Source organism: Streptomyces sp. NPDC048473 (genome assembly GCF_043200155.1).
Taxonomy (GTDB): Bacteria; Actinomycetota; Actinomycetes; order Streptomycetales; family Streptomycetaceae; genus Streptomyces.
This window is the reverse complement of sequence record NZ_JBICXE010000050.1, coordinates 1-41,852: the sequence shown is the minus strand read 5'-3', so window position 1 is coordinate 41,852 and position 41,852 is coordinate 1. Positions and strand designations below refer to the sequence as shown.

The window sequence follows — 41,852 nt, the reverse complement described above, 5'->3', positions numbered from 1 at the left end:
GGGCGGCTCCGAAGGGCCATACCTTCATCTCTTGCACAGCACCGCTTTCAGAACTTCGCCTACATAAAGCTCCTCTCAGCGTTCGTGGCACACCGCTTGTTCGAATTGCGTGTCACTTCGGACACGCCCGGCTCTGGCGCCGCGGTCGGGGTGCGGCCCCGGCATGGTCGGGTCCGTGGTCGGCCTCATGGTCGGGTCCGTGGTCGCCCCGACCATGGCCGTCCGCTCGGGCCGTGGCGGCACCCGGGCGAGTGATTTTCCTTCGCGTACGCGGGCGCAGTCCTAGCGGAGGCGCGTCCAACTTGCCTATCTCCAACGGGTATTGACATCTTTTCGTGTGTTCTGTCATGTTCTATCCGCCACTTCCGACGAACGATCGAGAGGTGATCTCATGCGACGAACCGAGTACGACGCGGGACAGGCCGCCAAGCGCCTGAACGTGCCCGCATCCGCCTTTCGGTGGGCCCGGCACGCCGGACTCATCCCCGACCCGGACGCGTCGTCCTCCCAGTGGTCCCGGGCCGCTGTGGAGGCGCTGGACGCCGACGCCATCCGGGCCGCGATGCCCTCCGGGCCGATCGGCGGCGGCGCGGCGGCGGACCGGATCGCCGACGCACTCGGCACCCCGAACCCGACCGCGTACGGCGAGAAGGCGAACGTGACGGCGTTCGTGGTGCGGCGGTTCGTCGACCGCGGCCTGCTGGCCGACCTGAGCGCGAACCCCGAGGGGACGCTGCACCACCCCGACCAGGTCGCGGAGGTCTGCCGCCGCGAGGACCTGGCGGACCTGGTCGCCGCCGACACCCCGCTCGGACCCGAGCAGGCCGCCGCCCGGCTCCGGGTACGCCGTGCCGACTTCGACCACATGATCCGGCTCGGCTGGCTCCGCTCCCCGCAATCGATCGAGGTCCAGTTCGGCACCAGCCGGGCCGGGGCCGTCGACGTCGCGCTCTACACCACGGCGTCCGTCGACGCGGTCATCCCCGCCCACCCCGAAGTCGACTGGGAGCAGCTGCGCGCGGTGGAGAAAGGCCGGCGCTCACCGCTCGCGGCACTGCGCCCGGCCCCGGCAACCGCCTGAGCCTGCGGGCGCCCGTACAGCGCTACTTGAGCCAGAACTGGAACGCAGCGGTGTCCCGGAACCCATCACGGGGTGGGTTCCGGAACACCGCTTCCGGCCGCTGCCCGTGACGGGGGAGGCGCGGGCAGCGGGGTTCTTGGGCGGGCTACGGCCCGCTCCGGCGGCGGGTTCTCACAGATCCCCCGCGGCGATCAGTTCGGCGCGGGTCCGCCTCACCTTCAGCTGCGTCGGGTTCTCCGCCGGCCATTCCGCCCGCCCGGTGGTACGCAGCCAGATGACACCGCCCCGGATGTCGGTGACGATCGCGCGGACCCTGCCCTCCATCACCTCGTCGCCGACCCCTGGCAGATCATCGGTCCTGGTCATCCGCTCACCTCCATCTCAGCCCATACGCGTTTACCCCACGGCCGGGTTCCGGAGCCCATCAGGTCGTAGCCCCATCGGTCGGCCAGCTCGTCGACCAGGACCAGGCCGCGCCCGTTGACGTCATCTGGGGCTGGGGTGCGCATTTCCGGTAACCGCTGGGGTGCCCGGTCGATCACGGCCACATAGACCCGGTCGTCCGCGGGACGGTCGACGATGATGCGGACCGCAGGACCATGGGCATGCCGGACCGCATTTGCGACCAGCTCCGACAGCACCAGTGCTGCCGTCTCCGCCGCGTCGTCCAGGCCCCATGCGCACAGCGCCACACGAGCCAGACGCCGGGCCTCTTCTGCTGTCTGCGGAGCGCGTGTCTTCGTCGTGTTGTAGCCGGGGTACCCCGTTCTGCGGGGTCGTGCTGCGGTCATGCCGGACATCGCCAGACCTCGGGTCGGTGGTGGGTCGGAGCACGACCGTAAATGCCGGAGGGGGTAGCGACGGGTACAGTCGCTACCCCCTCTCCGAGGGGTACAGGTTGTACCCCTACGCGGCGACCCCGAGTTGACGCGCGAGACCGCGCGCGTCGTCGCGGATGACGGCACTGCCGCTCTCCGCCAACTCCACGGCCGCACCCCTGGCGAAAAGGTTGTACCTCGCCGTCTCCGGGCTGGCCTTGTACGCCTTCTTCAACAGATGCACGACCGCGACGGACTCACCCTCCAGGCTGTACGCGCGCGCTGTTTCGATGAGGTGGAAACTGCGGCGGGTGGCCGACGGCATGGTGGCGAGGTCGATGTGCGTGGCCGCGTCGACGGCCGCGCCCGACCGGACGAGATCGTTGTTCATGGTGATCGCGTACGCGTTGACCATGTCCTGGCCGAAGATCAGCCAGGGATGCGCGTAGCCGTCGCCGAGACGGTGGGCAGCCTCGTCTGCCTTGTCCCAGTGCCGTTCGGCGTTGCCCTTCTGCCCGACCTTCGCGTACGACAGAGCGGCAGCCAGGTGCAGCAGACCGCCGAGGGTGATGTCCTCGGATCCGCGGTCCGGGTCGAGCAGCTTGATGGACTTCATCGCCAGGTCGACGCGGGCCTCGTGGCGTTCCCCGGCGTCGCGGAACACATGGTTGAGGTACCACGCTGAAGCGGCGATGGCGCGCGGGCTGTCGGCGTCCTGAGCGATCGTCATGGACCGGTCGCCGGTGAGCATCACCAGTTCCTGCGCGGGCTGGAACGAGAGGTACAGCTGTGCGAGGTGGTAGGCCTGCGCGAGGCTCACCTGGACCCGCCGACGATCGGCTCCCTCGTGCGCGCGGGCGGCGTGCTTGAGGTCCGCCAGCAGAGCCGGGAGGACGTCGGCTACGCGGGTGCGGTGGTCACCGACGCCGTGCCATGCCTGCCAGGCATGTCGGACCCTCGTCGCGAGCCCTGCCGCCGGCGCGGGTTCCTCGTCGCGGGCCAGCACGTTGTAGTCCGTCAGCGCTTCCTTCACTCGCAGGAGCGAGGGGTGGGCCGCCTTGGTGTAGGTGGCGGCCGCCAGACGCTCATCACCAGTGAGCGAGGCGAGATCGTCCACACCGAGCGCCTCCGCCAGACGAAGAAGGAGCGGCAGGCGTGGCATGCCCAGGCGGTCAGTCTCGATGGCCTTAACCCATTCCGTACTGCGGCCGACGAGACCAGCGAGCACCGGCCGCGCCAGCCCTCTCCGTTCACGTGCTCGTCGGACCCGCTGACCGAACGAACCCGGGCCATTTTCAGCGTCTTGCGCCATGACGAACTCCGTTCTGACGTCGCACTCAGGACGGTACCCGGGCCCGAGCATCCCGGGACACACTTCGGCCCGCACTCCCCCGCTTCCGTGGGAGGCGGGCCGTTGGCGTCTCCCGCCTTCGATCCTCAGGAAGCCGCTGCAGACGTGAGCGGATCACGGCGACTCGTCAGACGGTCGGCCGGTATCCCTGGGCGGACAGTTCGGCACTCCGCCACGAACGCCCCGCGGGCTCTCAGTGCCCGCAGCCGGCCATGGGGGTGTCGAGGTATTTCCAGGTCTGGGGTCCGACCTGGCCGTCGGGCTTGAGGCCGCTACAGCGTTGGAGGGCGCGTACGGCGGTATCGGTGCTGTCCCCGAACTTGCCGTCGACAGTGAGCGTGTAGTCGTAGTTGTTGTTCAGCAGGCACTGGATCTGTTTCACCTTCGAGCCGACCATGCCTTTGGCCATGGTCTGGGTGCGGTCCCAGTTGTAGCGGCAGTTGGCCCGGCCGGCGGCGCCGAGCGCGGCGGCCGGGCTGGGCGAGACGGAGGCCGCGGGCGATGCTGCCTGGTCCTTGGCGGAGGTGCTGGGGTGAGGAGCCTTGTTCGTGTCCTCTTCGCCTGAGGACTCCTTGCCTTGGTCCTGGTCGTGGTCCTTGTTCTTCTCTTCGTTGCTCGTCGGAGCTGTGGCCGGTGGGGTGCTGCTCTTGGGGGTTTCGTCGTCCACCGGCTGGTCGTCGCTGGGACGGTTGTCGCCGCCGGTCTCGGGCTGGGACACGGCGGGGTTGTCCGTCTCGTGGACCGAGTACCAGCGCCCGACCAGCAGCAGCGCGGCAAGAGCGGCGGCGATCAGCGCGAGGGTTCTGATCCGGCGCCGAGGCGCAACAGGAGGACTCGCGGGTGATGGTTTGGCGGGAGCGGGCGGGGCCGGTGTGGGGGCAGGGGGGGCAGGGGCCGCCGTCGCAGGAGCCGGGGCCGCAGCGCCGGGAACGGGGTCGGGGACTGTCGGTGGGGTGGGGTCCGGGGCGGCCGGTTCGGGGACCGGAGCAGGAACTGTTTCCGGGGGTTCGGTGCCGGCCGTCTCTGTCTGCTGGTCTGCGGCGCGCCGGGCCCGTTCAGCGTCGTCCCACAGGCCCAGCAGCTTGCTCTTGTCCAGCCCGCGGCGGGAACAGAGCCGTTCCACCGCTGTCCGGGGCGGGAACGCCGCGCCTTTGAGGACGCGGTTCCAGGAGGAGCGGGAGTAGCCGGTGTCGTGGGTGAAGGCGTCCAGGGAGAGGTTTTTGGACTCCTTCACCTGACGCAGTGCCTGGAGCAGCGCGGCTACTTCTGGCAGTGGCTGCGCGGGTGGCATGTCGCCTTGTTCGGGTCGCATGGGTCTTCCCCCCAGTACCGATGTGATCGTCATGTTCCACAGCCGTTCCTTTTCGCAGGTCAAGGGCCTTGTGGAACGGCCGGGACGGTGCGGTACGGGTGGAATGGCGATCAGGCTACCGGTGGGACGGCGGCACCCCGAATCTTCATCTCGTCGACGCCGCGAAGGCGCCGCATCAACTGCCCTCCGGACGAGTGCCGGCGGGTCTGACGACGGGTGAAGAAGTGCGCATCATCAGCAAGAAGACGGCCCTTCAGGCAGGTGCCATGGCCGCGGTCGCGGCGGTCGGATTTGGCGTGATCAGTGCCTCGGGAAGCGAGCGGGCGCAGGCGTCCAGCCCGACCGTGTACAGCGTGAAGGGCTTCGACACCAGCCACCACAACGCTCACCCGATCCAGTGGTCGACGGCGGCCAGGGGCGGGTACTCCTTCGTGTTCCACAAGGCGAGTCAGGGCACCGGGTACAAGGACCCCACGTTCCGCGGGGACTTCGCCGCGGCTTCCCGGGCGGGCCTGATGAACGCGCCGTACCACATGTACTCGTCCGGCAGCGGCGCGGCGCAGGCCGCCCACTTCATCACGACGGTCCGTGTGGCCGGCTACAACGGCCGCACGGCCGGTCAGCTGCCCCCGGTGGTGGACCTGGAGACGCTCGACGGGGAGTGCCCGTCCGGGATCAGCAGCGCGCAGGTCGGCGCGTTCCTCTCCACGACCCGGCAGGCGTTCGGGGTGAACCCGATCGTCTACACCTCCAAGGCATTCACCGACAGGTGCCTGCGCGGTGACGTCTCCGCGCTGAAGAACAGCCCGCTGTGGCAGCCCCGCTACAAGAGCGGAACCCGTGAGCCCGCCCCGGTCGGCGGCAGGGGTTGGTCGATCTGGCAGCACACCGAGACCGGCACGGTGCCCGGCCTTAGGGGCAACGTCGACGTCAACGCCTACCGCGGCACGCTGACCCAGCTGCGCACGCTCGCTCACCTCAGTCCCGGCCAGCCCCCCGCCCAGCCGGGCACCGGCACGGGCACGGGGTCGGGCACGGGTACGGGTACGGGTACGACCACGCCGTCCACGGCTGTCTGGCCGCTGCTCAAGACCGGGGCGCGGGGCGTGAACGTCACCACCGCCCAGCACCTCCTGGCCGCCACCGGGCACTCCACCACCGCCGACGGCATCTACGGCCCGTCCACCCGGAACGCGACCACGGCGTTCCAGCGCGCCCACGGCCTGACCGCCGACGGAATCATCGGCCCGAACACCTGGAACAAGCTCGTCCCGACCGTGCGCAGCGGCTCCAACGGGTCCGCGGTCAAGGCCGCCCAGGCCCAGCTCGCCGGATACGGCAACCGCATCACGGTCGACGGCGCCTTCGGCCCGGCCACCCGGAACGCGGCCACCGCGTTCCAGCGCGCCCACGGCCTGACCGCCGACGGAATCATCGGCCCCAAGACCTGGAACAAGCTGATCAACGGAACCAAGACGACCACCCCGCCCGCCCCGACCAAGCCCGCTCCGACGAACGGCAAGCTGACCCACCGCCAGGCCCTCACGCAGCTCGCCGCGGCCGGCATCAAGGCCCCGGTCGGCCGGACCTCCCTCGGAGGCGTCCGCGCCCGCACCATCCAGGGCGTCATCGCCCTGAAGAAGGCCAGCGGCTGCACGATCACCATCACCGGCGGCACCGAGTCCGGCCACAGCACCAGGGGCAACCATTCCCACGCCAACGGCTACAAGCTCGACTTGCGCACCCGTGACGAGGGCCGCTGCGTGACCAACTGGATCAAGACCACCCAGCGCAAGGGCGCCCCGCGGGGCAAGGACGCCCGCTGGCACGGCACCCTCAACGGCATCTCCGCCGAGTACGTCTACGAAATCCCCCGGAGCGGCGGCGTCCACTGGGACATCACCTTCATCTAAAAGCACACACCCCGGTCCGAGAACCTGAGAAACAGCAGCGGGCGGCACCCCTCAAGGTGCCGCCCGCTGCACGTCCGGCACGAGTCCGGGGCGGCCCACCCCTGAAACCCGCCACCACTTCTTGATCACTCCGGGGGGAGACTGGCCGGATGAACGACCGCCGCCGCCCGCTGGGCACCGGACCCCGCCCCGACAACTCCGGGTTGTCGCCCACCGCGCCGCGCGCCGGCCTCGCCGCCGAACGCATCACCCCGGACGTCCGGGCCACCACCGAGCCGCCCGCCCCCGGACCGGACAGAAACCGCCGGGTCCTCGGCACCGGCCACGAACACGCCGCCGGGCAACCGTCCGGTGCGGCAGTCGGGCCCTGACGGGCGGCATTGAGAGACTGTCGGTTGAAACCGAAGTAGCCGCCCGTGGGGTGGTGAAGCGAACGGAGGAAGCGCGTGGCCAAAGTCCATGTCTTGTTGAACCGCAAGGGCGGCGTCGGCAAGAGCCTGATCTCGCTCAACATGGGCGCGGTGTGCGCCGATGTGTGCGGCACCCGTCCGGACGGGCAGCCCTACGTGGCGGTGGCATCCGCCGACCCGCAGGGCACGACCCTGTGGCGCGCGGCGCGGCTGGCTGAGCAGCCCTTCGACGTGCTGGACATCTCCGGGGACGTCGGCAACATCGCGCATTTGAAGGCGCTGCCGTATGCGCACATCTTCGTGGACACGCCCGGCTGGGCGGAGATCGACCCGAAGACGGGTCAGGATCCGCTGGGGAACGAGCGCTACGGGCAGATCCTGCGGGCGCTGCTGGACCAGGCCGACGATGTGATCGTGCCGATCCTGACCGAACAGGACTCCTACGAGCCGACGTGGCAGACGATCGAATGGGTGGTCAAGCCGCGCGGCATCCCGTACCAGGTGGTCATCAACAACTGGCCGCCGGCGGAGGGGCAGGCGTACGTGGACGGCACCCGCGGCTACTGCGAGAAGCACGGCTGGCCGGTCGCGCAGACCGTGATCCGCCGCTATCGCGTCCACACCAACGCCACCAGAGTGGTCACGCAGTACAACAACAACCGCGTCGAGCTCCAGGCCCGCGAGGACTTCTACCGCTACGCCCTGGAACACGGCCTGCGCGGCGCGGGCGACCGCATCGGCCAGACCAACGCGGTGGAGGCGTGATGGCCGGCACGCGCACGACCATCGCCGAGCAGCTCGCGGCGACGAAGACCGGCACAGACGTCGATCCGGCCAAGCGGACTGTCCAGTCTTCCCAGTCTCCGCAGGCCACCGCTTCTCGTCAAAGTGACGAAAAGACTAATAGTCTTCCGAGTCTTCCCGCAGTCTCCGTCTTCGTCGCGCCGCGCGCCGCCGATCCGGCCGAGCGACTGTCGTACTGCGAGAACGCAATCCTGCACGCGGACCGCCAGACCGAGCTGGCCACCGAGCGCATCACCCAGCAGTACCTGCTGTGGGTCGGCGAGCCCTACCAGATCGTGCGGGACGAGGAGCTGTTCCGGCTGGCGGGCTACGACACGTTCGACGCCTGGGGCCGTGCGCTCAACGGCCACAGCGGCGACTACATGAACAAGGTGATCCGCATCGGCCCGGTCGTGCGGGCCCTGGCGTCAGTCACCCGGCGGCAACTCAAGGAACAACCGCTGCGCCCGCTGGTCTCCGTCCAGCGCGACCACGGCGACGACGCCGCCCGCGAATGCTGGAAGACCGCCGAAACCGCGGGCGACCTCACCGAACGCGGACTGCGCGACGCCGCGATCAAATGCGGCTACAAGGTCAACCTCGAACCGGCCGCCGGACGCACCGCCCCTGCACCACGTCCGCTCGACCCGGCCGGCGTCCTGAACGTGGGCAAGCTCAAACGCCTCGCAGCCACCGAACCGGCCCGCGCGCTCGCCCTGTGCCGGACGCTGCGCGAGGAAATCGACCGCCTGGAACACGAACTGACCCAGGAACAGCCGGACCCCGCCCGGCCTGCCCCGCCCACCGCCTGACCACGGGCGGCCGTTCCTGCTCGGGAACGGCCGCCCCGGTTCATTCCCAAATTTGGGAATGAACCGGGGCGGTCCGGCCGGAGGCGGGCGACGGACCCAAACCGTCCTGGGGTAGAACAGACAGGAGGCCCGGGGCGATTGGTGCGCCCCGGGCCTCTCGTCCGTCGAACGGTCAGACGGTGATCTCCGTCTGGCCGGGGATCGACACTCCGGCGGCTGCGGCCGCGGATGTGGCGGTCAGCTCGGGGTCGACGTCCGGGTAGCCCCGGTCGATGAGCTCCTGGGCGGCCTTCTTGTAGCCACTGGCGGTGGAAGCGGACGCCCCGCCGAGCTTGGCCGCGATGGTGGCGCCGTCCGCTTCCGGGGTAACCAGCAGCAGCCGTGCGACGACGCGAGTCTTGATCTGCACCAGGGACAGATCAGCCAGCGCTTCGGCGTGCGCCGCCCGCGCCCGGTTTTCGGCGGCCAGCTCCGCCATTTCGGCGGCCCGCAGTTCGCGTTCGGCGGCCGCCGCCGTGTCTTCGGCGGCCGTGTGGCGGTGCTTGGCCTTCTCCGCCCGCGCCTTCTCCGCCCGCGCCTTCCCTTCCTCCTCCTCGGCCTTGCCGCGTTCCTCCGCAGCCCGCACCTTCGCCAGACGGGCGGCCTCTTCAACGGCCTTCCGCTCGCTTTCAACGATCGCGGCCTCGGCTGCAGCCGTCCGGCTCTTCGCTTCGACGATCCGCGCGGTCTCTTCGGCGGCGTCCTCCAGAGCGGCCAGGCGCTGCTCCTCCGTGGCCGCCCGCCGCACCGCCGCGAGTGCCGTCTGTGCGGTCAGTTCGGCGGTCGCGCTCGTCCCTGCGGCCTCGGCCTCGGCGGCCCGGGTCGCACCGGTGGTCTGGGCCCGCAGCACCGCCAGCTCGCCCGCCAGCCGGGTCTCTTCCGCCTCGGTCTCCAGCACCGCCAGGCGCTCCGCGTGCTGATCCTCCCGCGCCTGCCGCTGCCGCTCCCGCTTGTCCTCCCGCGCCTGCCGCTCCTGCTGGCGCTCCTGCTCCTGGCGCTCCCGCTCCTTGCGCTCCGTGCGCTTCGCCTCGGTCCGCTCCTGGTCCTCCTTGCGCCGCCGCTCCCTCTCCTGCATCAGGGCCGGAAGGGCGCGCGCCTCTTCCACGCTGACCCCGTACGGGGCCAGCAGTTCGGGCATCCGGTCCAGCACACCCACCCGGTCCTCGGCCAGGCCCGCCTCGATCTCCTCACGGTGCGCCAGCCACACGCGGTAAACCGCCAGGTCGCGGACGTGAGTCCGGGCCTCGGCGTAGGTGGAGGGCCACGTCTTCGCGTGCCGGAAGATCTTCCATGTGGTGGGCAGGCGCAGCGTCCAGTCGGCCAGGGTCAGCCGGTCCTCGGTGTGGGCGCCGGCCTCCAGCTGGGCGGTCCGCACGATCGCCCAGCGGGCCGCCTCGGTCAGCAAGACGTACGCGATCGGCATCCCGGCGTGGGCCAGCAGACGCGCCGGGTGCTCCAGCAGAGCGTCCGTCAGCCCCGGCGAGCCCGGCGCGGATCCGGCGGCGGCCGCCATGTTCAGGGCGATCGTCACGGCGGTGATGCCGTGCGCCGCGACCCGCAGCCACGGCCGCGACATCCGCTTCCACGCCAGCACCAGGTCCACCGTGTAGAGGGCGATGATCAGCCCATCGACACCGATCGGAAACGCGTAGCTCTGCCAGCCCGCGCCGAACCCCCAGCCGACAGCGGCGGACCGCAGCGCCCCGTACGACAGAGCGAAACCGATCGTCGCAGCGGCCAGACCCGAGACGACCGCGACGACCGCGAGCGGGATCATCAGCCCGCGATGCCGCCCCGCCGGCCGCTCCCCCGCCTCCCCCTCGGCATCGTCCGTTGAAACGGCGATGCCCTCCGGTGCAACGGCCGGGCTGCCCGCTGAAACGTCGGCGCTGTCCGCTGAAACGGCCACGCCGCCCGCCGAAACGGCGCTCTTCTCCAACATGATCGTCATCGTGGTGTGCTCCCTTTGCCGAAACGCATAACGGTAGGCGGTGAAGTGAGAGCGTCCCGGGCGGGTGTCCGCCCGGGACGCGGTGAGGCGGTGTCAGTTGTCGGGGGTCTCGGTGACGACGAGGTTGGGACGGTACTTCCGGATGCGGGCGATGCGCTCCTCCGCGAAGTCGGGTGCGTTGCTGGCGAACTCGTCGAGGAACGTGCCGTCCTCGTCGACCACGCGGTAACGGATGAACTCCATGGGTGCTCCTGGTGGTGGGGCGCCCCGGGCGGAGAGTCCGCCCGGGGCGCGGTGATGCGATGTCAGGGGCAGGGCTAGTGGGGAGCGGGGGGATGGGGCCGGGCGGTCTCGGTCTGGCCAGAGCGTCCGTCACGCTCGTGGGGCGTCGGCCGGATCGGAAGCGCGGTCATGCTCAGCGTCCTTCCGCGCGTGCTGCCTCTGCGGCCTCGCGGGCGGCGCGGGCGGCCTCGGCGTCGGCGGCGGCCTTCATTGCCTCCTGGATCCGCTGCTGGGCCAGCGCGTCGGCGGCCTGCTGCTCGGCGATGTCACTCATGCCCGGTCCTCCTTCGGGGTGCCGGGGACGGGCTTGGTGGCGGGGTTGGTGGTGTAGCCGCCGTTGCTGGCGGAGTACTCGCGTACGTGCTGCGGCTCGGCCTCGGCACGCTGGGGGTCGCGTGCGGGCATGGTCTGGCGGAGTGCCACGATGGGCTCCTGTCTCTGTGTGAGATGGAGCGGGGCGACCGGTTGTCTTGGCGGATGACGGTCGCTCCGCGCTTGTGTGTGGGGCCGTGTGTCTGACCGGCTCCCCTCACCGCCCGTCTCACTCGGGCGGATCGGGCAGTCGTCAGGCGGTCTGGACCCCTTCCGGGATCCGGTGTTCTGGGTGTCAGGGAGGGGCGTTAGACGGGCCGTCAGGGGGTGTTAGGGCGGGTGATAGAACCGCAGGTCACAGGCCCGATAGGGCGGTCTATCGGGCTTCCTGGACCGGTTCCTGGGAGAGGGCCGGGGAAGGGGCCTCGGAGAGGGGCTGGCGGCCCCCGGGGATGAGCCTCAGGGCGGCCGGTACGGGGGCCTCGACGGGGATGCTGGCGGGGGTGCTGGCGGGGGTCTCCCCGACCGGCTGAGCGGGGGTGCCGGCAGCTCCCCCGGCGGGGGTCTCGGCACGGGCCCGGAGGAGTGCCAGGGGGGTCATCCCCAGGGCCTTTGTGGCCGCGTCGATACGGAGTCCGACGCGGGTGACGGGCTTGCCCCCGATCCGCATGCCGACCTTGTCCGCGGTGGGCAGCCCGCAGGACTCCACCCACGTGCGCAGCGCGGGCAGCTCGGTGTCCTCGGGGAGCAGTCCGGCGGCCGTCGCGGAGTCGAGGACGACGTCGAGATGCAGTCCGGCGCGCCCCGCTGACTCTGCGTCGGCCAGGGCCCGCAGTACGTGCCACAGCAGCGCCGTGCCACGGTCGACGGTCTCGTCGGCCCCGTCCTCCTGGTCCTCGTGCTCCTGGTCCTCGTCGGTGGCGTCGTCGGTGGGCTTCGGGGGAGGTGCGACCATCCAGGCCGCGACCATCCACCCGACTCCCCCGACCGAGATGATCACCGGCTTCCACGGGGCCAGCAGCCCCATGTACGGGGCGACGAGAGCGCCCACGGTCCCGGCCGCCCCGGCCACCAGCAGCCCACCAAGCGCGAGGTACGCCAGCGCCTCGATCGCCGGGCGCCGCCCGGACGGAGCCGTCCCCTCCTCCGCCTCCCCCTCCGCCGCCTCCCCCTCCGTCTTCTTGGCCTTGGCCGCTTTGGCGGCGTGCGCCTGGACGGCGGCCTGCGCGGCAGGGTCGGTGGCGGCTTGCTCCCAGGCCCACGCCAGCGCGCACGCGGCGCACCGGCAGATCCGGCCGGCCAGCACCACCGACCCGGACCACAGTGCGGTGAGCGCGGAACCGGCGCCCAGCGTCACCGCCCTCACCTCCGTGACCGCGCTCACAGCGCGCCCACGATTCCGGCGAACTTGAGGACCAGGCCGACGCCGATGCCCCAGATCCCGCCCGCCTGTCCGTAGATCACCCCGGCCGAAATGCCCAGCAGCGCGGGCCAGATCAGCTTCTTCCACTTCGGGCAGAACGTGCAGATCGTGAGGGCGAGGGCGACGCCGCCGAGCCCGATGTTCCCCACGCCGGCCCCCTGGATCAGGGAGGTGGGGACCTCGGAGATCCCCTTGACGACGTCGCCCCACAGGTTCCCGGCCGCGACCGCGAGGGTGCCGAACCCGATGCCCAGGCCCCCCGCCTTGTCCCGGTTGAGGGTCACACGGTCCGAGCCGCGCAGCCCGAACAGCAGCAACAGCCCGGACGCCAGGGTCAGCCCGCTGATCCCGACCGAGCCGAGGACCGGACCCCCCGCGAGAACGACGTCAGTAGCGGCGATGGTCATGATGCTCATGCTCACAGCAGGGCTCCGGGGGTGTAGAGGAGGGAGGAGACGACGACGGTCGCCAGGGGGATACGGGCCAGCCACCGCACCGGGCGGATCAGGCGGGCGTGGGCGGCGCGGCGGTCCAGGCCGTACCAGCACGCGGCCGCGAGTGGCCCCGCCGCCAGGAGGGGGGACAGGAGAGTCCCCCAGGGCTCGATCGCGTCCAGGGCGGTCTGCACGAGCGGGGCGGATCCCGCGCCCCACAAAGCGGCCCCCAGGGCCCCCAGCGGGCGCACGGCCAGGCCGGGCAGGCCCGGCAGCCCCTTGATCAGCCCCGCGACCCGCCAACCGCCGTACGCGGCCACGAGTGTGAGACCCGCCGCGGCAAGCTGCGGAACGGACGCCGTCATCCGGGCCATGTAGTGCGCTCCGGCCATCGGGTCACCGGCCAGAGACCAGAGCGCGAGATGACCGGCCGCAGCGGCACCGCCGTTGTAGAGCAGCCACCGCCACCGCGGATTCGGCTCCCTCGGAACCGTGACGGTCCCCGCGGTCTCCGGAGCCGCGCCGGCCGCAACACCGGCCGCGACACCAGCCACAACGGCAGCCGCGACAGCGGCCTCGACGGACGGCTCAGCCCCAGTCCCGGCGGACGGCTCGGTCTCGGTCGGCTTCTTCTGCCACCAGGGCCCCGCCTCCGCCTCCTCGACCACGGTCTCGACGGGTGCCTCAGCGGGCGCCTCGACGGGCGGCTCGGTCTCGGCGGACGCAACCGGCTCCGCCGGTACGGACGCTTCTACCGGCGGGACCACCGGCACCGGCGGAAGCGCCGGCGGAGGCTTCGGCGGATTGAGCCGCGCGGAGATCTGCGGACCGACCCGCACGTATTCCACGTCCGTCAGCGTGCTCACCGGCTTTTCCGGCGCGGCCGGGACGGCCGGAGCGACCGGGACGACCGGGACGACCGGAGCAGCCGGGACGGCCGGCTCTTCCAGAGCAGCCTGAGTGGCGTTCAGGACGTCGTCGATCGACGCGAGGAAATCAGCCACGCTGTCACTCATCGCCTGCCCCCGCCCGGTACGGGGCACGCCGACCGTGCGTCTGGACGTACAACGCACGGCGGTCGGCCTGCCGGAGCCCGCCCCGCACCCCGATGATCCGGGCGGGGGTGGTGCACTCCGCCATCTCCCGAGCCAGGCACCAGTCACGGACCGGGCACCCGGCACAGACCTTCAGGGCCTCCCGCTCCTCCACGGACGGCGGACCCGACACCGGGGACGCCTCCGGGAAAAACAGGTCCGGGTCCACACCCCGGCAGGCCATGTCCCCCACGGGGCCGGCCTCCCGGGCGAGCTGGCGGGCATTCAGCGAGAGCTTCACAGCCAGCCCCCCGCGCACCGCGCCCAGCCGACCCGATCGATCGCCGCGATCATCAGACGCTTGATACGGAGTTCGTCGCTGCCCTGCTCCGTCCCGGTCGACGCGGCGACGTAGCCCGGCGGCAACAACAGCACCTCGGTCTGCTCGAACACGTCACCACGGCCGGGCAGCAGGGTCCGCGTCACGACCGACGCTTCAACCTTCCGTACCGCCATCACCGGCCACCCCCGAACAGGTCCATCGGGAGCGCCGTCTGCGCCTCGTCCAGCTGCTGACGCCGCAACTCCGCCGCCAGCTCCGTGGTCCGCTTCTTCGCCTTGCGCCAGCACGGCGCGCACCACGGGCGCAGCGCCTCCACCGAAGCGGCGACCGTCTCGTGCTCGGTGCACGGGAGCGGGTACGGCGCCGCGATCAGCGGCTCCTTCGGCGTCCCGTCCTCCCGGCACATCCGGCCGGGGTGCTCCGTACCGCACGCACCCTCACACCGGCACGACTCGCCGTGCGTGCGGAGCACCAGCTCCAGCACCGTCAGCGCCGACGACACCAGCACCCGGGCCTCCGGCTCCGGACCCCGCGCGTTGTCCTCCTCGATCTGGCGCTCGATCTCCTCCGCCAGCCCCGCCCGCAACACGCGGACCACCCGCTCAGACACAATCGACACGTCGGTTCCCTCTCTCATCCAGGGGGTTCGGACAGTGGCCCCGGCACATCTGGCGTTGCAGCGCCGTGTCGGGGCCCGTCGCGTCCGGCAGACCGAAGCAAGGTACGAATCGGTTCATCGGTAGGTACTTCATGTACCTTGCGACGCCATGAAGGTACATGAAGCGCCTCGCAGGCGCAACCGTTGTACCTTCGCGCACCATTGATGTACCTTCGAGGCGTACTGTCAATCAGGCGAAACGGGAGCAGCTGTGGCATACAAGTCACCCGGGAAGGGGTACGCCGACGTGGCGAGCCACTTCCGCGCGCGCATCAAGAGAGGGGAACTCGCCCCCGGCGACGCGCTTCCCTCCGTGGCAGAGATCCGAGACCAGTTCGACGTGGCGGCAAAGACCGTGAGCCGCGCGCTGGGCGTGCTCAAGAGCGAGGGCCTGGTCACGTCGCGGGGCTCCCTTGGGTCTGTCGTGGCCAAGTCCCCGATCGTCATCACGGGATCAGACCGGCTGGACCGTATGGCCCGGAACGGGCTCCGGTACGCCCCCGGAGAGACCTCTACTGGCCACCGCGTCATGCAGAGGTCGATCTACGACGCCGACGTGTGCAAGGCGCTCGACCTGGAACCCGGCGACGAGGCCGTCATCCGCATCCGCGTCTTCCAACAGGACGGCCGGCCCACCTCGGTTGGGGTCTCCGTCTACCCGCCCCACACGGTCGCCGAAGTGCCCGAGCTGGCGGAGGACGTCCGCATGGTCCGCCAGTTCGGCGAGCTCTACACCGAGCGGACCGGCCGAGATGTGGTGAAGGGGCAAAGGACCGCGCACGCCCGACAGGCGTCACGGGACGAGCTGAACGCGCTTGAGATCGACGTGCCGCCCCACACCGCAGTGGCTGTCCTGGTAACCACGGTTACTTTCCACGACGACGAGCGTCCGCTGGGCTACTGGGAGGACGTCTACACCCCGGGCGCACGCGTGCCGCTCTCCGACTGACAGGTGTTCCGGACGGCTCGAAAAGAATCGAATTCTGGGCAGCACGCGCCACGGAGGAAAAGGCCGCCGGTCCCCGAAATGGAGATCATTTCTCCGGTCTGCGTCAGGCAGAGCATCTACCGATGCTTATTGAGGTCGGTGAATCGGCCGCCTCAGAAGGCCGGTGGAAAGTCCACCGCCGGCTTGCCCATTGGGCCAGTCGGCGTCGGCATCGGGCGGTCATGCGCAAGCATGGCCCCCACAACGCAGCAGGCCCCGCACAAGGCGGGGCCTACGGGGCCGACCGGTGTTACCAGCACCGGGACCGGCCGAAGCACCTGAGATGGAGGTGCGCTCCCCATGAGCGTACGTGGAAACACGGGCAGCAGGCCACAGGGCCAGGCAGGCACGCCGAAGGCGGTGGCCCGATGAGCTTCGAGGCTGTGCTGTGGGCGACGAACGACGCGCCGATCGCCAACGTGAACGAGTTCGCGGTGCTCACGATGCTCGCGGAGAAGGCGGACCCGGACGGCTGCAACAGCTTCCCGTCCCGGCCGACGGTCGCGGCCCGGACCACGGTGGACCCGAAGACGGTGCTGCGGGCCCTTCAGGCCATGGAGGCCCGGGGAATGATCGCGCAGGGCGATCAGCGGGCTGCCGAGTACATCCGGGCGGACCGGCGGCCGGTGGTCTACGACTTGCTGATCCCGTACTCGTGGTTCCCGAACATCGACCGGATCAACAGGGAGCGGCAGGAGCGCGGACGGCCTCCGCTCACGAGGTCCACACGGCCGGACATCGCTCCGGCGCCGGAGAAGAAGCAGCGCAGTGACAAGGGCAAGCCGCGGGCGAAGAAACAGCCCGCTGAACAGCGCGAATCGTCACGGGGTGACTTTGAGTCCCCCCGTGATTCGGACGGCTACGGGGTGACTCTCAGTCCGGCACGGGGTGACTCTCAGTCCGGCACGGGGGGACTACAAGTCACCCAAACCAGTCCTGTAACCCTGTCCACAACCCCAAACGACTCCGTCCGTCCGTCCGTCTTTGACGTACAGGTCCCGGATGCGAGCGGTTCGGGCACGGACGGACGGACGGACGGGGGCGGCGTCGGGGTCGAGGAGCAGCGGCCGGTGGCGGCCGGTGGGGCGGGCCCGGCGGCTGGCGCCGCGCCGAACACAAACGCAGCAGCAAGGGCGGGGGGCGCTCCGGTGGAGATGACGCCGGGGGTGGAGGTACTGCGTGCCATTGCGGCGGAGGCTTCGGAGTGGACGATCACGCATGCCGAGTCGCTGCGGGATCAGGGCCTGATGGCCTCGGGGATGCTGCTGGAGGGATTCACAGCGCAGGAGATCCGGCACGCGCTGCTGTCGCAGCCGCTGCCGCGGCCGCTGACCCACACGGTCGGCGCGGTCGTCAAAGGCAGGTTGCGCGATCTGCTGGCGGCCGGTCCTGCCAGCGCGGTGCGGCCGATCCCGGCCCAGACATCCGGAGACCCGCGGCAGCCAACGGAGCGCCGGGCCGATCTGTCGTCGGCCGCGTCGGTCTCGTGGGCAGAGCGTCAGCAGCAGCTGGCCGCCGCTACGTCCGGGCATGGGCCACAGCGCGACTGCCAGGGAGAGACCTGTAGCCGGCTGGCGTTGCCAGGCGAGGACCTGTGCGCGCGGTGCCTGCGCGAAGTCGATCCGGTGTGTGCCGCCGGGTGCGGGCGCACGGTGGTCGCGGAGAGTTCGATGTGCATTCCGTGCGTGGACGCGGCCGACACGGCAAGGGCCCTCGGTTGCCCGGGGCATGACGGGCCGTGCGGGCGCACGGTGCAGACCGTCACAGGGCTCTGCTGGAAGTGCGAGGCCGCGCGGACGCAGGCGCGACAGGAGTCCGATGCGGACCTGAGTGCGGCGCTCGCGAACGCGGCGGCGGCAGTCGCAGCCGAGGAGTCCTCAGCGTCGTTCTGAGCACACGTCAGCTGCCCCGGGCCCACGGGGCCGGGGCGGGACGTGTTCGGCCCGCAGATCGCCGTACAGCGGCTCACGGCCCGTCGGGGGCCTGGCAGCAGCGGCCGGAGGGTCCGCAGCAGACGGCGGTTATGGGTCCGGCCGCGCACAGACCCCTCTGTGGTCGGGTCCTCGCGCGCCTGTGCCCGGACGGGGTGGTCCCGTGCACCTGCCCTGACCCGGGCCGAGGACCGGGCCGGGCTGTCCCGGTAGCAGCCCTGTGGGACCGGTTCAGGAAAGACGCAGGTCAGAGCCTCCTGAATGAGCGCCCCGCACCGGCAGAGTTGAGCCCGTCAGCCGGGGTTGCGCCGCTAACCCGTCACTGCCGCACCCTGCTGCCCAACACCCCGGAACTGCGGCCGTCAAGCGTTCGCGAATCCCCGCTCACCCACCCCTTGCCGGGGCCCGGTGCGAATTTTCGCGAGAACTGGAACGTGGCGGTCGTCGCTCCGAATGTGTTCCTCGTCCGCATCAACCATCCGACGGAGAGACCGACATGACGATCGTTCAGAACACCCCGACCGCGCCCACCACTCCGGCCCCGGTGCCGGCCCCGGCGTCCCAGCAGTCCGTACGCGCCCTCTGGGCCGCGGTGGTCCTGCTCGCCGTGGGCTGCGCCCTGTACGCGATGCACGAGCACCCCGCACTCACCGGGCCCCTGAGCGCCCTGGGCGGCCTCCTTGGTGCGGCGGGAGGTCTCGCCGCATGGCTGCGCCAGTGACCCGGGCAGGCCCTCCCGGCCTCGGGGGCCGGGAGGGCCTGCACCGGCGGGCGGGCGGCGGGTCAGCAATCGGGTCAGCGCGATCCTGGAGGTATGGCCCGTGTGCGGATCTGCGCGTCGTGCGGGACCCGGCTGCCGAGGGGCGCGCCGGCCCGGCGCCGGTACTGCGATGGCGCCTGCCGGGCCCAGGCGTACCGGGACCGGCAGACCTGCGACCGGATCATGGGGCTCGCGCTGATGCTCGGCGAGGCGGAGTGGCTCGGCGACACGGGCATGATCCGGCTGCTGACGTGTCCGGTCTGCGGCCGGATCACGTTCGCCGGCGGGGGCCGTCGACGGGACGCGGTGTACTGCTCCGGGAAGTGCAGATCGAGGGCCTGGCGACGCCGCTCGGCACGCCGGGCGGGGCGGGAAGCGTGACGTACAGCCGTCACGATATCCGCCTCTACCGGCGGGTATGACGCCTCCACGTCACGCTCACCTCGGTGCCGCTACAGGGCGCGCAACGGGTTGCCTGTCGGGTTGCGGTCCGGGTTGCCGGGCAGGTTGCGCAACGGGTTGCCCGTGCCTCTGCCCGGTGGCCGCTGCACCGCAGGTAGCAGGCGGTGACGTACTGACCCGCCGCACCGACACCTCTTCCGTACAGGAAGAGGCGCCTTCTTTCCCCCTCCCTCCTCCTCGGGGCGTTCGCGCGGGCGCTGAAGGGGCCGGTCGGTGCGCGGGGCGCTGAACTCCTTTTCAGCGGGGCTAGATTGGGCCGGTACGGGCAATCGGCTGGTCAGGGGAGATATATGGGTGCCGATGGCACGCGCGACGCGTTCGGATCCGTGCCGGGGCCCGTGCCGCCCGTACCCGGGCACGCACCAGTCCCGCCACGCCCCGACGGGACGGCGTACCTCGCGTGGCTGCGCGCTCCGCGACCGGAGACGGCCGTGGGGATATGGCGGCTGGGGCACCGCACGCGCCCCGAGCAAGAACCGGAACTGGTGCCGGGCCGCCAGCTGGTGACCGGTGCCCTGCTCGCCGCGCTGGCGGCGTGGTTCGCGTGGTCGCTGCTCTACAACGGCTACGTCGGCCTGTGGTGGCTGCTCCCGCTGGAGCTGGTGACGCCGGATTCCTGGCGGTACGGGCAGGCGGGGGAGACGACCACAATCCTGGTGTACTACGGCTACTACGCCCTGATCGGCGGCGGACTGCTGTTCGCCGCCGGGCGGATGGGGCGGTGGGCGGAGGTGTGGCGCCGCTACGGTGCCTCCCGCGTGTCGGGCCTGCGGCCCGAGGCACCGACCCCGGCGCCGGCCCCCGAGGACGATCCGGCCCAGTGGCCGCACCTGCGGGCCGCGGGCGCGGACGCCGCGGCTGACCGGCTGGCCGCGGACGCCGGCACCGGCCTGATGCGCGACGTCGACCACGCCCGGATCACGCGGGCCTGGCACGCCGCCCGGACCGGGCACCGCGCCGACGCGTTTGTCGCAGCGGTCCGTGAGCGCGGGGCCGCCGCGTGCGCGCACCCGTCCGGCGCGCGGGACCTGCCCGCACGGGTGGCACAGCACGACCTGCTCACCCACCAGGTGCGGCTGGGCACCGCGGTCGATGGCGCGAAGAACCCCTACGCGTACCGGGCCGCCAACATCGGGATCGGGCCGGATCTGCTGGGCACGTCGTTGCTGGCCGTCGGCCCGTCCGGCGCGGGCAAGACCACCCGGGTCATCCGGCCTCTGGTCGAGGCGCTGTGTCTCCAGGCACTCGCCGGACGCGCCGCGGTCGTCGTCGTGGGCGCGGCCGGCACGGAACTGGGACCGGACGGGCAGTACGACATCGTCATCCGTATCGGTCACCCGGACTCGACACACGACATCGACCTGTACGGCGGGACCACCGACCCCGACGAAGCAGCCGCCGTACTGGCCGAAGCCCTGACCGGTGATCTCGCCGGGGAACAGGGCGGGGACAGCCGCCGCGCGGCGGTCGTGCTGGGGCGGTTGCTGGGACCGTTCCGGGCGGTCCACGGCCGCTTCCCGTCCGTGCCGGAGCTCCGTCAGCTCCTGGACGGCGCACCGGGGGTGCTGGAGGCGCTGCGGCTGGACCTGGAGAAGTCGCAGCAGCCGGGGCTGCTGCGCGATCTCGACGCGTGCGGGCGCCAGTTGGCGGTTCCGGGCGGCCCCGGTGCGGTGCTGGCTGACCGTGTCGCTCTGCTGGACCGGCCCGCGTTCGCCGCGTTCTTCGACCCCACCGGCAAGGGGCGGGCGTTCTCGCTGCGGGCCCTGGACCATCCCGTGCGCGTGCGGATCGACCTGCCCGACCGGGGACACCCCGACGCCGCCCGCGTCCTGGCACGGCTCGTGCTCGCCCAGTTCACCGCGAGCGCCGCCCAGCGCCACGACCGGTCGCTGTTCGCCTGCCTGATCCTCGATGACGCGGCCGGCACCGTCACCGCGGACGCGGTGCGGGGGATACAGCGGCTGCGGTCCGCAAACGCCGGACTCGTACTCGCGCTGCGCACGCTGGATGACGTGGCGGACCCGCTGCGCGGCCCGCTGCTGGGCGCGTTCGGGTGCCGGATGGCACTGGCCGGGATCACCCAGTGGGACGGCCAGCAGTTTGCTCAGGCATGGGGCACCGAGTGGATCGAGACGCGGGACATCACCGACCGGCAGATCTACGCGGAGACGACCGGCGGCCGGGCGTGGCACACGCTGCGGAAGGCGATCACTGGGAAAGCCGTCACGGCACGGGCGGTGACGGTGCGGCAGGTCGAGCGGGAGCGGTGGTCCGCGTCGGAGCTCGCGCACGCGGTGCCGCCGGGGCACGCGGTGGTCTCACTGTCGAACGTGGAGGGGGAGCGCACGTCCCCGCTCCTGGTGGACCTGCGTACCTGAGAGGGCAGGCGGCTCATGTTCGCGAGAAATGACGGCGCCGCCCCGACCCCCAACCCTGTAACTGATCCTGTTCATCGTCCTGGCTGTGCTGAGTACGAGCGGGGCGGCGCGAGTCTGCGGCCCGGACCTCGTCTGACGCCTGCCCAGCCCGTTACGGCACCCGTCCACTTATCCCGCTGACGCCCCGGCCCCGGAACCGCTTCGGTCCCGGGGCCGCTTCATGTCCGGCCAGCTTCCGATCCCCGCTCTCCTCGTGTACCTCGCCGCCGGTGTGACGAGCCATCTGATGTGGGCTGCAAGGCGTGTGCTCGGCCGTACGCTGCCTGCGGGCTGCCTGCGATGCGCGACACGTGCTAGGGCTGAATGAGCGGCCAAACCCAAGATCTAGTGGTTGGATTGTTCCGGCCGCCCAGAAGTTGTGGTCCCTGGTCCGCCCGGGGTACGGCCATCGCCTATGCTTGTGACTGCTTCCGATAGCCCGTCACATACTTCACCGAAATCGGTGAAGCCCTGAACTTTCAGGGCCAATTCGCGGGCTCTCGGAGGAAAAATGAATAGAAGAATGAAGCGCCCTGTGAGGTGCTGCGAGAAGCGTCTGCCAATACAGCAGATAGCTCTCGACTGGCTGACCGTCCTGCCAGTCATCATCAAGGCGGTGGCATGGATGGTGCAGAACGTCTAGCGAAAGCGAGACGGAGATGAACCCGGACGATGGTCTGAGCTCAGCATTGAGCCCGGCCGCCTAATATTCGGCCGGGCTCAGTAGCTGCATCTCTGCGATAGGAGGGCCTGGACCGGTTGCACCCGGTCTGGGCCCTTCGTCGTGGCCAGCGATGACCACGTGTCCATAGTAGACACCACGATCGAGCGGCGACCAGGCACCGTCGGCAGGCGGAAGGGGGCGGCGGTCGCACCCGGAGGGGGCGCACATCCCCGCTCCTGGTGGACCTGCGTACCTGAGAGGGGCCAGACAGGTCCCCGGACGTGGAAACGGGCCGCAGCCGGTGTTCGGCTGCGGCCCGTCTCCGTGCCGGCTACTCGTCGCCAGCTACTTGTCTTTCTTCGGTTTCGGTTTCGGGGTGCGGGCGCCGTGGGCGCCCATCCCGCCCGAGATGGGATTCGCGGGCTTCGGGGTGCTGCTCGACGTGCCGTTGGCCTGGCTGGGGCCGCCACCGCGGGCGCCGTGGGTGGAGATGCCTCGCTGCACACCCACCGCGGCCCCCGCGCCTCCCGCGCCGCCGGTGACCATCCGGGCCGCGCCCCCAGCGGCCCGGCCCACCCCACGGGCGACGCGGATGGAGTCACCGAACGCCGGGAACTTCGTCACCAGGAAGATGGCGGCGCCGAGTGCGAGGGCGGAGACGGCGAGTCCGGTGACGACGGATCCGTGGTCGCCGCTGGCCTCCAGTGCGGACGAGAGCCCGAGGACGATGACGATGATCGGCTCGATCATGATCAGCCCGATCATGACGGCGGCCCAGCGACGCACGTGGCCCCAGAGGTCTTTGTCGACCAGACCCGAGTAGACGACGACCCCGAGAAGGGCGCCGGCATACAGGGACAGCGCGCGCAGGACCAGGAGCAGCCACAGGGCCCCGCACAGGGCGATCGTCAGCAGGGAGGCGACGATCTGGATGATCGGGCCGCCGCCGACCTTGCCCGACTTGAGGTCAGCCCCCAGAGACGTGAAGAGATCGCCGGAGTCTCCTCCGAGGCCCGTCACTAGTACGTCTGTGACCGCAGAGACGGCGCCGACCAGGGTGTAGAGGATCAAAGGGGTGAACGCGGCGGCGCCCACCGCGATCCACAGCAGGCCGACCGCCTCGCCCATCGCGGTGCCCATCGGCACCCCGCGCACCGCGCGCTTGGCGACGGCGAGGAGCCACAGGACCAGGACCAGGACGGCGGAGGCGGCGAAGACGATGGCGTACTGCTGGAGGAAGTTGCCGTTGGTGAAGTCGACGGCGCCCCGGTCGCCGACGACCTTGCCGAGCTGGCCGGCGGTCCAGTCCGCCGCGGACGCCACTTCCTGGGCTAGCTGGTGCAGCGGGTCGAGACTGTCGAGCGCTCCGCTGCCGCCCCCGCTCCCGCCACTGCCGCCCCCGCTCCCGCCGCCGCGGCAGTACTGCCCGGCGGCTCCGGTGATCGCGTCACACGGATCATCAGCGCGCAGCATCGATCCCTCGCTCCTGGTCATGATGCCGGTGGTACGGCACGGGATCCCCCTCGCTGGTCGATGACGTCAGCTCATAGTGTGACGGGCCGTGGCCAGTTGAGCCGCCGCCGTGGTCGTGTACTGGCCAGCCTGGTGCAGCGCGGTCACGGTCTGAGCAGTCCGTGGGCCTGGCTGCTGGCCGAGGGTGGCGGCGAGTTGCTGGAGGGCGGTGGAGGCCGCGGTGGTGATCCGGGTGAGGTCGTCCACAGCCTGGCGGGCGGTGTGGGGGGACCATGCGGCGCGGCCCGACTGGACGTCATGGACAAGCCGGTCCAGGGCATCGGCGGCGATCCGGGCGTGCTGGGAAGGATTCTGCGGGGTCATCGGGCCTCCACCGGGGGGTGTCTTTTGATGCGTCCGATGCGTCCGTGCAGGTCAGCACGTGGATGCGATGCGTCTGGGGTGGACGCATCGGACGCATCGCCCGGACACGCCAGAGGCCCTTTGAGGGCATCGCGGACGCGCCGGGACGCACCACGGGGACGTCGGTACGCATCGCGTACGCATCGTGGACGCATCACGACAGGGTCCCCCTGATGTCGACCAGGCGGTAGGCGGCCGGCTTGCCCGGCCGACCCGACAGCCGGACCGTGGTGATGTCGATGCCGACGTCCCGCAGCGCGGACTTGATGGCCCGGCCCATCATCAGATTCCGGTTCGCCTTGCCCTCCCAGCGTCCGTAGACGTCCGGTGCGGCGACCGCGAGATAGTCACCGAGCTCGGTGATGGTGAGCTCCTCGGGATCACGGCGCGAGGCGAACGCGTCCAGCAACAGCCGCACCGGGGCCGGCACTTCAACGGCCGCCGCACGGCCGCCAAGGGTCAGCCGCGGCCGTGGAGCCGCGAGGCGCTCCGCGACCCGGCGGGCGGCCTCCTCTGGAGGCAGCAGGGATGCGTAGCGGAGGATCGGTTCACGGTGGCGCGGGCCGATCACGTAGAAGCGTCCGGCGTCGGCCGGCTCTCCCGGGTCCGGCGAGGGAACGAGGAGATGCGGCCACCAGCCAAGGGAGATTGCGTCCTGGCGGCCGACGACCAGGGGCACGTCACCGGCGCGGCAGGGCAGCATGATGCGCAGGCCCGGCACGTCCGCAATGGCGTCGCCCATGACGTCCTGGGTGGCGTCCTGCGTGACGATGACCACGGAGACGAGAGCCTCCCGGCCCAGGTTGCGCAAGAGCTCGATCGCCAGCTCCTTGCCCCGGGCGGACAGCTTGATGAATTCGTCCAGGACCACGACGATCGCGGGGTCCTCGGGTGTGGGCTCCCACATGTTCTGGACCGCCGGCATCGACGCGATACGCCGCTTGGCCTCCGCGACCAGCTGCGCCAGGACGTGCTCGGCCTCCTCGGGACTGCGCGCGGTCATCGCCGCAAGCGGCTGGAAGACCTTCAATCCCCTTTTGACGGGGTCGACGTCGACGATCACCGCGTCAGAGCAGGAGGTCACGAAATCGGCGATGCGCTGGATCAGCGCCGTCTTGCCGCCGCCCGTGTCCGCGACCACGATGGCGTGCTGTCCGGCGAGCAGGACCGGCGTCGTCTGCCCCTCGATGGACAGCCCGAGATCGAAATGGTTACGGATCGAGCTGGAGCCCGGCGACCGCATCGGGATCGGTAGAGGGTGCTCGAACGGGTCCCGGGTGAGGATCCGCAGCTTGATCTCGGCCGCGTCGTCGGCAGACGCGGCGGCGGCCATGATGCGGCCCGTGCCGACCCGCAAAGGGGTGGTCAGGTCCCTGAGGATGGCGGGGAAATCGGCGAGGCTTCCCGCCTTGAGGACGAGCGGGACTTCCCATCCGTACTGCATCTCGACCGGCGTGCGGATCTCCCCGAGCTCCACCCGGCGGGTGTGCTTCCCCTGGAGGAATGCGAGGCGGACAGCCTCACGGACCCGCTTCGGATCGCGGCCGGCCTCCGCGAGCGAAAACGGCTCCTCGGCCTCCTCGGCCAGCTCCACGCCCTTGATCTCGGTCGGCGGAACGAACAGCAGCCTGGGGATCGGCGGACGGCGCTTACGCGGATTGCGGCCCCGGACATGGGCGACAGCCGCGAGCCACAAGGCGGTCAGCGCGGTGACTGTCAAGGCCGCGAGCGCGGACAGCGCCCACAGACCGGCCCAGGCCACAGGCAACAGCACCGCGAGGACGTACGTGGCGCGGTGCCGGACCGTGCGGACCTGATCGCGGGCAGCGGCCAGGATCGGCGGGGTGACCGGCTGCGGCATGAAGTGCTCCAGGCCCGCCTTGATCTGCAACTGGGCCCAGCGCATCATCTGGTAGGTGATCATGGGGCTGGCGCCACCGCTGAACATGCTGAATCCGCCGTACCGGCCTTGCTGGTAGCCGCCGCGGCGCTGCGCCTGCATCCGCTGCATCTGCATGTTGGTGGCCTGCCGCTGCTGCTGCTTGAGCAGTGCCACGTTCGCCTTGATCTCACCGGCGTACCGTCGGCGTATCCCCTCCCACATGCGCCACTGCTCGTTGAGAGCGCGGTGCGCGAGGTGCGTCTCGGTGAGGTCTTCCACCCGCCACCAGCGGCCCCACTCGGCACGCAGATGCCGTACCCCGCTCCCGAAGGTCCCGGACATGCCTGTGCCTCGCTCAGATCGTGTTGATCAGGATGTTGCCGACCGTGTTACCGCTGGTCCGGATCAAGCCCAGCGCCATACCGATCAGACCCGCGGACGTGCCGAGGAAGACGCCGACGGCCGCGCCGCGCAGCAGCGGTTCCTTCAAGTCGTGACGGCCGGACTTGATCAAACCCGCGTACAGAGCGAGCAGGCACAACCCGGCGATCGCTCCGCCCACGGCGATCTTCTCGCCACCGGTCACCGGCCCGGTGGCACCGGCCTTGGCGACGGCCCCGGTCGCGCCCTCCAGAGCGTAGGTGCCGATCCCGTCGCCGAAAGCCGCTGCAGCGCCGCCCATCACGCCGAACAGCCCACCGCCCAAGAGCAGCAACGCGGCCAGGGCGACCCCGGCGAAGAAGTGGACGCGCGGGGTCGGGTCGCCGCCGCGCCACCGGCCGATCTGGTACATCAGGATGACCAGGCCCAGGGCAACCGCCCCAATCCCGCCCGAGGCGACTCCCGTTGTGGTGCTCATGTGGCTCACGCTCCTGTCAGAAAGTGGACCGCGGCACGCCAGGCGACGCGGCCGACGGCGATGATGACGCTCCAGGCAGCGACGGCGACAGCCAGGCGCAGCACGTAGCCGATGTACGGGGTCGACCACGCCCGTTGCGCGAGGCGTACGAGACCCACGGCCACGGCAGAGACGAGATGGCCGAGCGCGGCACCGAGCCAGCTCCCGACCGGCAGGACCATCAGCGCCAGGCCGACCAGCACGACCAGCAGCACCGCCCCGGCCGGGGCAAAGACCCCGTCCTCGGCCACCGTTGTCGTCATGCGGTCCACGCTGCTGCGCCCGCCCCACGTCACCAGCAGCGCCAGCAGGACGCCGGGGATGTTGTATCGCAGCAGCAGCCAGCTCAAGTCGAGCCTGCGCGAGGGGGCCTGGTGGCCGGGCAGGTGGGAGGAGATCGCCTCCCCGATCTGCGCACCGATCTCATGAGCCGCGACGATGCCCTCGATGCCGGGGACGGCCCCGGCATCGTCCGTGGGCCAGCGGCCCTGTTCCGGCACGCCGGGACCGTCCCCATCGGCCCCAGGGTCGGCAGCAGCCCACTCCGGTACGCCCGTTGCCGGCGCACGCCACCACTCGGACCCGGGATTCGGATCGTCGTCGGTGGCCGGAGCGGTGGGGGCGTCAAGGCCGGTGGGCTCGGGGGGCGGTGACGGCTCGGAGCGCGGGGCCGGCACTTCCGGCGGCAGTGGCTGGCTGACTACGCGCGGCTCCGTACCGCCGATGCCGCCTGTGCTGTCCGTCATGGTCGCCCCCGCGCTTGATCACCAGGAGCAATGTAGGCCGCACATCAGGTCATGGCACAACCAGTTGCCGCAGATCGAGAGGCACTGGTTACCACCAGCCTCTGGCGCAGGTGACATTCCGCAGGACGTCGGGCAGCGGCAGGGGAGGAGCACGAGGCGGCAAATGCCGTGATTCAGCCAGGTGTTGACCGGATTGAGGTGCCGTTTCACTTTCGTCCGGTTACTTGGTCGCTTGGCCATCCGTGCTGGTGAACCTGCCGTCGCTCCGCTGGGCATTCCGACGGCCCTTGCCGGGGCGGTGTGTCTGCGCGGCGGTGATCTGGTCGGCCGCGTACAGCGATTCGCCTCCGCGGCCGGGTGCCCGGCTGGCCGGGGTGAGTCCCCACCGGTGCAGCTGCTTGCGGGCGCTCCCCGTCGCGGAGGCCCCGCTGTAGCCGAGGTACTCCGCGACCTGGCTGATCGGCCACAGCTCTACGGGCCGGTTCAGGAAGGCGTCGATCGTGTCCGGCTTCCAGTGGGGGCGACCGCATACGTACCGGTCGGGCTCGGGCAGATGGCCCGTGCCGCGAAGCGTGTCCCACGCTGACACGTCCATGGGATGCCCTGCCTCACGCATGTACTCCAGGATTGTGTCGCGCGTCAGGTAGCGGTCTGCGGCTCCGGCCTCCATAGACGGGACGGGCGCGCCGCCGGCCGGGCCGACGGGGTAGGCGTCCAGAGGGACGGTGCGGATCTCCCGTTCCAGCCACTCCACCGCGCTCATCGGCGAGTCCGCCCACAGGGGCGACCAGTTCCGGACGACAACTTCCTCGGGCTCTGCCGCCTTCACCGGGTCATCGCCGAACCGAATGGCGAAGTTCGGGCTGTCGCCCTTCAGCCTTCCGGTGCGCAGCCTGATGTCGAGCGGCTGGTGGCCAGGGCAGGCGTGGATGGCTTCGGCGAAGGCGCGGGCCTTGGGGGTGAGGTCGTCCAGGTCGACTTCCTCGGTGAAGGCGGGCACGTGACGGATCCCGTCAGGGGCCGCCGGGTCCTCGGAGTTGCAGCTGCTGCGGAGGTTGAGCTTCACGACGGTCGCCATCGGCTGACCCCTTTTCGGTGTGGTGGGTGTGGTCAGCTGCTGAGCTGGGTGCGGAGCTGCTCGGCGAGGTCGAGGACGTGATCGATGGTGACCTGCGGGATTTCGCCGCGGTAGGTGGTGCGGAGCTGGCCGCCGTGACGGGCACCGGCCTGACGGTCCCAGTCGGCGTCGTAGGTGTCGGCAATGACGATGCTGGCGGACTGCAGGACGGTCACGGCGTGGGCGCGGTTGCCGGGGTCGGTGATGGTGTCGATCCGGTCGGCGAGGAGGGGGACGATCCCGGTGACGGTGATGATGTCCTGGCCGGTGCGTCGGACGGTGCGGCGCTTCACCTTCGGGGTGATCGTGACGGGGCCCTGATCGGCGATGAGGGTGATGGTGTAGGTGGCATTCAGGTCGATCATCAAGGTGGCCTGCTTCCTGACGCGCAGGGCGCCGATGGCGATGCGGCGGGCGAGGGAGGCGGTGTCGATGACCCATCGGCCGGCCTGCTTCACGGCGGCGATGACATCGCGGCGGCACCAGGTGCGGATGGTGGCGACGGTGACGTGGGCCTGAGTGGCGGCTTCAGCCGTGGTGATGGTGGTCATCGGGTCCCCCTCGGCGGCGATGACTCCATAATGCCTCACCGTGAGGCGTTATGGCAAGCGTCTTCCGGTGTGCCGCAACGAGCACGGCCGGGTGTGCCCTGACTCTGACAAGAAGGCAACACCGCTGCTCCAGATCGAGGACCTTGTGGAACCAACCTTGTGAGCGACCAGCACAGCTAGGCGGTGCGCCGGGTATGTTCACGGCGAGCGATGACTAGGTTTCGCCACCGGTTGCATGTGGCTTGTTGTCCATCGATCCACCGCGCGGGCGAGGGGTTGCCGAGGGGGAGCCCGGTCATGAAGTGGGCGATGTCGGCGTAGTACGCGTAGTCGCCGCCGCGGGTGAGTTCTTCCAGCCGGGCAAGGTCGTTTCGGACTGCGGCGTCGTTCCCGCGCACGGTGTGGTGCAGGACGAGGGCGAGTTCGAGCAGCAGCGCGGCCGCGGTGATTCCGGCGGTGGTGATTTCTGTCCGCAGCAGGGCGGCGCGGTCGTCGACGGTGGGCCCCGGGGTGCCGGCGTCGCGGGCGAGGGTGGCGATCTGGGCGGTCAGGGTGGTGGCGCGCTGGTCGAGCCCAGCCAGAAGCTGTTCGGCGAGGGTGATTTCCCGGTCTGCGCGGGCGGGGTCGGCGAAGGCGTACGTGAGGGCGAGGTGGGCCTGGGCGATGGCCTGCTCGCCGGTGTTGCCGTGTTGCTCGGCGTCGGTGCGGGCGGCGGCGTAGGCGGTGGCGGCCTGGCCCATGTTGCCGTGGGCGAAGTGGATGTCGCCCAGGACCCGTTGGCCGCGGCCGGGCCAGCCGAGGGTGCGGGCGGTGGCGAGGGCGGTGGGGAAGTCTCCTGCGGCGCGGGCAAGGTGTGCGAGCCCGCGGGTGGCGTCGGGGGCGAGGCGGCCTTCGCTGTCGGCGACCTGGCGCATGCCGTCGCGGGAGGCGGCGCTCTGGCCGAGGTCGCGGTGGGCCTTGGCCCGGTAGTACAGGGCCATCTCGGTGAGTTCGGCGGGCAGCAGGCCGGTGTCGAGGATGGCGGTGAGCCGGTCGGCGGTGCGGGCGCGGTGTTCGTGCTGGCGCCGGGCCAGGGTGCTGAGGAGTTCGGCGAGGGCGTCCGCGGGGGTGGCGAGCTCGTCGTCGGTCTCGGTGCGGGCGGGGAGGGGGAGGGGTTCCCAGACGTAGTCGTCGGTGTATGCGTACGCGGCGTCGGTGAGCCAGCCGAGGTCGAGCCGGTGGTCGCGGGCCAGGGCGAGGCCCTGGCGCAGGGCGCCGACAAGGAGGCGCCGGCCCGGCCCGGGGGCTGCGCGCCACTGCTCGCCGAGCGCGGTCAGGGCTCGGGTGGCGGCGGCCTGCCAGTCGGCGTCGGTCCAGCGGTCGTCGGTGGCGTCGTCCGCGGTGCGCAGGGTGGAGCGGATCAGGGCGTGCAGGTGGTACGGCCACAGCGCGTACGGGTTCTCGCGGACGAAGGGCCGCTCGACGAGCCGGGCAGCCGCCGCCTGGTGGGGGAGGCCGGCTGTGGCGGTGGCCAAGGGGAGATCGAAGGCGTCCAGCAGGGACACCGACCGCAGGATGTGGCGCTCGTCGGGGGTGAGGTCGGCCAGGGTGCGGGTGATCAGTGCGGGGAAGTCGGCGTCGAAGTCCGCCGGGGCCGGGGTGTGTCCGGCCCGTCGCAGTTCCAGGAAGCGGAGCACGGCGAGGTCGAGGTAGAGGGGCAGGCCGTGGGAGCGGGCGGTGATGACCGTGCGGAGCTCGGCGCTGATGAGGGGCTGCCCGTCGCGGACCAGGCGGCGGGCGAGGTAGCCGTCGCAGTCCTGTGGGCTGAAGTCTCCGATGAGGACCTGCCGTCCGTTCCCGGGGGCGCCGGCGGGGCGCGGGTTGGGAACTGCTTGCTGGGTCAGGCCGGGCCAGGCGGTGGGGCCGGTGTAGTCGAGCTGGCCCTGCAGGGCGGGGTCGGCCCACTGGAGGCGGCTGCGGCCGGTGACGATGAAGAACGCGTTGGGCATCAGCCACACGATTCGCTGCAGCAGCCGTTCCAGGTCGCGTTGGGTCCGGTCGCCGGTGTCCTCGAAGGTGTCCAGCAGGACCACGGGCACCACGGCCTTCTCGGCCGGGAGCCGGGTGAGCTCCCAGGCGAGCAGGTACGAGTAGTACGACAGGGCATCGACGTCCGGCTCGGCGTCCAGGAGGTCCGCGAGCAGGGCACAGTCGGCCAGGGCGCGCACGGTCTGGCGGCGTTCGCGCAGCGCGGTAGCCAGGGCGCCGGTGAGCTGGCCGACGGCGCCGCCGATGGAGCCGGGCAGCATGAGCGCCTGGGCGACGTCGCCGAGCGCGGACTGCATCTGCTGCGGCAGGGCCTTGCCGAAGCGGCCGGCGAGCCCACCGCGGCTCAGGTACTCCTCCAGGGGCTCGCCGGGGTGCTGGTGCTCCCAGTAGCGGCGCAGGGCGATGTCGAAGGCGGGCAGCGGCCGGCCCAGGTGCGCGGCCAGGGCGAGGCGGATGGTGAGGAGGACTCGCTCGAAGTCGGTGCCGGCGGAGCGGGCGAGGTCGATCCGTACGGGCAGCAGCGCGGGTCGGGCGGGCCAGGACGGCTCACCCCACCTCGCGGGGCGGCCCTCGGCGTCGGTGAGTGCCGCCTCCAGGGTGCGTGACAGGGTGGTCTTGCCGATCCCGCCGACCCCGTGGAACACCAGCACGTTGGTACGGGGCGCCTCAAGGTCCTCGACGGTGAAGCCGGGGCCGGTGATGCGGGCCAGGTGTTCGCCGAGCACGGCCTGGACGATCTGCCACTGGCCCTGCCGGTTGGTGAACGCCTCCCCGGCCTCCAGCTGCCGGTCGTTGGTGCTGAACAGCGCGCGCAGATCCCGCCCCGCCATGACAAACCCCCTGGTGATCGACTCGTCCTCAACCTATGCCCGCTCACGAGCAGGTGAAGGCGCGTCACGGACAATGGCCGGTCCAGCACGTCAGCACAACCCGAAGGCGGCACCCGTCATGTCAGACCCCCTGACCCCCGAAGATCCCTCCCAGCCGCTCCACCACCCCGGCGGGGACGCCGAACAGGCCCAGAAGCTCGTGAAGCGAGTACTCGACTGGTACAAAGCCAGCCTCGCCGGAGCCCGTGCCGGCGGCCACGACCCGGCGAAAGTCAATGCGTGGCGTGCCGCCCGGGACCAGGCCGTGGACGACCTCGACCGGCTGGAGGACGCCGACGAGGACGAGACCGTGCAGATCGCCCTCGTCTACGCCGCGCGGCTCAAGGAACTGACGGAGTCCTGAACCCGGACGCCGGAAGCGGAAGCCGGACCGGCCCGGTCCGGTGCTCCACCGGACGGGCCTGCCACTGGGCGGGCATCAGCGGCCGCGCCTGCGCCCCGATACCGCGTACCTCCTCCCGCATCCGCGGCAGCACCCGGTACAGGGCCCGCTGGACGGCATAGAAGCGGGCGGCCTCCTGTTCGGTGTAGGGGCGCAGGCGCCCGGCGGTCAGCGCCCACGGCGCCGCGTGATCGCGACCGAGTGCCCGGTGGTCGGCGTCGAGCACGGTGACGGCGGCGACATCCGGGTCAGCGGCCGCAGCCGCCACGATCTCGGCAGCTACCCGGCAGGCGCGGGCGTGCGCGGCCGGGGTCGGCAGCGGGGTCTGTACGTCGAGTTCCAGGGCGCGGGCGTGGTTGACCAGAGTCCGCTGCCGACTGTCCGCCGCGCGCGAAGCCAGGGCGACGACCTCGATCCGGTAGCGGGCACGGGCGAACCGGGCCGCGCTGATGGTGAAGTCGGCGGTGGTGGTGAAGTCGGCCTCGATAACGACGTCGCTGCGCCGTTCGCGGATGTATGCCTCGGCTTCGGCCTGCCACGTTTCCGCGTCGGGGCGGACCAGCTCGTCGGCGATGCGGGGGCTGTCGGTCACGAGCTGGAAGTAGTCCGGGTGCGAGCCGCGCAGGAGGTCCGGCTCAAGGCGGACAGGACGCGGGCGCATCGCCCGCCTCAGCATCCGCCCCGCCATCAGCTGCCCGGCCCCGGGTTCCCCGACCAGATAGACGACGGTCGGGTCCGGCCGGTGCGTGGCACGCCGCAGGTGGGACGGGGCGATCAGCTCGTCGAAGACCCACCGGTGCTCCTCCGCACTGAGGCGGTGGTAGCCGGTGCCCGGCGGGCCGGGCAGAGGGTGAGCGATCCGACGCACTGGCTCGGCCGCCGCAGCCGCCCGCTCCGCGTCCCGGGACACCGCGAGCCGTTGGTCCGTCGGCAGCTGCTCGTCGTGGACCAGGACTTCCGCCCGGACGAGCTCCTGGCGGAAGACGCGGGTTCGTGGCGCGTTCCACGGACGTAACCGCTCCGTGCGGACCACCGAGGCTGCGGCCGCCGCGCGCGCCCACTTCCCGCCGCTGGTGAGCTCGTTGTCGTAGAGCGCGGTGCCGTCGCGTCGTACGACGGTGATGCGGTCGGCCAGATGCTCGGCCTCGATCACCGCCAGTGTTGACAGCATCTGCTTTGCGCAGGAGTCATGGTTCTCCCACGACACGTACCGTCCGCCCGTGGCGTGGACCGCTTCGGTCAGGAAGCGGTCCAGGATCCCGAGCTGGCTCAGGGCCTCCGGGGTCGCGAGCGCGACCACCTCGATCCGGTGGCCGGACCGGCGATATGCCGCCGACGACGCGCGGGTTTCGTCGGGATCGGCGAGGGCGGATTCGACGACCGCGTCGAACCGGCGGGCCCGGATGTGTTCTTCGACTTCGGCCTGCCAGCGGCTCGTGTCCGGCCGGACCTTCGCCCCGGCGGTGCGGACATCGGCGGCCAGGAGCGCGTCGTAGTGCCGGTGGACGGCCTTGTAGAGGTCGCGGGCGACGCGCACGGCGCCGCCCCGGCGGTTCAGGGCGTCCTGGACCAGGTCTGCGATATGGGTCTTTCCCGCGCCTGGCTGGCCGCCGACGATGACGACGACCGGGTGGTTCTGGCGCGCGGCGCCCTGCGTGAACGCCGGGAGGATCACTTGCTGCAGCGCCTGACGGCTCTCTCGCTCGGACATAGCGCCCGCGACGCTGCGCTCTTCCATCGGTTCCCCCGGTTGGCTCCAGCTGTTGGCAGGTCAAGGTCAACATATCACCCGTACGCGAAAAGAGCGCTATTCGTACGGCAAACGTACGCGCTTCGTGCGGTTCATGGGGTAGGGTGTTGGTCAGGAGGTGTTCCATGTCCGAGTTGTTCGACGCGGTCGACGCATTGCTCGCGTCCCGCGCCACGCTGCCGCCGCCGGCGGAGCGCAAGCGGCTGCGTGCCGCGCACGGTCTGACGATTGACGAGGTGGCAGGCGCGCTGAAGGTGCGGCGGGCCACGGTGTCCGGCTGGGAGTCCGGCAAGACCGAGCCCCGCCCACCGGAACGCGACGCATACGCCCGGCTGCTGGACAAGCTCGCGGAGCTCTACCCGGCCGACGCGGCCGTGCCCGCCCAGGACGCTGCGGTACCGGCCACGTTCACCGCCGCGCCCACCCCGGCGGAAGCGCCGACTCTGTCCACAGGCCCGGCGCCCGAGACTGCAATCGAGAACACCCAGACCCCTGCCACTGCCCCTGTTGCCGCTGCTCCGGCAGCCGCGCCGCGTCCGGCGCGCACCACCAGGACGTCGTCGACGTCGCGCCGTCCGGGCGCGAAGAAAGCGGCCCCGGCCGGAACCCCGGCGAGCGGCACCGACCCGCGCTTCGAGAACGGGCCGCTCGCGGTCGTCGACGTCGACGCCGACGGGAAGGTGCTGGCGTACTGCACCGGCGGCCTGGTCCTGGACGTGCCCGCGAAGTCGATCCCGACCCTGGTGGACTGGACCCTCAAAGAGGCGAAGCTCGGGCAGCCGAAGCTGTCCGGGCCGGGCAAGGACGCTGACCCACTGATCGTGCTCACCGAGGCCGCGCTGGAGCGCTACGGCCTGCCCACCGCTCTCACGGAGGAGGAGCGGATCGCCGGACGTCTGCCGGAGGATCACAAGGTCATCAAGCAGTTGACCCGCGCGGAGTGGAAGCTGACGAAGCGCGGGTTCGGGCCGTGGGCGAGGATCTACCGTCCCGCCACCGGCTCGGAGCGGGCCTGTGTCCAGCTGTGCATCCCGTCGTGGAACGCGTTGGACACCCGCCACTGGGGCGCCGCCGGACAGCTGCCGCCGGCGGAGCTCGCCCGGCTGCTCGGTACGTACGCTTCGCGGGTGATGACGCCGCGCGGCTCCACGGCCGTGACCGGCCTGGAGCTGATGACCGCGCTGCACCCGGCGACCCGCGCCTCCGAGCCGGACGCCGACGGTAAGCGGCACTCCGAGCACAACCCCGGCTCGCTGGGGAAGGAACCGGTCGACTGCGCGCCGTGCGAGGCCCCGGACGGGCACCCGCTCCTGGCGGACCTGCCGCGCTTCCACGTCCGGGGACCTGGGGAGAAGCTGTTCGAGGAGGCGTATGACTGGGCGCGCCCGCTCACCGACGCCGAATGCCTGCGCCGCAACCTCGTGGGCCTGGACGTCAACATGGCGTTCGCCGCCGGAGCGAACGGCCTGCCCGTCGGTCTCGGCGAGCCGACGCACGTCAAGAACCCGGCGTTCGACCCGAAGCTCCCGGGGAGCTGGCTGGTGGACCTCTCGCACGTCGACCTGTCCCGGGTGAAGGCCGGCAAGGAGTGGGTGGAGCTGGACGGCGCGCTGCTGCCCAGCCCGTTCACGCCGAAGGGCGAGCGCCCCGAGGGCCCGGCCTGGTACGCGACGCCGACCGTGGCGTACGCGGTGGAGCTGGGCTACGACGTCGCGCCGGTCGAGGCGTACGTCCGGCGTGAGAACGGCCGCTACCTGGATGGCTGGTACAACCGACTGCGCGACGCCTACCTCGCCACGATGGCCGACCTCGGTGTCGACGCGGACCTGGCGCCGGAGGACTTCCTGGCGGCGATGGACGGCTACCGCGGCCGCGACCCGGAGCTGGCGATCGTGGTGTCCGCCGTCAAAGCGACGGTGAAGGGCGGGCTGGGGAAGCTGCGTGAGCGGCCCCGGGGCGAGGGCTGGCGGCCCGGCGAGCCGTGGCGGGCGCTGTCCCGTCCGACGTGGCGGCCGGACATCCGTGCGGCGGTCATCTCCCGTACGCGGATCAACCTGCACCGGAAGATCGTCAAGCACGCGGCGTTCACCGGTCAGTACCCGGTCGCAATCCTCTCCGACTGCGTCGTGTACGCGGTCAACGGCGAGAGCCCGCTCGACTTCCTGCCGTACCGGGAGGGCAAGCCGCTGCCCGGCGGCTTCAAGCTCGGGGTCAACCCCGGCCTGGTCAAGCACGAGGGCACGCAGACCACGCTGTGGGGCGAGGGCGCCCGGGAGCAGTTCAAGGCCCCCGAGCTCAACCTCGCCCGGTACATCAAGGACGGCACCGTCACCGACGTCGACAACGGGGAGTAGGTAGGCGATGAGCAAGGAGTTCGGGGACGGCCTGGACCAGGCGGTGCAGAAGGCGTTCACCCGCCCCGCGCCGAAGTCGGCCAGTGCGCAGATGCGGTACCTGGTCAAGCAGTTGGGGGGCACCAAGGCGGTCGCCCAGATGCTGCGGGTCTCCCAGCGCACCGTCGAGCGGTACGTGAAGGACCAGATCAAAAAGCCCCGCCCGGACCTCGCCGCGCGCCTGGAGCGCGAGGTGAAGGCCCGGTGGCAGCCGCAGATCCGGGCCAAGGCGAGGGAGAAGGCGGCGACGACCGGCGGCATTGTCATCGACGTCCACGCCCGACTCGGGTACGCCGGGGCGCCGATGGATTCGACGGATGAGGACCGGATCCGGCACCTCACCGTGGCCCTTCCGCCCCAGTACGCGGCCCGCCTCTTCGATGCCCAGCAGCAGGGTGCCAACGAAGACCGGCTGCGCGAGCTCACCGCCGAAGCCCTCAAGGAGGTCTACTTCCAGGACGGTGGCCGCCGCGCTGGCTCCCTGCAAGAAGTGCAGATCAACGACGTGCTGAACCTGGACTTCGAGCTGTAGAAACCGGCCCCGAACAGGCAGCGAGCCCGGACCAGTTGGTCCGGGCTCGCTCGCGTATCCGCGGGGAAGGTCGGATGTTCATCACGCGATGGCGAGCCCGACGTCAGCCAGCCCGCCGGTTGCGGCTGCTACAGGTCATCCCCGCGTTCCCGCCGCTCACGTAGCTGCTGCTGGATGGACACGGCGATCTCCGTCGCGCGGTGCGCGGGCACGCCCGTCCCGGGATGCTGGCTGGCCAGATCGTCGGACAGGTGGCTGGCGAACGAGTTGAGGAGGGACCCCTCGCTGCCCTGCGCGAACTCCAGCAGATGTTGCACGGCTTCCAGCTCTCCCCGCCGCAGGCATACATCGACCTTCGTGTCGTCTTGCGACGTGAGCGCGGCGGACACCTTCGTCGCGTAGACCTGGGCGCGGTCGCACATGAAGTTCTGCAGGTAGGTGCGCTTCCTCCGCCAGTTTTCGGACGGAGGAAGGAACGCCGAGAGGCGCTGGTGGAGATCCTCCAGACCTTCGCCGTAGGACCGGTAGAAGGGGCGCTCGTTGCTGCCGGCATCCGTCGGGGACAGCTGCACCGCCGACACGAACGCCGCGACCCGGTCCGGGCCGGGAAGGAGGCCGGCCCCGAGCCAGCGGGCGTGGTGGTAGTACTCGTGGTCATCGTCATGCAGGACCAGCAGGCACCACCCCGACGTTCCGGACCAGTGCAGGGCGATGTCCTCCGCCTTGGGCACGAGGCGCTGCTCCAGCGCTCTGGTGAAGCGGATGTCCCCGTCGGCGTCCGTCTCTGACTCGGGCGACAGCCAGTCGGTGGAGGCCCGGACGCCGGTCACCGGCACGCCCTCCCTGAGGAGTGTGATGGCCACGGTGCTCATGTAGTGCCCGATCGCTTCCCTCAGGTCTCGGCTCACAGAAGGCTCGGTCGTCACACAATCTCCCAAGGGTCGGCGGCCTCGTGGCCCGGTGCGTCGGTCTGCTGCGCCGTCAGTCTCCCTCGCCCCCGATGCGGGCCTGCCCGATTCTCGCCAACAGGTCTGCCACCTGCGCAGATCCCGGATTCTGTCCACAGGCGATCCGTGGTCTCTGGAGGGATGAGCGATCACGAGCAGCAGCCGGCCCCGCGCCGCGGCAAGGTCCTGGAGGCCCTCGCGCGGGCGGAGCGGAAGGTCTTCACCCGGCCCGCGCCGAAATCGGCAAAGGCACAGGTGAAATTCCTCCTCACGCGCACGAAGGACTCAGCGAAGGACCTGGCGGCGCGCCTGGGCACCTCACGCCGTACGGTGGAGCGCTACCGCGCCGGGAAGCTGACGAAGCCACAGACGCGGCTCCAGGCCGCGCTGGTGGAGGAGACGGAATCCGAGTGGCAACCGCAGGTCAGAGTGCAGGCGCGGGAGCAGGCGTCAACCTCCAACGGCATGATGGTGAGCGTGGTCGCCTACTTCGGGTTCACCGCTTCCGGGTCTTCCGACGACGGCCGCATACGGCACATCACCACCCCGATCTCACCCACCTACGCCGCGCAGATCCTCCAGCTCCAGGAGTCCGGCGCGACAGAGGAGGATCTGCATCCGGTCGTCGCGGAGGCCATCACCGAGTCGTATTTCACGGAATCGGGCACCCGGGCCGATGGCCTGCGCGCGGATTTCACGCACGTACAGTCGGTAGATTTTGAGTTCTGACACGGCCGAATTAAGGGCCTGCTATAAACCATATCGTGCTTCGGCTCAATTCGGCGGGCCGTCTTACAGCGCTCTGGCGGCGGCCCGCTCTCGAATCCGCACCACGAATACGAGGCCGAAGAGCGCAGCATTCGCGCGACCCGGGCGGCAACGGCTGCTGCACGTGTAGCGAGCCGTTGCCGCGGAGCAGCAAGGCCGGGGCCAGCTACGCCTTCGCGGGTGCTGCAACCCGTTCGCGGCGAGGCCGGCCGCTGCGCTCGCACGCCTCCAGGGCGCAGTCGAGGACGGCGTCGAAGTCGGCATCAAGGTCGATTCCCGAGCCGTGGCGCGCGACCTCGCGGGCCCCCTTCATGGCCTCCCACGCGGCGGTCTCACGGAGAGTCGGCTCCTGGCCGTAAAAGTCCAGCTCCTGTGCCAGGTAGGCGGCGAAGCCGAACTGGTACGTGCGGGCCCGTTCCACCTCCTGCTCGCGGCGTTCAGCACGGCGGGCCGCCTCGAACCAGTCGCCAGCCTTCTCCAGGCCCAGGGCGTTGACGACGATCGTGAAGAACGACGGCAGGTGCTCAGCGCTCGCGGGCCAGTCGTCAACGGGAAGGCCGTAGCGGTTGCCCATCGCCTGCGTGAGGTGGAAGCCGTAGTTGTGGGTCACGCTCCACTCGTACCGCGCTCGCCAGGCTCTTGACGGACGGCACGCGGCCCGGTGCCCCGAGAACGCCCATACGGGCCGTCCTGCCTGCGGCGTTCCCCTCCAGGGGAACGATGTACGCGCTGCTCTCAACACGCAGCGTCCACCACGGACTTTGTTCTGCTGCTCCAGAACAGATCGGTAGCACCAGCGATACCGACGTCACGCCGCGCACCGCGCTGACGTGGGGAAGCACCCACTGGATTCCAAGGTTTCCCCTGGAGGGGAACGATGTATCGCGGGGGAACCTCAGTCGACCATTGCCGCAGGTCAGCGCCCTCGGGAGAGGCCCTCAATCAGCGCCGAAGGGCCCTCTCACCTGCTGTTTCCCTCCCAGGGGAACGATGTAACGCCCCCGCGACACAAGAAGCGCCGCACCGTGAGGTGCAGCGCCGTAGCGCCCGGTCGGGCGGCCGGGTCAGGAGGCGTGAAGGTGCCGGACGGTCGCCAGGGGCGCGTCGGCGTCGTCTGCGGGCTCGGGTGCCGACGGTAGGCCCGTCGCCTTTGTGCCGAGGCGGTAGAACTTCACGCCGACCGCGGAGTAGGCGAGCTGGAGCCAGCCGTTCTCGGCGAGCCGGCCGATGCTGCGCGAGGCGCTAGTGGTGCTCAGGCCGACCATCCGGCCGATGTCCGTGGCGGTGCTGCGGACCGGATCGCCCATCGGAACGGCCGTGGCGTAGTACATGAGGACCTTGAGGTCGGCACCCTGCTTCAGCTGGGACCGAAGAAGGAGGTCGTTGAGCTCGGCGGCCTCCATGAAGCGCGGGGCGAACGGCTCGGCGATCTGCGTGGTCATGACGCCTCCTTCTTCTCCGGCGGGCAGGTAGTCGAGGGGTGGCGCGCGTGCTGTGTGGCATGCCGCTGCTGCCCCGAGGAGCCGTCGTAGGCCGCCCGGGGATTCAGCTTGTAGAACTTCACCCGGCCCACCTTCTCCGCCTCCAGGAGGTAGCCCCCTCGATGAAGGTTACCCACGGACTTGCTCACCGCGTTCGGCCGCAGCTCCAGGTTGATGCCGATCTCGCGGAAGCTCTCCCGGAGCGGCTCGTCCCCGGGCGGCGAGTTGAACAGGTAGTAGCCCCAGACCAGCTTGTCGTTCTTCGAGTACCCGCTGTCCTTCGAGAACAGCGCCGCGCCCAACTTCTTGCTGGCGTTGACGTGCCGACCGCCGCCGCTCCACGCGAACGGCTTGTCGTTCTTGTCGAGCAGTTCCAGCTGGAGGTACTCGCCGGTGCTCGTGTTGGCTGCTGGCCTTGCCCGGCCCATACCGCTCCTCACCTCGGGCTTTCCCCTAGAGGGGAACGATGTACGCGCCCTGACCGTAGTGGGCGTTTCCCCTGGAGGGGAACCCGCCACGCCGAACTCACCCCGATCGGACACATGATCATTTCCCTTCTAGGGGAAAGGTGCGTCCCGATTGATACTCAACTAGCCCTCAGCGATACATCCCATGGCCTCTGAGCTGCGACGATCCTTGATCGCTCTATACGCACCCATCCCACCGTCGACCAGGTGTCAGCCGGACCCGACGTGGCTGAGGCGGCTTCGCGTGCGGCTCAGTGGGCTCGTGCAGACCATGGGCGGCCGCAGCGGCTCTGAGTCTCGGGTAGTACCGGCCGTGACGAACAAGCACCAGGAGGCGGGGCTGGTGTCCGTGGCGTGTTCCGCCGCCCGGCCCTGAGGGCCGGGCGGCTCCGGTACCTCCGCACGCCGGAATTCATGCTTCCCTATATCCGGGGTACCGTTCTGTTGCCGAGGTCCACAACTTCCCAATTCGTGACTCCTCGCGTGAGTTGGTGGGACCAAATATCGATGCTGGCTCTCTATTGAAACGCGCGCCCCAACTGGGTGGTTGGAGTGTGTCCCGCGTTTCCGCCAACGGTACATTCTGCATCAACCTGATGCACCTACTGCACTGGAACCCGACACGAACGAGCGACCCCCTCCCCTTGTAGCCAGCCCAACCCGCGTAGCAGGCTTCAGGTCCTGGAGGCGCAGCCGGAAGGGCTCGGGGTGGGGGAGCGCAGCGGACACGCCCTCAGACGGGTGCGAAGCACCCGTCAACTCTCTTACAAAAAGCCGAATTACCCTCACCTGACATCACGCCAGACCGGGCCCCCGCGCAGCTGGGCCACCAGCCCGCAACGCGGGCCGGCCCCCTCAACTCCAGGAGCGAAGCGGAGGGAGTTGGCCCGGCTCCGCCGGGCGCGGTGAGCGAAGCGAACCGCTGCGCTTGCATATCGCGCAGCGATATGGTACCCGCTCCGCGGGA

41 protein-coding genes are annotated in these 41,852 nt (G+C 70.7%); 14 read left to right on the top strand and 27 right to left on the bottom strand.

The genetic code is table 11. The features are described 5' to 3' along the window. Positions 1-391: 391 nt before the first annotated feature. Positions 392-1,081 carry a hypothetical protein gene (locus ACGFU7_RS40855; RefSeq protein WP_393703133.1) on the top strand — a complete coding sequence of 230 codons (690 nt, stop codon included), beginning with the start codon at positions 392-394 and terminating at the stop codon, positions 1,079-1,081. A 171-nt stretch (positions 1,082-1,252) separates the two neighbouring features. Here the strand turns inward: ACGFU7_RS40855 and ACGFU7_RS40850 are convergent, their stop codons facing one another. From ACGFU7_RS40850 to ACGFU7_RS40835, 4 genes are all read right to left on the bottom strand, one after another. Continuing rightward, positions 1,253-1,447, bottom strand: coding sequence for a hypothetical protein (locus tag ACGFU7_RS40850; protein WP_393703131.1), 195 nt, complete (start codon positions 1,445-1,447; stop codon positions 1,253-1,255). After that, the gene (locus tag ACGFU7_RS40845) at positions 1,444-1,872 is read right to left on the bottom strand and encodes an ATP-binding protein (RefSeq protein ID WP_393703130.1); all 429 of its coding nucleotides are present in this window, start codon (positions 1,870-1,872) and stop codon (positions 1,444-1,446) included. Before ACGFU7_RS40845 ends, ACGFU7_RS40850 begins: the two co-directional genes overlap by 4 nt. A 115-nt stretch (positions 1,873-1,987) precedes the next feature. After that, on the bottom strand, positions 1,988-3,211 hold the full coding sequence (locus tag ACGFU7_RS40840) for a helix-turn-helix domain-containing protein (RefSeq protein ID WP_393703128.1): 1,224 nt from the start codon (positions 3,209-3,211) through the stop codon (positions 1,988-1,990). Between the two features lie 232 nt (positions 3,212-3,443). After that, positions 3,444-4,562 carry a peptidoglycan-binding protein gene (locus tag ACGFU7_RS40835; RefSeq protein WP_393703126.1) on the bottom strand — a complete coding sequence of 373 codons (1,119 nt, stop codon included), beginning with the start codon at positions 4,560-4,562 and terminating at the stop codon, positions 3,444-3,446. A gap of 98 nt (positions 4,563-4,660) precedes the next feature. Here ACGFU7_RS40835 and ACGFU7_RS40830 point away from each other — a divergent pair, with 98 nt between their 5' ends. The 4 genes from ACGFU7_RS40830 (at position 4,661) to ACGFU7_RS40815 (ending at position 8,480) form a co-directional block, all read left to right on the top strand. Next, the gene (locus ACGFU7_RS40830) at positions 4,661-6,475 is read left to right on the top strand and encodes a peptidoglycan-binding protein (protein ID WP_393703124.1); all 1,815 of its coding nucleotides are present in this window, start codon (positions 4,661-4,663) and stop codon (positions 6,473-6,475) included. Positions 6,476-6,624: 149 nt separating this feature from the next. After that, positions 6,625-6,846 (top strand): hypothetical protein, encoded by a 222-nt coding sequence (locus ACGFU7_RS40825; RefSeq protein ID WP_393703123.1) that lies wholly within the window; start codon positions 6,625-6,627, stop codon positions 6,844-6,846. A gap of 75 nt (positions 6,847-6,921) precedes the next feature. Then, positions 6,922-7,650 carry a ParA family protein gene (locus ACGFU7_RS40820; RefSeq protein WP_393703122.1) on the top strand — a complete coding sequence of 243 codons (729 nt, stop codon included), beginning with the start codon at positions 6,922-6,924 and terminating at the stop codon, positions 7,648-7,650. Further along, positions 7,650-8,480, top strand: a complete 831-nt coding sequence (locus ACGFU7_RS40815) for a hypothetical protein (protein ID WP_393703120.1) — start codon at positions 7,650-7,652, stop codon at positions 8,478-8,480. Before ACGFU7_RS40820 ends, ACGFU7_RS40815 begins: the two co-directional genes overlap by 1 nt. A gap of 172 nt (positions 8,481-8,652) precedes the next feature. Here the strand turns inward: ACGFU7_RS40815 and ACGFU7_RS40810 are convergent, their stop codons facing one another. The 10 genes from ACGFU7_RS40810 to ACGFU7_RS40765 all read right to left on the bottom strand — a co-directional run bounded on the left by ACGFU7_RS40810 (position 8,653) and on the right by ACGFU7_RS40765 (position 14,917). Next, positions 8,653-10,470, bottom strand: coding sequence for a DUF2637 domain-containing protein (locus ACGFU7_RS40810; protein WP_393703119.1), 1,818 nt, complete (start codon positions 10,468-10,470; stop codon positions 8,653-8,655). A 93-nt stretch (positions 10,471-10,563) separates the two neighbouring features. Next, positions 10,564-10,713 (bottom strand): hypothetical protein, encoded by a 150-nt coding sequence (locus ACGFU7_RS40805; RefSeq protein WP_393703117.1) that lies wholly within the window; start codon positions 10,711-10,713, stop codon positions 10,564-10,566. A 172-nt stretch (positions 10,714-10,885) separates the two neighbouring features. Further along, positions 10,886-11,026, bottom strand: a complete 141-nt coding sequence (locus ACGFU7_RS40800) for a hypothetical protein (protein WP_393703115.1) — start codon at positions 11,024-11,026, stop codon at positions 10,886-10,888. Next, a complete protein-coding gene (locus ACGFU7_RS40795; protein WP_393703113.1) occupies positions 11,023-11,175 on the bottom strand; it encodes a hypothetical protein in 153 nt (50 codons plus the stop codon). The genes ACGFU7_RS40800 and ACGFU7_RS40795 overlap by 4 nt, the downstream gene beginning before the upstream one ends. A 265-nt stretch (positions 11,176-11,440) precedes the next feature. After that, the gene (locus tag ACGFU7_RS40790; RefSeq protein ID WP_393703111.1) at positions 11,441-12,421 is read right to left on the bottom strand and encodes a hypothetical protein; all 981 of its coding nucleotides are present in this window, start codon (positions 12,419-12,421) and stop codon (positions 11,441-11,443) included. Positions 12,422-12,444: 23 nt separating this feature from the next. Next, positions 12,445-12,903, bottom strand: a complete 459-nt coding sequence (locus tag ACGFU7_RS40785; protein WP_393703110.1) for a hypothetical protein — start codon at positions 12,901-12,903, stop codon at positions 12,445-12,447. 2 nt (positions 12,904-12,905) lie between these two features. After that, the gene (locus ACGFU7_RS40780; RefSeq protein ID WP_393703109.1) at positions 12,906-13,925 is read right to left on the bottom strand and encodes a hypothetical protein; all 1,020 of its coding nucleotides are present in this window, start codon (positions 13,923-13,925) and stop codon (positions 12,906-12,908) included. A 4-nt stretch (positions 13,926-13,929) separates the two neighbouring features. Continuing rightward, on the bottom strand, positions 13,930-14,256 hold the full coding sequence (locus ACGFU7_RS40775; RefSeq protein WP_393703107.1) for a WhiB family transcriptional regulator: 327 nt from the start codon (positions 14,254-14,256) through the stop codon (positions 13,930-13,932). After that, complete coding sequence (locus ACGFU7_RS40770) at positions 14,253-14,441, bottom strand: hypothetical protein (protein ID WP_393703105.1); 189 nt, start codon at positions 14,439-14,441, stop codon at positions 14,253-14,255. The genes ACGFU7_RS40775 and ACGFU7_RS40770 overlap by 4 nt, the downstream gene beginning before the upstream one ends. A gap of 29 nt (positions 14,442-14,470) precedes the next feature. Further along, the gene (locus ACGFU7_RS40765; RefSeq protein WP_393703104.1) at positions 14,471-14,917 is read right to left on the bottom strand and encodes a hypothetical protein; all 447 of its coding nucleotides are present in this window, start codon (positions 14,915-14,917) and stop codon (positions 14,471-14,473) included. A gap of 250 nt (positions 14,918-15,167) precedes the next feature. Here ACGFU7_RS40765 and ACGFU7_RS40760 point away from each other — a divergent pair, with 250 nt between their 5' ends. From ACGFU7_RS40760 to ACGFU7_RS40740, 5 genes are all read left to right on the top strand, one after another. Continuing rightward, positions 15,168-15,905 (top strand): GntR family transcriptional regulator, encoded by a 738-nt coding sequence (locus ACGFU7_RS40760; protein ID WP_393703102.1) that lies wholly within the window; start codon positions 15,168-15,170, stop codon positions 15,903-15,905. A gap of 407 nt (positions 15,906-16,312) precedes the next feature. Continuing rightward, positions 16,313-17,836, top strand: coding sequence for a hypothetical protein (locus tag ACGFU7_RS40755; RefSeq protein ID WP_393703100.1), 1,524 nt, complete (start codon positions 16,313-16,315; stop codon positions 17,834-17,836). Between the two features lie 535 nt (positions 17,837-18,371). Then, positions 18,372-18,596 (top strand): hypothetical protein, encoded by a 225-nt coding sequence (locus ACGFU7_RS40750; RefSeq protein ID WP_393703098.1) that lies wholly within the window; start codon positions 18,372-18,374, stop codon positions 18,594-18,596. 93 nt (positions 18,597-18,689) lie between these two features. After that, positions 18,690-19,016, top strand: coding sequence for a hypothetical protein (locus ACGFU7_RS40745; RefSeq protein WP_393703096.1), 327 nt, complete (start codon positions 18,690-18,692; stop codon positions 19,014-19,016). A gap of 371 nt (positions 19,017-19,387) precedes the next feature. Continuing rightward, on the top strand, positions 19,388-21,475 hold the full coding sequence (locus tag ACGFU7_RS40740) for an ATP-binding protein (RefSeq protein ID WP_393703094.1): 2,088 nt from the start codon (positions 19,388-19,390) through the stop codon (positions 21,473-21,475). 1,048 nt (positions 21,476-22,523) lie between these two features. On the opposite strand, the gene ACGFU7_RS40735 is transcribed toward ACGFU7_RS40740, so the two are convergent. The 8 genes from ACGFU7_RS40735 to ACGFU7_RS40700 form a co-directional block, all read right to left on the bottom strand. After that, entirely contained in the window at positions 22,524-23,672 is a 1,149-nt protein-coding gene (locus tag ACGFU7_RS40735; protein ID WP_393703092.1) for a hypothetical protein, read from the bottom strand. A 45-nt stretch (positions 23,673-23,717) separates the two neighbouring features. Next, complete coding sequence (locus ACGFU7_RS40730) at positions 23,718-24,014, bottom strand: hypothetical protein (RefSeq protein ID WP_393703090.1); 297 nt, start codon at positions 24,012-24,014, stop codon at positions 23,718-23,720. A 193-nt stretch (positions 24,015-24,207) separates the two neighbouring features. Further along, a complete protein-coding gene (locus ACGFU7_RS40725) occupies positions 24,208-26,277 on the bottom strand; it encodes a type IV secretory system conjugative DNA transfer family protein (protein WP_393703089.1) in 2,070 nt (689 codons plus the stop codon). 13 nt (positions 26,278-26,290) lie between these two features. Beyond that, positions 26,291-26,794 (bottom strand): hypothetical protein, encoded by a 504-nt coding sequence (locus ACGFU7_RS40720; protein ID WP_393703087.1) that lies wholly within the window; start codon positions 26,792-26,794, stop codon positions 26,291-26,293. 5 nt (positions 26,795-26,799) lie between these two features. Next, positions 26,800-27,579: a hypothetical protein gene (locus ACGFU7_RS40715; RefSeq protein ID WP_393703085.1), complete on the bottom strand. Its 780-nt coding sequence runs from the start codon at positions 27,577-27,579 to the stop codon at positions 26,800-26,802. 220 nt (positions 27,580-27,799) lie between these two features. Then, positions 27,800-28,657 (bottom strand): hypothetical protein, encoded by an 858-nt coding sequence (locus ACGFU7_RS40710; protein ID WP_393703083.1) that lies wholly within the window; start codon positions 28,655-28,657, stop codon positions 27,800-27,802. A gap of 32 nt (positions 28,658-28,689) precedes the next feature. Beyond that, positions 28,690-29,247 carry a hypothetical protein gene (locus tag ACGFU7_RS40705; RefSeq protein WP_393703082.1) on the bottom strand — a complete coding sequence of 186 codons (558 nt, stop codon included), beginning with the start codon at positions 29,245-29,247 and terminating at the stop codon, positions 28,690-28,692. Positions 29,248-29,423: 176 nt separating this feature from the next. Then, positions 29,424-32,105, bottom strand: a complete 2,682-nt coding sequence (locus ACGFU7_RS40700) for an ATP/GTP-binding protein (protein ID WP_393703080.1) — start codon at positions 32,103-32,105, stop codon at positions 29,424-29,426. Positions 32,106-32,223: 118 nt separating this feature from the next. Between ACGFU7_RS40700 and ACGFU7_RS40695 the strand changes: the two genes are divergently transcribed. Next, the gene (locus tag ACGFU7_RS40695; RefSeq protein ID WP_393703078.1) at positions 32,224-32,508 is read left to right on the top strand and encodes a hypothetical protein; all 285 of its coding nucleotides are present in this window, start codon (positions 32,224-32,226) and stop codon (positions 32,506-32,508) included. On the opposite strand, the gene ACGFU7_RS40690 is transcribed toward ACGFU7_RS40695, so the two are convergent. After that, positions 32,486-34,285 carry a zeta toxin family protein gene (locus tag ACGFU7_RS40690; protein WP_393703076.1) on the bottom strand — a complete coding sequence of 600 codons (1,800 nt, stop codon included), beginning with the start codon at positions 34,283-34,285 and terminating at the stop codon, positions 32,486-32,488. The genes ACGFU7_RS40695 and ACGFU7_RS40690 overlap by 23 nt on opposite strands. A gap of 137 nt (positions 34,286-34,422) precedes the next feature. Here ACGFU7_RS40690 and tap point away from each other — a divergent pair, with 137 nt between their 5' ends. Together tap and tpg (ACGFU7_RS40680) are read left to right on the top strand one after the other, a co-directional pair. After that, on the top strand, positions 34,423-36,651 hold the full coding sequence (tap, locus tag ACGFU7_RS40685; protein ID WP_393703074.1) for a telomere-associated protein Tap: 2,229 nt from the start codon (positions 34,423-34,425) through the stop codon (positions 36,649-36,651). Positions 36,652-36,658: 7 nt separating this feature from the next. Then, positions 36,659-37,222, top strand: a complete 564-nt coding sequence (tpg, locus tag ACGFU7_RS40680; RefSeq protein WP_393703072.1) for a telomere-protecting terminal protein Tpg — start codon at positions 36,659-36,661, stop codon at positions 37,220-37,222. Between the two features lie 128 nt (positions 37,223-37,350). Here tpg (ACGFU7_RS40680) and ACGFU7_RS40675 read toward each other — a convergent pair whose 3' ends face one another. Beyond that, positions 37,351-38,130 (bottom strand): DUF6292 family protein, encoded by a 780-nt coding sequence (locus tag ACGFU7_RS40675; RefSeq protein WP_393703070.1) that lies wholly within the window; start codon positions 38,128-38,130, stop codon positions 37,351-37,353. A gap of 180 nt (positions 38,131-38,310) precedes the next feature. On the opposite strand from ACGFU7_RS40675, the gene tpg (ACGFU7_RS40670) reads away from it, so the two are divergent. Next, positions 38,311-38,898 (top strand): telomere-protecting terminal protein Tpg, encoded by a 588-nt coding sequence (gene tpg, locus ACGFU7_RS40670; protein WP_393703068.1) that lies wholly within the window; start codon positions 38,311-38,313, stop codon positions 38,896-38,898. Positions 38,899-39,103: 205 nt separating this feature from the next. Here the strand turns inward: tpg (ACGFU7_RS40670) and ACGFU7_RS40665 are convergent, their stop codons facing one another. The 3 genes from ACGFU7_RS40665 to ACGFU7_RS40655 all read right to left on the bottom strand — a co-directional run bounded on the left by ACGFU7_RS40665 (position 39,104) and on the right by ACGFU7_RS40655 (position 40,846). Then, complete coding sequence (locus tag ACGFU7_RS40665; protein WP_393703066.1) at positions 39,104-39,547, bottom strand: hypothetical protein; 444 nt, start codon at positions 39,545-39,547, stop codon at positions 39,104-39,106. A 454-nt stretch (positions 39,548-40,001) separates the two neighbouring features. Further along, positions 40,002-40,379, bottom strand: coding sequence for a hypothetical protein (locus tag ACGFU7_RS40660; protein WP_393703064.1), 378 nt, complete (start codon positions 40,377-40,379; stop codon positions 40,002-40,004). Next, positions 40,376-40,846, bottom strand: coding sequence for a transcriptional regulator (locus tag ACGFU7_RS40655; protein WP_393703062.1), 471 nt, complete (start codon positions 40,844-40,846; stop codon positions 40,376-40,378). Before ACGFU7_RS40655 ends, ACGFU7_RS40660 begins: the two co-directional genes overlap by 4 nt. Between the last annotated feature and the right edge of the window lie 1,006 nt (positions 40,847-41,852).

What these genes read in the sequence shown, in the direction of transcription:
- ACGFU7_RS40855 (WP_393703133.1), top strand. Translation starts at nt 392, where the DNA reads ATGCGACGAACCGAGTACGACGCGGGACAGGCCGCCAAGCGCCTGAAC.
- ACGFU7_RS40850 (WP_393703131.1), bottom strand. Translation starts at nt 1,447, where the DNA reads ATGACCAGGACCGATGATCTGCCAGGGGTCGGCGACGAGGTGATGGAG.
- ACGFU7_RS40845 (WP_393703130.1), bottom strand. Translation starts at nt 1,872, where the DNA reads ATGACCGCAGCACGACCCCGCAGAACGGGGTACCCCGGCTACAACACG.
- ACGFU7_RS40840 (WP_393703128.1), bottom strand. Translation starts at nt 3,211, where the DNA reads ATGGCGCAAGACGCTGAAAATGGCCCGGGTTCGTTCGGTCAGCGGGTC.
- ACGFU7_RS40835 (WP_393703126.1), bottom strand. Translation starts at nt 4,562, where the DNA reads ATGCGACCCGAACAAGGCGACATGCCACCCGCGCAGCCACTGCCAGAA.
- ACGFU7_RS40825 (WP_393703123.1), top strand. Translation starts at nt 6,625, where the DNA reads ATGAACGACCGCCGCCGCCCGCTGGGCACCGGACCCCGCCCCGACAAC.
- ACGFU7_RS40815 (WP_393703120.1), top strand. Translation starts at nt 7,650, where the DNA reads ATGGCCGGCACGCGCACGACCATCGCCGAGCAGCTCGCGGCGACGAAG.
- ACGFU7_RS40810 (WP_393703119.1), bottom strand. Translation starts at nt 10,470, where the DNA reads ATGACGATCATGTTGGAGAAGAGCGCCGTTTCGGCGGGCGGCGTGGCC.
- ACGFU7_RS40805 (WP_393703117.1), bottom strand. Translation starts at nt 10,713, where the DNA reads ATGGAGTTCATCCGTTACCGCGTGGTCGACGAGGACGGCACGTTCCTC.
- ACGFU7_RS40800 (WP_393703115.1), bottom strand. Translation starts at nt 11,026, where the DNA reads ATGAGTGACATCGCCGAGCAGCAGGCCGCCGACGCGCTGGCCCAGCAG.
- ACGFU7_RS40785 (WP_393703110.1), bottom strand. Translation starts at nt 12,903, where the DNA reads ATGAGCATCATGACCATCGCCGCTACTGACGTCGTTCTCGCGGGGGGT.
- ACGFU7_RS40755 (WP_393703100.1), top strand. Translation starts at nt 16,313, where the DNA reads ATGAGCTTCGAGGCTGTGCTGTGGGCGACGAACGACGCGCCGATCGCC.
- ACGFU7_RS40750 (WP_393703098.1), top strand. Translation starts at nt 18,372, where the DNA reads ATGACGATCGTTCAGAACACCCCGACCGCGCCCACCACTCCGGCCCCG.
- ACGFU7_RS40745 (WP_393703096.1), top strand. Translation starts at nt 18,690, where the DNA reads ATGGCCCGTGTGCGGATCTGCGCGTCGTGCGGGACCCGGCTGCCGAGG.
- ACGFU7_RS40740 (WP_393703094.1), top strand. Translation starts at nt 19,388, where the DNA reads ATGGGTGCCGATGGCACGCGCGACGCGTTCGGATCCGTGCCGGGGCCC.
- ACGFU7_RS40735 (WP_393703092.1), bottom strand. Translation starts at nt 23,672, where the DNA reads ATGACCAGGAGCGAGGGATCGATGCTGCGCGCTGATGATCCGTGTGAC.
- ACGFU7_RS40730 (WP_393703090.1), bottom strand. Translation starts at nt 24,014, where the DNA reads ATGACCCCGCAGAATCCTTCCCAGCACGCCCGGATCGCCGCCGATGCC.
- ACGFU7_RS40725 (WP_393703089.1), bottom strand. Translation starts at nt 26,277, where the DNA reads ATGTCCGGGACCTTCGGGAGCGGGGTACGGCATCTGCGTGCCGAGTGG.
- ACGFU7_RS40720 (WP_393703087.1), bottom strand. Translation starts at nt 26,794, where the DNA reads ATGAGCACCACAACGGGAGTCGCCTCGGGCGGGATTGGGGCGGTTGCC.
- ACGFU7_RS40715 (WP_393703085.1), bottom strand. Translation starts at nt 27,579, where the DNA reads ATGACGGACAGCACAGGCGGCATCGGCGGTACGGAGCCGCGCGTAGTC.
- ACGFU7_RS40710 (WP_393703083.1), bottom strand. Translation starts at nt 28,657, where the DNA reads ATGGCGACCGTCGTGAAGCTCAACCTCCGCAGCAGCTGCAACTCCGAG.
- ACGFU7_RS40705 (WP_393703082.1), bottom strand. Translation starts at nt 29,247, where the DNA reads ATGACCACCATCACCACGGCTGAAGCCGCCACTCAGGCCCACGTCACC.
- ACGFU7_RS40700 (WP_393703080.1), bottom strand. Translation starts at nt 32,105, where the DNA reads ATGGCGGGGCGGGATCTGCGCGCGCTGTTCAGCACCAACGACCGGCAG.
- ACGFU7_RS40695 (WP_393703078.1), top strand. Translation starts at nt 32,224, where the DNA reads ATGTCAGACCCCCTGACCCCCGAAGATCCCTCCCAGCCGCTCCACCAC.
- ACGFU7_RS40690 (WP_393703076.1), bottom strand. Translation starts at nt 34,285, where the DNA reads ATGGAAGAGCGCAGCGTCGCGGGCGCTATGTCCGAGCGAGAGAGCCGT.
- tap (WP_393703074.1), top strand. Translation starts at nt 34,423, where the DNA reads ATGTCCGAGTTGTTCGACGCGGTCGACGCATTGCTCGCGTCCCGCGCC.
- tpg (WP_393703072.1), top strand. Translation starts at nt 36,659, where the DNA reads ATGAGCAAGGAGTTCGGGGACGGCCTGGACCAGGCGGTGCAGAAGGCG.
- tpg (WP_393703068.1), top strand. Translation starts at nt 38,311, where the DNA reads ATGAGCGATCACGAGCAGCAGCCGGCCCCGCGCCGCGGCAAGGTCCTG.
- ACGFU7_RS40660 (WP_393703064.1), bottom strand. Translation starts at nt 40,379, where the DNA reads ATGACCACGCAGATCGCCGAGCCGTTCGCCCCGCGCTTCATGGAGGCC.
- ACGFU7_RS40655 (WP_393703062.1), bottom strand. Translation starts at nt 40,846, where the DNA reads ATGGGCCGGGCAAGGCCAGCAGCCAACACGAGCACCGGCGAGTACCTC.